49 protein-coding genes and 1 pseudogene (2 of these 50 cut by a window edge) are annotated in these 57,671 nt (G+C 49.9%); 31 read left to right on the forward strand and 19 right to left on the reverse strand.

Annotated features, from left to right (window positions below):
- From DES37_RS09025 to DES37_RS09080, 11 genes are all read left to right on the forward strand, one after another.
- Nucleotides 1–1,373, forward strand: partial view of an alpha-2-macroglobulin family protein gene (locus tag DES37_RS09025; RefSeq protein ID WP_110025596.1) — the end only. It extends 3,568 nt beyond the left edge of the window; the window shows 1,373 of its 4,941 coding nt (coding positions 3,569–4,941); its start codon lies off the left edge, out of view; its stop codon occupies nucleotides 1,371–1,373.
- A 3-nt stretch (nucleotides 1,374–1,376) separates the two neighbouring features.
- On the forward strand, nucleotides 1,377–3,713 hold the full coding sequence (pbpC, locus tag DES37_RS09030) for a peptidoglycan glycosyltransferase PbpC (RefSeq protein ID WP_110025597.1): 2,337 nt from the start codon (nucleotides 1,377–1,379) through the stop codon (nucleotides 3,711–3,713).
- Between the two features lie 161 nt (nucleotides 3,714–3,874).
- Nucleotides 3,875–4,306 carry a nucleoside-diphosphate kinase gene (gene ndk, locus DES37_RS09035; protein ID WP_036116345.1) on the forward strand — a complete coding sequence of 144 codons (432 nt, stop codon included), beginning with the start codon at nucleotides 3,875–3,877 and terminating at the stop codon, nucleotides 4,304–4,306.
- Between the two features lie 161 nt (nucleotides 4,307–4,467).
- Complete coding sequence (gene rlmN, locus DES37_RS09040) at nucleotides 4,468–5,640, forward strand: dual-specificity RNA methyltransferase RlmN (protein WP_036116343.1); 1,173 nt, start codon at nucleotides 4,468–4,470, stop codon at nucleotides 5,638–5,640.
- A gap of 404 nt (nucleotides 5,641–6,044) precedes the next feature.
- On the forward strand, nucleotides 6,045–7,055 hold the full coding sequence (gene rodZ, locus DES37_RS09050) for a cytoskeleton protein RodZ (protein ID WP_110025599.1): 1,011 nt from the start codon (nucleotides 6,045–6,047) through the stop codon (nucleotides 7,053–7,055).
- A gap of 22 nt (nucleotides 7,056–7,077) precedes the next feature.
- Entirely contained in the window at nucleotides 7,078–8,196 is a 1,119-nt protein-coding gene (gene ispG, locus DES37_RS09055; protein WP_036116336.1) for a flavodoxin-dependent (E)-4-hydroxy-3-methylbut-2-enyl-diphosphate synthase, read from the forward strand.
- Nucleotides 8,197–8,310: 114 nt separating this feature from the next.
- Nucleotides 8,311–9,594: a histidine--tRNA ligase gene (gene hisS, locus DES37_RS09060; protein ID WP_110025600.1), complete on the forward strand. Its 1,284-nt coding sequence runs from the start codon at nucleotides 8,311–8,313 to the stop codon at nucleotides 9,592–9,594.
- A gap of 24 nt (nucleotides 9,595–9,618) precedes the next feature.
- A complete protein-coding gene (locus DES37_RS09065; RefSeq protein ID WP_110025601.1) occupies nucleotides 9,619–10,242 on the forward strand; it encodes a YfgM family protein in 624 nt (207 codons plus the stop codon).
- Between the two features lie 10 nt (nucleotides 10,243–10,252).
- On the forward strand, nucleotides 10,253–11,434 hold the full coding sequence (gene bamB, locus DES37_RS09070) for an outer membrane protein assembly factor BamB (RefSeq protein WP_110025602.1): 1,182 nt from the start codon (nucleotides 10,253–10,255) through the stop codon (nucleotides 11,432–11,434).
- 124 nt (nucleotides 11,435–11,558) lie between these two features.
- Nucleotides 11,559–13,037: a ribosome biogenesis GTPase Der gene (der, locus tag DES37_RS09075; RefSeq protein WP_110025752.1), complete on the forward strand. Its 1,479-nt coding sequence runs from the start codon at nucleotides 11,559–11,561 to the stop codon at nucleotides 13,035–13,037.
- Between the two features lie 147 nt (nucleotides 13,038–13,184).
- The gene (locus tag DES37_RS09080) at nucleotides 13,185–13,406 is read left to right on the forward strand and encodes a zinc ribbon domain-containing protein (protein WP_110025753.1); all 222 of its coding nucleotides are present in this window, start codon (nucleotides 13,185–13,187) and stop codon (nucleotides 13,404–13,406) included.
- Here the strand turns inward: DES37_RS09080 and xseA are convergent.
- A complete protein-coding gene (gene xseA, locus DES37_RS09085) occupies nucleotides 13,403–14,788 on the reverse strand; it encodes an exodeoxyribonuclease VII large subunit (protein WP_110025603.1) in 1,386 nt (461 codons plus the stop codon). The genes DES37_RS09080 and xseA overlap by 4 nt on opposite strands.
- Before the next feature lie 169 nt (nucleotides 14,789–14,957).
- Between xseA and guaB the strand changes: the two genes are divergently transcribed.
- The 4 genes from guaB to DES37_RS09105 all read left to right on the forward strand — a co-directional run bounded on the left by guaB (nucleotide 14,958) and on the right by DES37_RS09105 (nucleotide 18,919).
- The gene (gene guaB / locus DES37_RS09090; protein ID WP_110025604.1) at nucleotides 14,958–16,424 is read left to right on the forward strand and encodes an IMP dehydrogenase; all 1,467 of its coding nucleotides are present in this window, start codon (nucleotides 14,958–14,960) and stop codon (nucleotides 16,422–16,424) included.
- A 61-nt stretch (nucleotides 16,425–16,485) separates the two neighbouring features.
- Nucleotides 16,486–18,063, forward strand: coding sequence for a glutamine-hydrolyzing GMP synthase (gene guaA / locus DES37_RS09095; RefSeq protein ID WP_110025605.1), 1,578 nt, complete (start codon nucleotides 16,486–16,488; stop codon nucleotides 18,061–18,063).
- A 259-nt stretch (nucleotides 18,064–18,322) separates the two neighbouring features.
- Nucleotides 18,323–18,556, forward strand: coding sequence for a type II toxin-antitoxin system Phd/YefM family antitoxin (locus DES37_RS09100; protein ID WP_110025606.1), 234 nt, complete (start codon nucleotides 18,323–18,325; stop codon nucleotides 18,554–18,556).
- 30 nt (nucleotides 18,557–18,586) lie between these two features.
- Entirely contained in the window at nucleotides 18,587–18,919 is a 333-nt protein-coding gene (locus DES37_RS09105) for a type II toxin-antitoxin system RelE/ParE family toxin (RefSeq protein ID WP_110025607.1), read from the forward strand.
- A gap of 666 nt (nucleotides 18,920–19,585) precedes the next feature.
- Here the strand turns inward: DES37_RS09105 and DES37_RS09115 are convergent.
- Complete coding sequence (locus DES37_RS09115) at nucleotides 19,586–20,275, reverse strand: hypothetical protein (protein WP_110025609.1); 690 nt, start codon at nucleotides 20,273–20,275, stop codon at nucleotides 19,586–19,588.
- 602 nt (nucleotides 20,276–20,877) lie between these two features.
- Here DES37_RS09115 and DES37_RS09120 point away from each other — a divergent pair.
- Nucleotides 20,878–22,110, forward strand: coding sequence for a DUF711 family protein (locus DES37_RS09120; protein ID WP_110025610.1), 1,233 nt, complete (start codon nucleotides 20,878–20,880; stop codon nucleotides 22,108–22,110).
- 398 nt (nucleotides 22,111–22,508) lie between these two features.
- On the opposite strand, the gene DES37_RS09130 is transcribed toward DES37_RS09120, so the two are convergent.
- Nucleotides 22,509–22,694, reverse strand: coding sequence for a YfgG family protein (locus DES37_RS09130; RefSeq protein ID WP_369792679.1), 186 nt, complete (start codon nucleotides 22,692–22,694; stop codon nucleotides 22,509–22,511).
- A 343-nt stretch (nucleotides 22,695–23,037) separates the two neighbouring features.
- Between DES37_RS09130 and DES37_RS09135 the strand changes: the two genes are divergently transcribed.
- Entirely contained in the window at nucleotides 23,038–25,290 is a 2,253-nt protein-coding gene (locus DES37_RS09135) for a sensor domain-containing phosphodiesterase (protein WP_110025611.1), read from the forward strand.
- A 74-nt stretch (nucleotides 25,291–25,364) separates the two neighbouring features.
- Here DES37_RS09135 and ppx read toward each other — a convergent pair whose 3' ends face one another.
- The 4 genes from ppx to purM all read right to left on the reverse strand — a co-directional run bounded on the left by ppx (nucleotide 25,365) and on the right by purM (nucleotide 30,897).
- Entirely contained in the window at nucleotides 25,365–26,909 is a 1,545-nt protein-coding gene (ppx, locus tag DES37_RS09140; protein WP_036116318.1) for an exopolyphosphatase, read from the reverse strand.
- A 3-nt stretch (nucleotides 26,910–26,912) separates the two neighbouring features.
- Complete coding sequence (gene ppk1 / locus DES37_RS09145; RefSeq protein WP_036116317.1) at nucleotides 26,913–28,973, reverse strand: polyphosphate kinase 1; 2,061 nt, start codon at nucleotides 28,971–28,973, stop codon at nucleotides 26,913–26,915.
- Between the two features lie 245 nt (nucleotides 28,974–29,218).
- A complete protein-coding gene (gene purN, locus DES37_RS09150; protein WP_110025612.1) occupies nucleotides 29,219–29,860 on the reverse strand; it encodes a phosphoribosylglycinamide formyltransferase in 642 nt (213 codons plus the stop codon).
- A complete protein-coding gene (purM, locus tag DES37_RS09155; RefSeq protein WP_110025754.1) occupies nucleotides 29,860–30,897 on the reverse strand; it encodes a phosphoribosylformylglycinamidine cyclo-ligase in 1,038 nt (345 codons plus the stop codon). Before purM ends, purN begins: the two co-directional genes overlap by 1 nt.
- 302 nt (nucleotides 30,898–31,199) lie before the next feature.
- Here purM and upp point away from each other — a divergent pair, with 302 nt between their 5' ends.
- The 3 genes from upp (at nucleotide 31,200) to DES37_RS09170 (ending at nucleotide 34,007) form a co-directional block, all read left to right on the forward strand.
- Nucleotides 31,200–31,826 (forward strand): uracil phosphoribosyltransferase, encoded by a 627-nt coding sequence (gene upp, locus DES37_RS09160; protein WP_036116314.1) that lies wholly within the window; start codon nucleotides 31,200–31,202, stop codon nucleotides 31,824–31,826.
- A gap of 87 nt (nucleotides 31,827–31,913) precedes the next feature.
- Entirely contained in the window at nucleotides 31,914–33,209 is a 1,296-nt protein-coding gene (gene uraA / locus DES37_RS09165) for a uracil permease (protein WP_036116313.1), read from the forward strand.
- A gap of 96 nt (nucleotides 33,210–33,305) precedes the next feature.
- Nucleotides 33,306–34,007 (forward strand): DnaA inactivator Hda, encoded by a 702-nt coding sequence (locus tag DES37_RS09170; RefSeq protein ID WP_072007010.1) that lies wholly within the window; start codon nucleotides 33,306–33,308, stop codon nucleotides 34,005–34,007.
- Nucleotides 34,008–34,176: 169 nt separating this feature from the next.
- Here the strand turns inward: DES37_RS09170 and arsC are convergent, their stop codons facing one another.
- Complete coding sequence (gene arsC, locus DES37_RS09175) at nucleotides 34,177–34,530, reverse strand: arsenate reductase (glutaredoxin) (protein ID WP_110025613.1); 354 nt, start codon at nucleotides 34,528–34,530, stop codon at nucleotides 34,177–34,179.
- A 9-nt stretch (nucleotides 34,531–34,539) separates the two neighbouring features.
- On the reverse strand, nucleotides 34,540–36,003 hold the full coding sequence (gene bepA / locus DES37_RS09180; RefSeq protein WP_110025614.1) for a beta-barrel assembly-enhancing protease: 1,464 nt from the start codon (nucleotides 36,001–36,003) through the stop codon (nucleotides 34,540–34,542).
- A 236-nt stretch (nucleotides 36,004–36,239) separates the two neighbouring features.
- Here bepA and DES37_RS09185 point away from each other — a divergent pair, with 236 nt between their 5' ends.
- Nucleotides 36,240–37,310, forward strand: a complete 1,071-nt coding sequence (locus DES37_RS09185; RefSeq protein WP_110025615.1) for an AI-2E family transporter — start codon at nucleotides 36,240–36,242, stop codon at nucleotides 37,308–37,310.
- Between the two features lie 111 nt (nucleotides 37,311–37,421).
- On the opposite strand, the gene bcp is transcribed toward DES37_RS09185, so the two are convergent.
- Together bcp and DES37_RS09195 are read right to left on the reverse strand one after the other, a co-directional pair.
- Nucleotides 37,422–37,892 carry a thioredoxin-dependent thiol peroxidase gene (bcp, locus tag DES37_RS09190; RefSeq protein WP_110025616.1) on the reverse strand — a complete coding sequence of 157 codons (471 nt, stop codon included), beginning with the start codon at nucleotides 37,890–37,892 and terminating at the stop codon, nucleotides 37,422–37,424.
- A gap of 15 nt (nucleotides 37,893–37,907) precedes the next feature.
- A complete protein-coding gene (locus tag DES37_RS09195; protein ID WP_036116300.1) occupies nucleotides 37,908–38,465 on the reverse strand; it encodes a glycine cleavage system transcriptional repressor in 558 nt (185 codons plus the stop codon).
- A gap of 145 nt (nucleotides 38,466–38,610) precedes the next feature.
- On the opposite strand from DES37_RS09195, the gene dapA reads away from it, so the two are divergent.
- The 6 genes and pseudogenes from dapA to DES37_RS09225 all read left to right on the forward strand — a co-directional run.
- A complete protein-coding gene (dapA, locus tag DES37_RS09200) occupies nucleotides 38,611–39,489 on the forward strand; it encodes a 4-hydroxy-tetrahydrodipicolinate synthase (RefSeq protein WP_110025617.1) in 879 nt (292 codons plus the stop codon).
- A 15-nt stretch (nucleotides 39,490–39,504) separates the two neighbouring features.
- On the forward strand, nucleotides 39,505–40,536 hold the full coding sequence (bamC, locus tag DES37_RS09205; RefSeq protein WP_110025618.1) for an outer membrane protein assembly factor BamC: 1,032 nt from the start codon (nucleotides 39,505–39,507) through the stop codon (nucleotides 40,534–40,536).
- 114 nt (nucleotides 40,537–40,650) lie between these two features.
- On the forward strand, nucleotides 40,651–41,364 hold the full coding sequence (gene purC / locus DES37_RS09210) for a phosphoribosylaminoimidazolesuccinocarboxamide synthase (RefSeq protein ID WP_036116295.1): 714 nt from the start codon (nucleotides 40,651–40,653) through the stop codon (nucleotides 41,362–41,364).
- A gap of 167 nt (nucleotides 41,365–41,531) precedes the next feature.
- Entirely contained in the window at nucleotides 41,532–42,404 is an 873-nt protein-coding gene (ypfJ, locus tag DES37_RS09215) for a KPN_02809 family neutral zinc metallopeptidase (RefSeq protein WP_036116293.1), read from the forward strand.
- A 6-nt stretch (nucleotides 42,405–42,410) separates the two neighbouring features.
- Entirely contained in the window at nucleotides 42,411–44,450 is a 2,040-nt protein-coding gene (locus DES37_RS09220) for a tRNA(Met) cytidine acetyltransferase TmcA (protein ID WP_342768393.1), read from the forward strand.
- 21 nt (nucleotides 44,451–44,471) lie between these two features.
- A pseudogene (locus DES37_RS09225) lies at nucleotides 44,472–44,711 on the forward strand (esterase); the annotation flags it as partial.
- Nucleotides 44,712–44,768: 57 nt separating this feature from the next.
- On the opposite strand, the gene DES37_RS09230 reads toward DES37_RS09225, so the two are convergent.
- The 4 genes from DES37_RS09230 to DES37_RS09250 all read right to left on the reverse strand — a co-directional run bounded on the left by DES37_RS09230 (nucleotide 44,769) and on the right by DES37_RS09250 (nucleotide 47,317).
- On the reverse strand, nucleotides 44,769–44,963 hold the full coding sequence (locus DES37_RS09230; protein ID WP_036116284.1) for a YpfN family protein: 195 nt from the start codon (nucleotides 44,961–44,963) through the stop codon (nucleotides 44,769–44,771).
- 29 nt (nucleotides 44,964–44,992) lie between these two features.
- Nucleotides 44,993–46,120 carry a succinyl-diaminopimelate desuccinylase gene (dapE, locus tag DES37_RS09235; RefSeq protein WP_036116280.1) on the reverse strand — a complete coding sequence of 376 codons (1,128 nt, stop codon included), beginning with the start codon at nucleotides 46,118–46,120 and terminating at the stop codon, nucleotides 44,993–44,995.
- 3 nt (nucleotides 46,121–46,123) lie between these two features.
- On the reverse strand, nucleotides 46,124–46,504 hold the full coding sequence (locus DES37_RS09240; protein WP_110025620.1) for an ArsC family reductase: 381 nt from the start codon (nucleotides 46,502–46,504) through the stop codon (nucleotides 46,124–46,126).
- A gap of 381 nt (nucleotides 46,505–46,885) precedes the next feature.
- A complete protein-coding gene (locus DES37_RS09250; protein WP_110025622.1) occupies nucleotides 46,886–47,317 on the reverse strand; it encodes a GNAT family N-acetyltransferase in 432 nt (143 codons plus the stop codon).
- A 204-nt stretch (nucleotides 47,318–47,521) separates the two neighbouring features.
- On the opposite strand from DES37_RS09250, the gene ypfM reads away from it, so the two are divergent.
- Nucleotides 47,522–47,581 (forward strand): protein YpfM, encoded by a 60-nt coding sequence (gene ypfM / locus DES37_RS09255; protein ID WP_110025756.1) that lies wholly within the window; start codon nucleotides 47,522–47,524, stop codon nucleotides 47,579–47,581.
- A gap of 131 nt (nucleotides 47,582–47,712) precedes the next feature.
- Here the strand turns inward: ypfM and acrD are convergent, their stop codons facing one another.
- The 3 genes from acrD to narQ all read right to left on the reverse strand — a co-directional run bounded on the left by acrD (nucleotide 47,713) and on the right by narQ (nucleotide 53,185).
- On the reverse strand, nucleotides 47,713–50,829 hold the full coding sequence (gene acrD, locus DES37_RS09260) for a multidrug efflux RND transporter permease AcrD (protein ID WP_110025623.1): 3,117 nt from the start codon (nucleotides 50,827–50,829) through the stop codon (nucleotides 47,713–47,715).
- A gap of 221 nt (nucleotides 50,830–51,050) precedes the next feature.
- Nucleotides 51,051–51,461, reverse strand: coding sequence for a response regulator (locus tag DES37_RS09265; RefSeq protein WP_110025624.1), 411 nt, complete (start codon nucleotides 51,459–51,461; stop codon nucleotides 51,051–51,053).
- Between the two features lie 17 nt (nucleotides 51,462–51,478).
- The gene (narQ, locus tag DES37_RS09270; RefSeq protein ID WP_110025625.1) at nucleotides 51,479–53,185 is read right to left on the reverse strand and encodes a nitrate/nitrite two-component system sensor histidine kinase NarQ; all 1,707 of its coding nucleotides are present in this window, start codon (nucleotides 53,183–53,185) and stop codon (nucleotides 51,479–51,481) included.
- Between the two features lie 397 nt (nucleotides 53,186–53,582).
- Here narQ and aegA point away from each other — a divergent pair, with 397 nt between their 5' ends.
- From aegA to DES37_RS09285, 3 genes are all read left to right on the forward strand, one after another.
- Complete coding sequence (aegA, locus tag DES37_RS09275; RefSeq protein ID WP_110025626.1) at nucleotides 53,583–55,553, forward strand: formate-dependent uric acid utilization protein AegA; 1,971 nt, start codon at nucleotides 53,583–53,585, stop codon at nucleotides 55,551–55,553.
- 83 nt (nucleotides 55,554–55,636) lie between these two features.
- The gene (gene nudK / locus DES37_RS09280) at nucleotides 55,637–56,212 is read left to right on the forward strand and encodes a GDP-mannose pyrophosphatase NudK (RefSeq protein WP_036116271.1); all 576 of its coding nucleotides are present in this window, start codon (nucleotides 55,637–55,639) and stop codon (nucleotides 56,210–56,212) included.
- 171 nt (nucleotides 56,213–56,383) lie between these two features.
- Complete coding sequence (locus tag DES37_RS09285) at nucleotides 56,384–57,397, forward strand: DUF1176 domain-containing protein (RefSeq protein WP_051691533.1); 1,014 nt, start codon at nucleotides 56,384–56,386, stop codon at nucleotides 57,395–57,397.
- 63 nt (nucleotides 57,398–57,460) lie between these two features.
- Here DES37_RS09285 and tal read toward each other — a convergent pair whose 3' ends face one another.
- Nucleotides 57,461–57,671 carry the 3' portion of a transaldolase gene (gene tal / locus DES37_RS09290; protein ID WP_036116460.1) on the reverse strand. 746 nt of this gene lie beyond the right edge of the window, so the window shows 211 of its 957 coding nt (coding positions 747–957); its start codon lies off the right edge, out of view; its stop codon occupies nucleotides 57,461–57,463.

Here is a 57,671-nt window from a genome sequence, read left to right on the forward strand (position 1 = left end):
GGTTGTTCCCGTCATTGTATACCAACCGGGCGCAGTTACAGGCTCTGGGAATCAAAACGTCAAGTGACGAAAAACGCCGGGAGGCAGTAGAAAGCGGTATTGCCCATTTGCTCGAAATGCAGCTGGAAAATGGCGGTTTTGGCCTGTGGAGCAAAGACAGTGCAGAGGAATACTGGCTTACTGCTTATGCTACTGATTTCCTGATTCGCGCCAGCGAGCAAGGTTACAGTGTGCCAGTTGCCGCTCTGGAGAAAGCCAATAACCGGTTGTTACGTTACCTGCAAGACCCGGGCATGATTAGTGTGCGCTACAGTGATAACCCGGCAGCCAGCCGTTTCGTGGTGCAAAGCTATGCGGCTCTGGTGTTGTCCCGCCAGCAAAAAGCGCCGTTGGGTGCTCTGCGGACTCTGTGGGATAAACATGCTGCAGCGCCATCCGGCTTGTCGCTGGTGCAGTTGGGCATTGCACTTAAACGCATGGGGGATACAGAGCGCGGCCAGCAGGCAGTGTTAAGCGGTATAGCAATGCCCCGTAAGACGCATGCCTGGTTAGGTGATTACGGCAGCCCGGTGCGCGACGAAGCCCTGGTATTAAGCCTGTTGGAAGAAAATAACCTGATGCAAAACCAGCAGCCGGCCTTGTTGGCGGCCCTTTCCCAGGCAGTATGGGGCGAGGCCTGGCTATCAACTCAGGAAAATAATGCGCTGTTCCTCGCGGCCCATAATACCGCACTGCAAGGGGCAGAATGGCAGGTACAAAACCAGAACGGCGAAACCCTGTCGGGCAAAACTGACCAGGTTTCGGTGCTGTCTGCCGCGCAGCAATCTGCTCTGAGTCTCACCAATACGGGAACGGGCCCCTTGTGGGTACGTTTGGATAGTACTGGCTACCCTGAACAGTCACCTGCACCTTACAGCAATGTGGTGCACATAGAGCGCCATTACCTGGATACTCAGGGCAACACACGCTCACTCAGTAACCTGCACAGTGGTGAATTGGTGTTGGTATGGCTCGATGTCTGGGCAGATAAACGTGTTCCTGACGCACTGGTGGTTGATTTACTCCCCGCCGGGCTGGAGCTGGAAAACCAGAACCTGGCAAGCAGTTCGGCCTCGCTCAGTGAGAATGGTTCAGAGGTGCAAAACCTGATTAACCAGATGCAACAGGAAGATATTCAGCATATTGAGTTCCGTGATGACCGCTTTGTTGCGGCAATGACACTTAATGAAGGGCAGCATTCAACACTGGTCTATCTCGCCCGTGCGGTGACGCCGGGGGGTTACCAGGTGCCCGTTCCTCAGGTTGAATCTATGTATGTGCCACAGTGGCGCAGTACAGGAAATGCGATGGGCTTGTTACATGTGGCGCCCTGATTAATGCAACCGGGGAAATATAAAATTTGCTGGAAATTGTGGGGCGGCTGCCTGGCCGCCTTTTTCTTGTTCATTGCTGGCTTGTTGCTTGCGGACAGGCTTTGTCCTTTGCCATTACATAATGTTCACCCTGCCCGTATTGTGGTGACAGAAGACGGTACACCACTGTGGCGCTTTGCAGATGAAAACGGCGTCTGGCGTTATCCGGTGGAGCCCGATGAAGTTTCCCCGCGTTATCTGGAAGCGTTAATCAATTATGAAGACCGCTGGTTCTGGCATCATCCGGGAGTGAACCCGCTCAGCCTGGTTCGCGCAGCCTGGCAGTGGGTTCGCAATGGTGAAGTGGTGTCGGGGGGAAGCACGCTGACCATGCAGGTGGCTCGCCTGATTGACCCACAACCCCGTACAATCACAGGTAAGTTGATTCAAACTGCCCGGGCGCTGCAACTGGAATGGCACCTTTCCAAACAGCAGATTCTGACGCTTTACCTTAACCGGGCACCTTTTGGCGGCACGCTGGAAGGGGTGGGCGCAGCCAGTTGGGCGTACCTTGGTAAATCGCCTGCACACCTGACAGATGCGGAAGCCGCACTACTGGCTGTATTGCCACAGGCTCCCAGCCGGTTACGCCCGGACCGTTGGTCAGAAAGGGCACAAAAAGCACGCGATAAAGTGCTGGCCCGGATGCAGGAAGAGCATATCTGGTCTGCCCGGCGGGTGCGTGAAGCCATGCAGGAACCTGTATGGCTTGCTCCCCGGCAAAGCCCGCAACTGGCACCGTTACTGGCACGTTACCTGCTGACTCAGGATAATCACCAGCGGATTGTCACCACGATTGATGCCACCCTGCAGAGCCAACTGGAAACCCTGGCACTTAACTGGAAACACCGCCTGCCACCGAAAACATCGCTGGCGATACTGGTAGTTGACCACCAGACCATGAAGGTGCGTGGCTGGGTGGGGTCGGTCGATTTAAACGATGACAGCCGGTTTGGCCATGTTGATATGGTTCGGGCTGTCAGATCTCCAGGTTCATTACTGAAACCTTTTCTGTATGGCCTGGCGCTGGATGAAGGGTTAATACACCCCGGTTCATTACTTCAGGATGTACCCCGGCGCTTTGGGGATTATCGCCCTGGGAATTTTGACAGCGACTTTAATGGGCCAGTAAGCATGAGTGAAGCACTTGTGCGCTCGCTTAACTTGCCCGCGGTACAGGTTCTGGATGCGCTGGGGCCGAAAAATTTCGCCGGTCATTTGCGTAATATAGGGTTAAACCTGCGCCTGCCTGCTGCGGCGGAACCTAATTTGTCATTAATTTTGGGCGGGGCAGGAACCCGGCTGGATGAACTGGTCTCTGCTTACAGTGCGTTTGCCCGAGAAGGGAAGGTTGCCAGGTTACGCCTGCAACCACAACAACCATTGGTTGAACGGCGGTTACTGTCACCCGGTTCAGCCTGGATAATTCGCCGTGTTCTGGGTGGTGAGGAACAACCATTGCCGGATGGCGCACTCCCTGCCGTTGCGCCTTTTGCCTGGAAAACGGGTACCAGTTATGGCTACCGTGATGCCTGGGCAATTGGTGTTTCACCCCGTTACCTGATTGGCGTCTGGACCGGGAGGCCAGATGCGACACCGGTTGCCGGGCAGTATGGTTTTGCCAGTGCAGTACCGGTGATGAACCAGGTTAACACGCTGCTCAGGGCAAACACCGGCCTGGCACAAAACCGTGAGCCAGCAGACCCAAGACCTGGCAGTGTGACATCCGGTACGATTTGTTGGCCTGGTGGCCAGAGCCTGCCTGAAGGCGACAGTAATTGCCGTCGGCGGGTATTTACCTGGTTACTGAATGACAGCCAGCCGCCAACATTACTGGCTCCTGGGCAGGAAGGCCCTTTCGGTATAGTGCAGCGCCTTTGGCTGAACTCAAAAGGGTTGCGTGTTGGTGCTGATTGCAAAGATGCACACCCGGCAACATTACTGTTGTGGCCCTTGCCACTGGAGCCCTGGCTACCTGCGAAGGAGCGGCGTGACACGCGGTTACCTGCTGTATCCACCCAGTGCCCGCCTATGGTGCAGGCAAACCTTAGCCCACTGTTATTGCTCGGTGTGCGTGATGGCGCTATGGTGAAACCACCTGCCGGGCAGGCGGTACTGAATATGCCACTCTCCACGCAGGGTGGTGGGCATGACCAGTGGTGGTTTTTGAATGGCGATGCCCTGCCACAACAGGGTAATCATGTGACGTTGTCCTTGACGCATTCAGGGGAATACCAGGTGCTGGTAATGGATGACAGCGGGCAAATTGCTGCAGCGCACTTTACTTTGCTGCCCAAATAACTCGCGAAGTCATCACTTTGTATGGGTTTGTTGCTAAAACGCAGCTTATTTTAAAAAAATGTTACCTTTATCCATAGGCAAGGCGGTAACAGGTCATTATAATCTGCGCCACTTTGTTGCCGGGTTCCCCTGGCATTTTTAGAGAGCAAACAGAGGTAATCATGGCAATTGAACGTACTTTTTCTATCATCAAACCAAACGCTGTTGCAAAGAATGTAATTGGCAGTATTTTTGCGCGTTTTGAAACCGCAGGGCTGAAAATTGTTGCCACTAAAATGGTGCACCTGACTCAAGAGCAGGCGCGTGGTTTCTATGCTGAGCATGATGGTAAGCCGTTCTTTGATGGCCTGGTTGAGTTCATGACTTCTGGCCCTATCGTTGTTTCTGCACTGGAAGGTGAAGACGCAGTACGCCGTCATCGTGAAATCCTGGGTGCCACTAACCCGGCGAACGCACTGGCAGGTACACTGCGTGCTGATTACGCAGACAGCCTGACTGAAAACGGTACCCACGGTTCAGATTCTGTTGAGTCTGCGGCCCGTGAAATCGCATTTTTCTTTGCTGAAGGCGAAGTGTGCCCGCGCACCCGCTAATTGCTGCCTTTATTTGTGCTGTGATGCGTTAAGGCGTAGCATCACTGGCAGAGAATTTGTACAATGCTGCGCCCCGGATGAGCGAGCCTGCTCACCCGGGGCGTATCTATTTACTCATTTACCTGGGGCCATAACGTGTAACAACGAGGCCGGAAAACTTTATGTCACAACAGATTACCGCACCTGAGTCCGTCACCGTTTCTGACTCGTCAAATTCAAATACCGGCAAAATCAACCTGCTGGATCTTAACCGCCAACAAATGCGCGCCTTTTTCACTGACATGGGTGAAAAACCGTTTCGCGCAGATCAAGTCATGAAGTGGATCTATCACTATTGCTGTGATGATTTTGACGAAATGACTGACATCAACAAAGTGTTACGTGGCCGTCTGAAAGCTGTCGCCGAAATTCGCGCACCAGAAGTGGCTGAAGAACAACGCTCTTCTGATGGCACAATCAAATGGGCGATTCAGGTTGGCAGCCAGCGTGTTGAGACCGTGTATATCCCTGAAGATGACCGGGCTACACTGTGTGTTTCATCACAGGTTGGGTGCGCACTGGAATGTAAATTCTGTTCTACCGCTCAGCAAGGCTTTAACCGTAATTTACGGGTGTCTGAAATTATCGGGCAGGTGTGGCGTGCCGCTAAAATTATTGGTGCAGCGAAAGTCACCGGCCAGCGCCCAATTACCAACGTGGTAATGATGGGAATGGGGGAGCCATTGCTCAACCTGACCAACGTGGTTCCGGCCATGGAAATCATGCTGGATGACTTTGGCTTTGGCTTATCCAAGCGCCGGGTAACATTATCCACATCAGGCGTAGTACCTGCTCTGGATAAACTGGGCGACATGATTGATGTGGCTCTGGCGATATCTCTGCATGCGCCAACAGATGAAATCCGTGATGAAATTGTCCCGATTAATAAAAAATACAATATTGAGACATTTCTGGCAGGTGTGCGCCGTTACCTGGAAAAATCAAATGCCAACCAGGGGCGTGTCACGGTTGAGTATGTCATGCTCGATCATGTGAATGACGGCACTGAACATGCACATCAACTGGCGGAGTGTTTGAAAGACACGCCATGTAAAATTAACCTTATTCCCTGGAACCCGTTCCCGGGGGCACCTTATGACCGTAGCTCCAACAGCCGAATTGACCGTTTTTCCAAGGTGTTAATGGAGTATGGTTTTACCACCATCGTGCGTAAAACACGTGGTGATGATATTGACGCCGCCTGTGGTCAGTTAGCCGGTGATGTTATTGACCGGACCAAGCGTACAATGCGTAAACGTATGCAGGGTGAACCGATTGCAGTGAAAAGTGTCTGACAGGCAGACCTGTGGGCGAAGGCCTGAATATTCAGGTTTTCGTCCACCGCTTGTGATGTGTCATCAATTGTGACAACGAAAGTCTCTGTTGGCGCAATAATTACGGTGCGTTTTTTTGCACTTTGAGGCAGTATGTAGCGGCACAACAACAGTTTAGCCGCGTAGCTCACCAGACAGGCGTTATTTGGTGAGAAAGTATCCAGGTGAGGGTGTGGGCATATGCCCAGGGCCGTTGCAATTTGCCAGAAAGTTTTCTGGTGCTGGGTATGCTGGGTGTTTCGGGCGAGCGGGGTGCCATACTTCGCAACAGGTTATTTCGCGGCGCGGGTCAGTGAGGTCGCTATTGGTGACAGTGCTGGCCGGAGCCAATTTTTTCATTCAAACAGTACCAGCAGTTGTAGCTAATGAATACTGAAGCCACTCACGAACAAAATATCGCACAAACCACGGGCGAACGCCTCCGGGCCGCACGTGAGCAACTTGGACTCAGCCAGCAGATTGTGGCTGAACGCCTGTGTTTGAAAGTCTCCACAGTTCGGGATATCGAAGACGATAAAGCGCCTTCGGATCTGGCTGCGACCTTTCTCCGTGGCTATATCCGCTCCTATGCTCGCCTCGTCCATGTTCCCGAAGAAGAACTTTTGCCTGCGCTGGCAAAACAAGCTCCTGTCAGAACCGCTAAAGTTCAGCCAATGAAAGGTTATGCCATTGGGAAGAGCCGCAAAAAGCGCGACGGCTGGCTGATGGGCTTTACCTGGCTGGTATTACTGGTTGTTATTGGTCTGACTGGTGCCTGGTGGTGGCAAAACCATAAAGCGCAACAGGCAGAAATTAATTCAATGGCAGATCAGTCCGCCACACCTGCTGATAATGGGCAGTTTGTGCCTTTGCATAATACCGGTAGCGATGACAACTCCGCTGCTGTGCAGGATAACCCGGCCCCTTCTGATAGCAGTGCCACAGATTCTGCACAGGCGAATACGCCAGCTCCAACGGCAGATAACAGCGCAGCACCGGCAGATAATTCGGCTGCAGTGGTTTCTCCGGGTCAGGCGAACACCGATTCCTTAACTAATACTGCACCTGCCGCAACGACTCAGGACTCTGGGGCATTACCAGCAGAACAGGCAACCACAGCCCCAGCAGCCAGTGGTGATTTGGTCATGAATTTCTCTGCTGACTGCTGGCTGGAAGTGTCCGATTCTACGGGCAAAAAATTGTTCAGCGGCCTGCAACACAAAGACAGTACCTTAAACCTGTCAGGCCAGGCGCCATATAAACTGAAAATTGGCGCACCCCGTGCAGTCACTATTCAGTTCCAGGGTAAACCCGTTGATATGAGCCGCTATGCCCGGTCTAACCAGGTTGCCCGCCTGACGCTAAATGCAGAGCCTTCTGCTACTCAGGTGCAGTAACGACGCGTTTTCGGAGATTTTTATGCATAACGAAGCGCCCATTCAACGCCGTAAATCTAAACGGATTTACGTAGGGAATGTGCCAGTCGGCGATGGTGCGCCCATCGCCGTTCAGTCCATGACAAATACCCGCACCACAGATGTTGACGCCACAGTGCAGCAAATTAAGGCCCTGGAGCGTGTTGGTGCGGATATCGTCCGTGTATCTGTTCCCACCATGGATGCCGCAGAAGCCTTCCGGCTTATCAAGCAACAGGTTGCCGTTCCTCTGGTTGCCGATATTCATTTCGATTACCGCATAGCGCTGAAAGTTGCCGAATATGGTGTGGATTGTCTGCGCATTAACCCCGGTAATATCGGCAATGAAGAGCGTATTCGCCAGGTGGTGGATTGCGCGAAAGATAAAAACATTCCGATTCGTATTGGGGTGAATGCCGGATCCCTTGAAAAGGATCTACAGGAAAAATACGGTGAGCCAACTCCGCAGGCGTTGCTTGAATCCGCCATGCGCCATGTTGATTATCTGGACAGGCTCAATTTTGATCAGTTCAAAGTCAGTGTGAAAGCCTCTGATGTTTTTCTGGCTGTAGAAGCTTACCGCTTGCTGGCAAAGGCCATTGATCAACCTCTGCACCTTGGGATAACCGAAGCAGGTGGTGCGAGAAGTGGTGCGGTTAAGTCGGCTATTGGGCTCGGGTTACTGCTTTCTGAAGGGATTGGCGATACGTTGCGTGTTTCGCTGGCAGCGGATCCTGTCGAAGAGATCAAAGTTGGCTTCGATATACTGAAATCCCTGCGCATTCGCTCGCGTGGGATCAACTTCATTGCCTGCCCAACCTGCTCACGCCAGGAGTTTGATGTTATCGGCACAGTGAATGCGCTGGAACAACGCCTGGAAGATATCATCACACCGATGGATGTTTCTATTATTGGTTGTGTGGTGAACGGGCCAGGCGAAGCGCTGGCTTCAACGATGGGTGTTGCAGGTGGTAGCCGCAAAAGTGGCTTCTACGAAGATGGCGTCCGTAAAGACCGCCTGGATAACGACAATATGATAGACCAGCTCGAAGCGAAAATTCGCGCCAGAGCATCGGTTCTGGACGAAAGCCGTCGTATTGACGTGCAGCAAGTTGAGAAATAACAAAACATGGGAAGCCTGATGCTTCCCGTGTATGATTGAACCCACAAAGCAGCCTGGCAACATATAACCGGGTTGATTCGGGTTCATTTTTTTGTATTCAGGAACAGAGATAACGTGGCAAAGAATATTCAAGCCATTCGCGGCATGAACGATTATCTGCCTGGCGAAACGGCCATCTGGCAGCGTATTGAACGCACATTAAAGCAGGTGCTCGGCAGCTACGGTTATAGTGAAATCCGTTTGCCGATTGTAGAGCAGACACCGCTATTCAAACGCGCGATTGGTGAAGTGACCGACGTGGTTGAAAAAGAGATGTATACCTTCGAGGACCGCAATGGCGACAGCCTGACACTGCGTCCGGAAGGCACGGCGGGCTGTGTGCGTGCCGGTATCGAGCATGGTCTGCTGTACAATCAGGAACAGCGCTTGTGGTACATCGGGCCGATGTTCCGCCATGAGCGTCCGCAAAAAGGGCGTTATCGCCAGTTTCATCAGTTAGGTGCTGAGGTGTTTGGTCTTCAGGGGCCGGATATTGACGCTGAGCTGATTATGCTGACGGCGCGCTGGTGGCGTGCACTGGGTATCGACCAACATGTCAGCCTTGAGCTGAACTCCATTGGTTCGCTGGAAGCCCGGGCAAATTACCGTGATGCGCTGATTGCTTACCTGGAACAGTATAAAGATAAGCTGGATGAAGACTGCAAGCGCCGCATGTATACCAACCCGTTGCGCGTTCTTGATTCCAAAAACCCGGAAGTTCAGGCGCTGTTGAATGATGCGCCTGCACTGGGCGACTATCTGGATGAAGAATCTCGTGAGCATTTCGCCGGTTTGTGCGCGTTCCTTGACGACGCCGGTATCAGCTACACCGTCAATCAGCGCCTGGTGCGCGGCCTTGATTACTACAACCGCACTGTCTTTGAATGGGTAACCAATAGTCTTGGTGCTCAGGGGACCGTCTGTGCTGGTGGGCGTTACGATGGCCTGGTTGAACAACTCGGTGGGCGTGCGACGCCAGCTGTTGGTTTTGCCATGGGGCTGGAACGTCTTGTTTTGCTGGTTCAGGCAGTTAACCCGGAATTTACTGCAGATTCTGTTGTCGATATTTACCTGGTGGCATCTGGCAACGGTACCCAGTCTCCTGCAATGCAACTGGCGGAGCAGGTACGTGACAGCTTGCCTGGCTGTAAACTGATGACGAACTATGGTGGCGGGAACTTCAAAAAGCAGTTTGCCCGGGCAGATAAATGGGGCGCACGTGTTGCGCTGGTGCTGGGTGAAAATGAAGTCGCAAACCAGCAAGTCGTGGTGAAAGATTTGCGTTCAGGCGAGCAGGAAACCGTTTCTCAACGTGACGTAGCTGGCCATTTGAAAACGCTGCTGGGCGAATCCCGGTAACTTATCGTTAAGGAGAAGGATTGCGTGGAGATTTACGACAACGAGAACGAACAAGTTGAAGCAGTCAAACGCTTCTTCATCGAGAACGGCAAAGCGCTGGCTGTCGGCGTCGTGTTAGGTATTGGTGCACTGGTAGGCTGGCGTTACTGGGCAAGCCACCAGGTGGACTCATCTCGCGAGTCATCTATGGTGTATCAGAACACGGTTCAGGCATTGAAAGCGGATAAACCAGGCAGCCTTGCTGCCGCGGAAAAATTTGTCGCTGATAATAAAGGTACTTATGGTGCTCTGGCATCACTTGATGTAGCAGAACAACTCGTCAACAAAAAGGATTTTGCCAATGCTGCCGCGCAACTGAAGGCTGGCCTGGCTGATACCTCTGATGAAAACCTTAAGGCACTGATTGGCTTGCGTCTGGCGCGTATCCAGGTGGAGTTAAAACAGGCTGATGATGCACTGGCAACGCTTGGCAGCATTAAAGGTGATGGCTGGAGTGCCATGGTTGCTGACATCAAAGGCGATGCGCTGTTAAGTAAAGGCGATACCAAATCTGCCCGCGAAGCGTGGAGCAAAGGTGTGGGCATTGCCGATGCCTCGCCAGCACTGCGTAATATGATGCAAATGAAAATGAATAATTTGTCCAGCTGAGAGGGCACCAATGCAATTGCGTAAATTAGTTTTGCCAGGGCTGCTGTCTGTTACTTTGCTTAGTGGGTGCTCACTGTTTAGCGGCGAAGAAGACGTAGTAAAAATGTCTCCACTGCCCACCGTTGAAAACCAGTTCACGCCATCTACTGCGTGGGATGTTTCAGTGGGAAGCGGTATTGGCAAGTATTATTCGAATCTCCACCCGACAGCAGATGCCGGTGTGGTTTATGCCGCAGACCGTCATGGTCGTGTAAAAGCGCTCAGTGAATCTGATGGCAAAGAAGTCTGGTCGGTTGATTTGTCAGAAAAAACCGGCTTTTTCTCCAGCAACCTGCCAGCCTTGCTTTCTGGTGGCCTGACTGTTGCTGGTGGCCACGTTTATGTGGGAAGTGAGAAAGCCAAAGTTTATGCGCTGAATACTTCCGATGGCAGCGTTGCCTGGCAGACGACTGTGGCTGGTGAAGCTTTATCCCGCCCGGTTGTAAGTGACGGTGTGGTACTGGTTCATACTGGTAACGGTCAGTTGCAGGCACTGGATGAAAACACGGGTGCCATCAAATGGACAGTGAACCTGGATATGCCGTCACTGACACTGCGTGGCGAGTCTGCACCTGCTACAGCTTACGGTGCTGCGATTGTTGGTGGCGATAATGGCCGTGTGACTGCGGTATTATTGCAACCCGGTCAGATGATTTGGCAACAACGTATCTCCCAGTCGACCGGTCCGACTGAGATCGATCGCCTGAGCGATGTTGATACCACACCAGTTATTGTCAACGGGGTTGTCTATGCGCTGGCATATAACGGTAACCTGACAGCACTTGACCTGCGTTCAGGCCAGATAATCTGGAAACGCGACCTGGGTTCAGTGAATGACATGGTAGTTGATGCTGGTCGTATCTACATGGTTGACCAGAATGACCGTGTACTGGCGTTGAGTACTGACGGTGGTGTTACTCAGTGGACCCAGAGTGATTTACTGCACCGCCTGTTGACTGCGCCAGTGCTGTATAATGGTTACCTGGTTGTTGGCGATAGCGAAGGGTATATGCACTGGATAGACCCAGACAACGGTCACTTCGTTGCACAACAGAAAGTGGACAGCTCAGGCTTCCTGACCAACCCGATTGTCGCGGATGGTAAATTGCTGATTCAGGCTAAAGATGGCACGTTATATGCCATAACCCGCTAAACTATCCGGGTGTGATATCAGCTAAACGGCTCCTGATTTCGCCAGGGGCCGTTTCCTGTTTATAGTCAGGCGCACTTTTTTGGTGGTGCCTGGCTGGTTTTTTTTAAGTTATGAGGCTTTGAAAATGATACCTGTGGTCGCGCTGGTCGGGCGCCCGAATGTGGGTAAATCCACATTATTTAACCGTTTAACGCGCACCCGCGATGCACTGGTGGCGGATTTCCCTGGATTAACCCGGGACCGTAAATATGGTCGCGCTGAAATTGAAGGCCGCGAGTACATTGTGATTGATACTGGCGGCATCGACGGCACTGAAGACGGCGTAGAAACGCTGATGGCAGAACAATCACTTCAGGCAATTGAAGAAGCGGATGTTGTGTTATTCATGGTAGATGCTCGCGCGGGATTGATGCCTGCCGATAAAGCTATCGCCAAACACCTGCGTAGTCGTGAAAAGCCTACCTTTGTTGTCGCAAACAAAACTGACGGTATTGATCCGGACCATGCTGTTACGGATTTCTATGCTTTGGGCATGGGGGAAATTGTCCCTATTGCTGCAGCCCATGGCCGTGGTGTTACCAGCCTGCTCGAACAGGTTCTCCTGCCCTGGATGGAAGATATCAGCCCATCTGAGCCTGTTGATGAAGATGCGGAGTATTGGGCTGCTCTGGCGGCAAAAGAAGCCGGTGAACCGGAAGAAGAGCCAGAGGATGATTTTGACCCGCAGTCTTTACCTATCAAACTGGCAATTGTGGGCCGCCCTAACGTGGGTAAGTCAACACTGACTAACCGTATTCTCGGTGAAGACCGGGTTGTGGTTTACGACATGCCAGGCACCACGCGTGACAGTATTTATATCCCGATGCAACGTGACGAGCGTGAATACGTGTTGATAGATACCGCGGGTGTGCGTAAACGCGGCAAAATCACCGACACCGTTGAGAAATTCTCAGTTATTAAAACCCTGCAGGCGATTGAAGACGCGAACGTAGTGCTGCTGGTTATTGATGCCCGCGAAGGGATTTCAGACCAGGATCTTTCCCTGCTGGGCTTTATCCTCAATAGTGGGCGCTCACTGGTAATTGTCGTGAACAAGTGGGATGGCCTGAGCCAGGAAGTGCGTGAGCAGGTAAAAGAAACTCTGGATTACCGCCTGGGCTTTATTGACTTCGCCCGGGTTCACTTTATTTCCGCTCTGCATGGCAGTGGTGTGGGTAACTTGTTTGAATCAGTACGCGAAGCCTATGACAGCGCCACAAAACGTGTGAGCACTGCCATGCTGACCCGTATTATGACGATGGCAGTAGACGATCATCAGCCACCTCTGGTGCGTGGTCGCCGTGTGAAACTGAAATATGCCCACGCAGGTGGTTACAACCCGCCTATCGTGGTAATTCACGGCAACCAGGTGAAAGACCTGCCGGATTCCTACAAACGCTACCTGATGAACTACTTCCGCAAGTCGCTGGAAGTAATGGGCACGCCGATTCGTATTCAGTTTAAAGAAGGCGAGAACCCGTATGCGAATAAGCGCAATACGCTGACCCCAACGCAGATGCGTAAGCGTAAGCGCCTGATTAAGCATATTAAGAAAAGTAAATAAGCGGCCGAATATCGTTTATTGAACCAGAAAATACAGCGCCCGCGGGTGCTGTATTTTTTTAAGCTTTTGCAGCGCAAAATGTTACTGAACAGGCAGGCTGTGGCGCGTAAACTATCACCAGAAATACAGAATAATCAGGGAGTAAAAATGGAATACCGTTGCCCCGAATGCCAGGGTGAATGCACTCAACAGGGTGAACACTGGGTGTGTGAGAAATGCCATAAAACTATGGTGTTACAGCCTCTGTGCCCTGAGTGCCATAAACCGCTGGAAGTACTAAAAGCCTGCGGCGCAGTAGATTATTTCTGCCAGAACGGCCATGGGCTGATTTCCAAAAAGCGCGTGGAGTGGCAACCTGTAGCCGGTTAATCCTGAGATGTTTTACGTACCCGCTGTCGGCCTTTTTTGACCGGGGAAATCGCAGTAACCTGGCTTTGTACCACGCCATCTTTGAGCCGGGTAGTTAAGGTTTCACCTGCCTGAATTTGGGTAACCGCTTTAACCACTTCACCTTTTCCGGTGACTGTTACGCTGTAGCCGCGGGCAAGCGTTGCTAACGGGCTGACAGCCTCCAGGTGGGTCACCGCCAGACCAAACCGCTCACGGGTTTGCCCTAACTGGCTGCGGATTGCCTGGGTCATACGGAAGCTTGCTTGCTGCAGTGTAGCGCTGGCGCGCTGGATGCGCATGCCGGGGTGTTGCTGCTGTAAGCGCTGGTTAAGGCGCTGTTGTTGCAACTGACCGCGTTTCAGGCGAGTTTCCAGCGCAGAAGACAGGCGCTGGCGCAGAGCCAGCAGCCGTGTTTGCTGGCGAGCCAGGCGCAACTGTGGGTGCTGTTGCTCCAGGCGGTGGCGCAACTGGCTGAAACGCTGCTGGCGCTGGGCAATATAGTAATCCATTGCCATTTCCAGCCGTTGTTGCTGGCTGGTGAGCTGGCGCACCAGTTCTTGTTGGTTACGGCTGACAACTTCGGCGGCAGCAGAAGGGGTAGGGGCGCGTAAATCGGCGACGAAGTCAGCAATAGTGACGTCAGTTTCATGGCCGACGGCACTAACGACCGGGATGCTGCTTGCCACAATAGCCCGCGCTACCGCTTCTTCGTTAAAACACCACAAATCTTCCAGTGAACCACCGCCACGGCCAACAATCAGAACATCACATTCGGCCCGTTTATTGGCCAGTGCTATCATCCGCACTATTTGCCCGGTTGCATCTGCCCCCTGAACGGCTGTGGGGTAAATGACTACCGGTAATGCCGGATCCCGCCGTTTTAAAATGTGCAGAATATCCTGCAATGCCGCCCCGGTTGCAGAGGTGACAATGCCAACACAAGTTGCCGGTGCAGGAAGCGGTTTTTTGAGTGCCGGGTCAAAAAGGCCTTCATCGGCCAGGCGTTGTTTAAGCTGAGCAAATTTTTGCTGCAGCAAACCTTCACCGGCAGGCTGCATGCTTTCTGCAATAAGTTGGTAGTCTCCACGCGGTTCATAGAGCGTGACACTGGCTCGCACTAATACTTGTTGCCCGTGTTGTGGGCGGAAAGTGACACGACGGTTGCTGTTGCGAAACATAGCGCAACGCACCTGAGCATTGTCATCTTTGAGAGTGAAGTACCAGTGCCCGGAAGAGGGCTGCGAAAGGTTGGATATTTCACCACTGACCCAAATTTGCCCAAGGTCTTGCTCCAGCAACGTACGCACTGCCTGATTCAGCCGGCTAACAGAAAAAATTGATGGAGAATTAAACTGTGACATGTGACCTGGATCAAATTCTAAATCAGCAAGTTAATCAGTCGATAGTAACCCGCCTGTCAGTGAAGGCAAGACTTTTTAGTAAAAAAATGTAGCCGCCACCCTTTATGCTCTGTATAATGCCGCGGCAATATTTTATCTGTTCTCATTCATCCCAGGTTGAGATATTGCCATGCTACGTATCGCTAAAGAAGCACTGACGTTTGACGACGTTCTCCTCGTTCCCGCTCATTCTACTGTTCTGCCGAATACTGCAGATCTCAGTACTCAATTGACGAAAACCATTCGCCTGAACATTCCTATGCTGTCTGCTGCCATGGACACCGTGACAGAAGCACGCCTTGCTATTGCACTGGCTCAGGAAGGCGGGATTGGCTTTATCCACAAGAACATGTCCATTGAACGCCAGGCAGAAGAAGTTCGCCGGGTGAAAAAACACGAAAGCGGCATTGTTACTGACCCACAAACCGTTTTGCCAACCACCACCCTGCGTGAAGTAAAAGAACTGACCGAACGCAATGGTTTCGCTGGCTACCCGGTGGTGGCTGCCGACAATGAACTGGTTGGGATCATCACTGGTCGTGACGTTCGCTTTGTGACTGACCTGAACCAGGCTGTCAGCGTTTATATGACGCCGAAAGATCGCCTGGTTACGGTTCGTGAAGGCGAATCCCGTGACGTAGTGTTGTCTAAAATGCATGAAAAACGTGTTGAGAAAGCGCTGGTTGTGGACGAAAGCTTCCATCTGCGCGGCATGATCACCGTTAAAGACTTCCAGAAAGCAGAGCGTAAACCGAACGCCTGTAAAGACGAACATGGCCGTCTGCGTGTGGGTGCTGCAGTAGGTGCTGGTGCCGGCAACGAAGAGCGTGTGGATGCCCTGGTTGCTGCTGGTGTTGATATCCTGCTGATTGACTCCTCTCATGGCCATTCTGAAGGTGTATTGCAGCGTATTCGTGAAACTCGCGCTAAATACCCTAACCTGCAAATCATTGGTGGTAACGTGGCAACAGCTGCGGGTGCCCGTGCACTGGCCGATGCCGGTTGCAGCGCAGTGAAAGTAGGGATTGGCCCGGGCTCCATCTGTACTACCCGTATCGTAACAGGTGTGGGTGTACCGCAAATTACCGCTGTTTCCGACGCAGTAGAAGCGCTGGAAGGTACCGGTATTCCGGTTATCGCTGATGGCGGTATTCGCTTCTCTGGTGACATCGCGAAAGCGCTGGCTGCGGGTGCAAGTGCTGTAATGGTTGGTTCCATGCTGGCAGGTACTGAAGAATCCCCAGGTGAAATTGAACTCTATCAGGGCCGTTCTTTTAAATCCTACCGTGGTATGGGTTCTCTGGGCGCTATGTCCAAAGGCTCTTCAGACCGCTATTTCCAAAGCGACAACGCAGCAGACAAACTGGTACCTGAAGGGATTGAAGGCCGCGTTGCCTATAAAGGCCGCCTGAAAGAAATCGTTCATCAGCAAATGGGCGGCCTGCGTTCCTGTATGGGCCTGACCGGCTGTGGTACTATTGATGAATTACGCACTAAAGCGGAATTTGTACGTATCAGCGGTGCCGGGATTCAGGAAAGTCACGTTCACGATGTGACCATTACCAAAGAGTCTCCGAACTACCGTCTGGGCTCATGATTATTCACGCCCGGCAGTCGTGCCGGGCGATTCTTTATTCTCTGCCTCGGAATTAGCGTCAATGACGGAAAATATCCATAACCATCGCATCCTCATTCTTGATTTCGGTTCTCAGTACACTCAGCTGGTTGCGCGCCGCGTGCGTGAGCTGGGCGTTTACTGTGAACTGTGGGCCTGGGATGTAACAGAAGAACAAATCCGTGCCTTTAATCCGAACGGGATAATCCTGTCTGGCGGCCCGGAGAGCACCACAGAAGAAAACAGCCCTCGTGCGCCGGAATATGTCTTCACTGCAGGCGTACCGGTACTGGGCGTGTGCTACGGCATGCAAACCATGGCAATGCAGTTAGGTGGCCATGTTGAAGGTTCTAATCAGCGTGAGTTTGGTTATGCTCAGGTTGAAGTGATGACGGATTCTGCCCTGATTCACGGCATCGAAGACAGCCTGAGCGGCGAAAATCGCCCGTTGCTGGATGTCTGGATGAGCCATGGCGATAAAGTCACTGCAATCCCGTCTGACTTTGTGACTGTCGCCAGCACAGAGACTTGTCCGTTCGCCATTATGGCTAACGAAGAAAAGCGTTTTTATGGCGTGCAGTTCCACCCGGAAGTAACGCACACTCGCCAGGGGCAGCGTATTCTGGAACGTTTCATTCGCGATATCTGCAAATGTGAAGCGTTGTGGACGCCTGCGCGAATTATTGATGACGCGGTATCCCGCATTCGCGAGCAGGTAGGTTCTGATAAAGTAATCCTTGGCCTGTCTGGTGGGGTGGATTCATCTGTAACGGCAATGCTGCTGCACCGCGCTATTGGTGAGAACCTGACTTGCGTGTTTGTAGATAACGGTCTGCTGCGCCTTAACGAAGCCGACCAGGTGATGGAAATGTTCGGCGACCGTTTTGGTCTCAACATTGTTCATGTGAATGCAGAAGAGCGCTTCCTGACTGCTCTGGCTGGTATTGATGACCCGGAAGCCAAACGTAAAACCATTGGCCGTGTGTTCGTTGAAGTTTTTGATGAAGAAGCACTGCGCCTGGAAGACGTGAAATGGCTGGCTCAGGGCACTATCTACCCTGATGTTATCGAGTCTGCTGCTTCTGCTACCGGTAAAGCCCATGTGATTAAATCACACCACAATGTGGGCGGCTTACCGAAAGAGATGAAAATGGGCCTGGTTGAACCGCTCAAAGAACTCTTTAAAGATGAAGTCCGCAAAATTGGCCTGGAGCTTGGCCTGCCATACGATATGCTCTACCGTCACCCGTTCCCGGGGCCGGGCCTTGGTGTTCGCGTACTGGGCGAAGTGAAGAAAGAATACTGTGATCTGCTGCGTAGTGCTGATGCCATTTTTATTGAAGAACTGCGTAAAGCCGATCTCTACGATAAAGTGAGCCAGGCGTTCACTGTATTCCTGCCGGTACGTTCTGTTGGCGTGATGGGCGATGGCCGTAAGTACGACTGGGTGGTTTCCCTGCGCGCTGTCGAAACTATCGACTTCATGACAGCTCACTGGGCTCACCTGCCGTATGACTTCCTTGGCCGCGTTTCCAACCGGATCATTAACGAAGTGAACGGTATTTCCCGTGTGGTTTATGATATTTCCGGTAAACCGCCAGCTACGATTGAGTGGGAATAAGCCAATAACCCTTCCTAAGTATTCATGAATAGATAAAACTGCAATCAACCCTCTGTTTTACAGGGGGTTTTTATTTATGTGCACCTGTGGATACATTCCACTTTCAGTGAGTGGAAGAAATCAGCTTCCGGCAGGAACAAATTGAACTCTGTACTTAATCTGGGCCTATTTCTCAGAAGAGCAGGGGGGCATGAGATCTTGTTGGTGGTCTAAATATAGTCTATATTAAAACCGAGACATGACCATTAGGCGGACCAACATGAAAGTAGAGACAATCAGCTACGTTAAAAAGAACGCAGCAACGCTTGATCTGTCAGAACCCATCCTGGTCACACAAAATGGTGTGCCTGCTTACGTTATAGAGTCTTATGACCAGCAGCAGGAACGGGAGAACGCCATTGCTTTGCTGAAGCTGCTTACCCTGTCAGAGAAAGATAAAGCGGAAGGGCGCGTGTTCTCGAAAGACGAGTTGCTGGATGGAATTACGGATTAAACGCAGCGCGCTCAACGTTAAAGGATTTTCATGGAACAGCAGGTGACTTTTGAGTACACGCTGACGGTAAAGCACTGCATCGACACAATAGCCAGTTTCCTGAAGCGCGTTGATGTTGAGCCGCGTCCGGTTATCGCAGATATTCTCACACAGTTTGAGAGTACCGTAGGCCAGTTCCCCCTGGGCTGCCAGATTTGCCCCGAATTGCTGAAAATTGGCTGCGCCAAATACCGGGAGTTTAACCACGCTGAAGGCTACCGGGTTTTGTATTCCGTAGACGGAACGTTAGTGACCGCGCATGCGATCCTGGCACATCGGCAGGACGTCCAGCAATTGTTGTTTAAGCGTCTGATCATGGCCTGATAGCCCTGGATGTGTGTTGTACGGCAATAATTCGAGTCTAAAGAGCGTGTTTGTAAATCATCATAACAATATGATTAATATCACAAATTTCATCATCTTGACGGTATTTATTACAGTGTCATCTGGAAGTGGTTGTCATAAAACTCTGTGATAACAAGATGTTGGATGGTTTCTAAACCATTGAGTGGGGCTCCTTTAAGAAAGGTCTGGCATTAACAGTCACTAAATAATACTTAAGTCCACGTAATTGCGGACTTTTTTTATTTTTGGATTAGTCATTTTTGGCAATATCTGGCAACACCAGGCATGGTTTGACCATGGTATGTAGTACTAGTCTTTCGGATCAAGCTGCCAGTCATGCTTAGGGTCTGGTATAAATGTGGTTCCACTTCCATCATAGTTCGTCCCCCACCATGTAATAAATAGCCATCCGCCATGTACTTTGGCTCTCCAGGAGTCTCTGGGGCCCCCTTCATTGTCAATACGTTCCCACTTTAATACTCCGGTACTTTTAGGTTTAGATAACAATCCCATAAATCCTTCCTCCTTCACCATGGTGCTTAATGTTAAGCTCAATTGTGCCCCATGGAAGATACCTCAGCCTATAAATTAAAACTGCAATAGACGAATGTACATGCGTCTATTCAAATGAATGGTTACACGCAATTATGATCTCCATAATTGTCGATATTGAATATTAAGATTTGTACCACCGGAACCTGAACTATCATCTACATACAGGTCCCATTTGTTAGGCTCTTCAATATTTGTTACTCCAAACCCACCAACATACAAAAAATCAGCATTCCGGTTTTTAAAAACGTCTCTGCCTATAATATATTCATAGTCGTGAAGATATTCGTAGAGTTTTATTAAGTGAGCAGGGGAAATTCCATCGTTGTTACCGCACACCATGAGCTCCAGTTCCTCGGGGGTATCTATTTCAAACTGTTTGCTGTCCAGTTTATCTGATTTGATTAAGTATGTTGATACATCAACTGTAGCGAGCCAACACTCTTTAGGAAAATCATCTTTAACACTGAATGGAGAAAGAGAGAACTTGATTCCCAGTACGTCAATTAATTGATATTTCACCCATTGGTGATATCTGGAGAATTTAATATTTCTGCTTTCTTCAAGGAATTTTTTAAGCCAGTGTTTTTCACCTACAAAAACGAACTTCTTATCCTGCTCTAATTGTTCCAGCTCTGCAATTCTCTTTTCTATATCTGCCGAACTAAAAACACTGAGCGCAGTGCCAGTAAATGATATTGTTCTTTGTGAATTAAATATTTCCTCATAATGTTCTGGTTCTATGAAATCTCGATTTCTTTTATCATCTATAGTTAAAATCATCTATGTTTCCTGTATGTATAACAGTGTCTTCTCAGTAGGCGTATTTTTATGGAACTCTCATAACATACTGACGCTGGGAACGTAATACACAGCTATCACCGGCTTATTCGATTGAGAATCGAAAAAATTACAGAGCATGTCTGTATAACCACAAATTCACAATCACTGTCATAATCTATTATTAACGTATGTGGGTCAAGGACTGACAAGACAAAGAAGCCTGGATACCAGGTGTTGGATGAATTTGGGGCAGAAGCAAGCTGGTTTTTTAGCAACAAAAACCAGTACATTGTTGATGAACTGTATAAGTGTGGTGACCGGGGCTGATTGCTTACCATTTACAACATTGACCTGCAGTAATCATGAGATCAGCAGTGGGGTAATCCAGTAAGCCGCAACTGCAACGCCCAACCAGCATGCTACATATTACCAGTATGCTAAAAGCCACTGTATTTGTATGAATCTACTGGCCAGGAGAATGCAAAACCTATTGTTATCAGTATAATTTAGCTCTGATTGCCTCAGGTTTGATATGGTTTTGTGTGTCAGTCATTGTTTCGTTAGCCCTTTCAGTTATGGTGAAAATATATAGGGAGTGTCGGGTGGATTATAAAGATAAAGCACTGTGTAAAATACGGACGGTAACGGCATTTTTATCTTTAAATAGAGATAAAGAAAGTTGGAAAGGTGAAGTTAACCGGGCTTCAAAATTTTTATCAGAGTTAACTGCTGAGTTTAAAAAACATCACTATACGGTACAGTCTGTTCGGGTGGTGACCAATCCATTTGGGGAGTATCTCAATTTAAGCAGTTTAGAGAGCGCCCGGGCTGATTTACGTTACATTAGTGATTTACTCGCTGAACATAGCCAGTCAGGAGTAAGGGTCAGGTTTGCTGTTGGCGAAGCAAAAACCGCAAGAGAAATTGAGTTGCTTCCTGAACTCATTAGTGAGTTTGGGGATTTATGCAATGCATGTGTGAATGTTCCCCTGGATGAGTTTGGTGTTCTCGATAATGAACTCATAAACAACGCTGCTATATGCGTGAAAAAAATCAGTGCGATAACGCCCCGTGGGGAAGGTAATTTTAATTTCACCGTTAACTTCAACTGTAAACCGCTCATTCCATATTTCCCGGCCGGGTACCATCAGAGAGAATTAGGGGATTGTTTTGTCATTGGCCTGGAAACCCCCGATTTGCTGGTCAGCACACTGAAAGCTTTTAATGCCGAAACAAAAGTTACCAGCCATAATGAACGGTTCAGCAGTTATTATAAAATACTGCATACAGCTCTTCAGTATCATATCTCTGCTATTCAACAGATTATGGCTGATGCAGAAATGGAATTCCCTTTCAAATTTTCCGGTTTTGATAGCTCAGCCGCACCATCAAAAAACTGTGCCAGTATGGCCGAAGTCTATGAACAAATGGGCGTGGAATACTTTGGCGCAGCAGGCACTGTCGAAGTATCTGCTTTATTGACGAAGGTATTCAAATCAGTCAAAGAAACCGAGTTAGTGGGTTTTTCAGGGTTAATGCTTGCGTTAACTGAAGATAAAGGATTAGCGGATGGCTCTGTAAAAGCAAACTTTGATATTCGTGCCTTACTGACATACAGCGCTGTTTGTGGCATCGGCCTGGATACCGTACCTGTACCTGGTGATGTCTCTGTTGAAAAACTGGCTGCTTTAATGAGAGATACCGGGACGATGGCTTTTCGTTTAAATAAGCCACTTACTGTGCGTGTATTTCCGGTTCCTGGATTGCAGGCTGGTGATATTACGCAGTTTGAAAGTGATGACTTGTGTAATTGTGCAGTGCTCGCTGTTCCATAATGTTATTCAAGAAATATCAATGGCGGTAATTAATACCGCTATTGATACTGGTATTTAATACAGATCTGTTTAAAAGTAGTGGCCTGAAAAGTAGCAATTATTTTTTTGCGTAAATTCACCAGCTAATGGTCTGAGGGAATGACAGTAAAACAGCCGCTCTTAACCACAGGCAACCTGTGCTTTGTGTGTTTGCACTCGAGCCCGACGGCTATTCCAGCATCTTCATTACCGGGCATGGGTTGTTAATAGGGCGCAAGCAAGCCGCCAGAGCGTGTGTCTGGATTGTGGCCTTCACTTTACTGGCTGAGCCTTACAGCACAGATGCAGAGGGTTCTGTCTGCCAGCCAGTACCAGCAAACGGGGCTGTTTACCCGGCAAAATTTTTAAATCATTGCGTGCTACTGTTGTGATTGTTGCTGAGAGGTGGCATCGATACTCAGGCTGGATTGCTGAGACTGGATTTTGTTCTGGTGGTGATACCATGCGCCAATGGCGGAATAAACAAAACGACCAAAGAAGAATAAAAAGCTGATTAACAACACTGTTCGTGCTATTCGGCTGTTAAATCGGTGTCGTCTGCGCATAGTGGTGGCGTTTGTCACGAAATGGAACCTGTAGTAAACCCAAATGGGCGATACGCTTATTTAGGCACAGCTCTGTTATAAGGTCAATTCTTAATCACTAAAAAGGCATGCCTGCACTCGATATGTGGTGTGCTGTTCAGATAATTCAAAAGGGAAATATCTGTATTTTCGCTAAAACCGTGCATTCAGCGCCAGCGCTGGTTAACAATTCAGCGTGGATTGATCTGCGTCAAATTAAAAGGGTGGGAGGGCACTAAAATTGCACGCCATTTCAGTCAGGCTCCTGGCGCAACGAAGGGAGCATTCACCGCCACAGATTTTTGGGCGAGGTTAAGCGGGCAATATGAAGAGCTGGTATCAACGTAATAAAAATCAGTGGTGGGCATTACCGGGTTTGCTGCCATTGTTTTTATTGCCACTCGCAGCATGGTGCAACACTTTTACCGTTCTTGATGACGGGCGTACTGTGCTCTATTACCTGCCTCATGCATTGTTCATGGCGCTCATGCTGATTTTCGACTGGGCGGCGTTGCCGGGTATCGCGCTGGCTATCTTTGTGCGTTACTTCCCCGGTTATGGTCTTAGCTATACCCTGAATGCCATCTTGCTGATGGTGGGGCCTCTGGCGCTGTGCTGGTTTGGTTACCGGGTGTTTGTCTGGCGGCGCTACCGGGTCATCTTTGGCTCACTGAGCCTCACTTTCTCGCGTTGCATGTGGCTGGTGTTAATTTATTCCTCTATCTTTCTTGTCTGGTATCAGTTGGCTGTTTTCCTTGGTTTTCTTGATGGTTATTACAGCCTTAACGGTGCTGAACCACTGAATATTCGCACGTTGATTAATTTCCAGTCATTAATGGTTGGCACAATCTCCGGAATGCCCTTGTGCTATTTCATTATCCGCGCCATTCGCAACCCGTCTTTTTGCCGTATTTTTTGGTTGCGGCTAAAAAAACAGTTTCACCCGCATGTACATCTGCCTGAAATACTGACCTGGTTTTTTCTCACCGGGGTGCTGGTGGCTTTGATGGTCTCCAAACCGGGGCCTTCCAGTACGATTTTTAATACCAGCTATACCTTTACGTTGCTATTACCGCTGATGCTGTGGGCGGCTATGCGTTTTGGTTATTTGTTTATCACTACGGTGTGGGGAATTTCCCTTATTGTCCTGTGCCGCTACTTTGGTAACTATGTACCTGATGGCGAAGATTTTGCTCTGCAACTGGCAATAACATCTTCTTGCTGGATGGTTTTTTCTTTCACTATTGCGCTAATGGCGGCGATGACCACTCGCCAGCGTGCAGTATTTTTTCATGTGCGCCAGTTGGCATTAATTGACCCCGTTTTCCAACTCCATAATTTACGGGCTCTGACACGCGATACCAGTAAATATGCCAGCTCACTGCTATGTTTTATCCGCATACCGGAACTGGAAATTCTGGGCCGCAACTATGGTCTGTTGTTTCGCATTCACTATAAACAACATTTGGGCATGTATTTGCGCCAAAGCCTGAGGGAAAACGAAAATCTGTATAACCTCTCCGGGCATGACCTGGTATTGCGTTTGAATAACAGCGACGATGATGAGCAGCGCCTTAATCATTTGAGTGAGGCAATTCAACAGTTTCGCTTCTTATGGGATGGCATGGTTTTTCAACCGCAAACCGGTATTAGTTACTGTGTTGCTTTGCCGCCAGTAAATCACCTGCCTTTGTTGCTGGGTGAGTTAAGCACTATGGCCGAATTTTCGCTGACCACTCGCCGCGTGGAAGGCTTACTGGACAGCCAGCTTCACCCGTTGCAGGAAGATATGCGAAAAAAAGTAGCAATGATGAATATGCTACAGGAGGCGCTGGAACATGACCATTTCCGTTTGCTGGCGCAGCCCATTCAGGGTGTTCGTGGGGATACCTGGTATGAAGTGCTACTGCGTATGTCCGGGCCTGGTGGCAAAGTGATATCTCCGGAAGTATTTTTTCCGGTAGCCTGCGAATTCGGCTTGTCTTCTCGCCTGGACTTTTGGGTACTGGAACATAGCCTGGCATTTATACAGCGCCATAAAGAGCGCCAGCGTGGCATCAGGTTATCTGTCAATTTATCTCCCGCCTCTGTTTGCCATAATGGGCTGGTGCGTGAGGTTTCCCATCAACTGGCGCGTTTCGAAGTGGAACCCTGGCAACTGGTGCTTGAAGTGACGGAGACAGATGAATTAACCAATGTAGAACAGGCAAGGCATAATCTTGCCGGGTTGCAGGCACTGGGGTGCAGTATCGCGATTGATGATTTCGGTTCTGGGTATGCAAGTTATGCGCGCCTGAAAAAAATGGACGCCGATATTCTTAAAATTGACGGCAGCTTTGTGCGCAACATACTGACCAGTAGCCTGGACTACCAAATCGTTGAGTCCATTTGCCAGTTAGCTCGGGTGAAGAGGATGAAAGTTGTCGTGGAATATATTGAAAACGAAGCTATTTGCGAAGCGGTTAAACAGATGGGGGTTGATTACCTGCAAGGGTATTATATTGGCCACCCGGAGCCTATCGAAAAATTATTTGACCATGGTAACCCGGCTCACTGCCGTGTAGTGGAGCCTGCTTAATCCCCTGGGGCAAAATAATGGCGGGCAAATAGCATGTTTGCCCGCCACCAGGTAAGAACTGTAACCAGAGGGAATCAGGCCGCAGATGCCTCTTCCGGCTGAGCCTCTTCTATAGTCAGTTTCCAGCCAGTCACGGCTTCCCAATATTGCTGTTCTTTTTCTAAATCCAGTAATACCAGCGCATTCTGGCTGAACCAGTCATGGGGGAAGCACAGTGTCCAGTGGTTCTCGTCTGTTGTCAGCACCAGCGATGGCGGCGTGGTAGTCGCCTGGCGTTGGTTATTCAGTAACACGCCAAGGCGTAGTAGCTGAATCAATGGCAGGTACTGTTTCTTTTTAAACAGTGTAAACCGCGGTAGCTCATCCAGTTTGATGGCCTTACGATGAAAACGTACCAACAGCGCCATCAGCGTTTGTTGTTCCTGGTTAAAACCAGGCAGGTTGCTGTTTTGCAGAATATAAGCAGAATGGCGGTGCATACCACTATGGTTAATATTAAGCCCTATCTCATGTAGCATGGAGGCCCATTTCAGGAGTGCGGCCAGTTGTGGGTTAGATAGTTTTGGGTTAGCAGCCTGCCATTGATCAAACAAATATGTGGTTGTTTCCAGTACACGACGCGCCTGATCATCATCAATATTGTATTGGTTCGCCAGACTCTGTGCAGTGCGGATACGAATATCCTGGTGGCGGAAACGGCCTTCCATTTCATACAGCACACCTTCGCGCAGTGCCCCGTCAGATAAACGTAGTTCTTTGATCTTCAGTGCATCAAACACCCCGCACAGAATGGCGAGGCCTGGCAGGAAGACTTCCCGGCGCTCATCAGAAAGACCTGGTAATGAAAGGTTGAGCACATGGTTATATTTCAGCACTTCAGTGGTCAGTTTATCCAGGCGTTCCGGGGTGATCATGCCGTCTTTCTCCCCCATGGCAAGCAAGACTTCACAGGCAGCTTTAATTGTGCCCGATGCCCCCATTGCCACATCCCAACCTTTCAGGCGGTACTGCCACGCCAGTGTTTCCAGTTTCTGTACTGCGGCGAGCCTTGCCCGGTTAAATGCTACCGGGCTGATAACCCCGTTGGGAAAGAAGGTTTGACCAAAGCTCACACACCCCATCCGGCGGCTTTCCACCAGAACAGGATCGAAGTTTTCACCAATAACCAGTTCAGTTGACCCACCACCGATATCCACAACCAGCTTGCGGCCTTTTTCCGGCTGAGTATGCTCCACACCCATAAATATCAGGCGGGCTTCTTCATTACCCGGGATAATTTCAATCGGGAAGGGGATAACTTTTTCCGCTCGTTTGAGAAATTCCGTGGCATTACGTGCCTGACGTAAGGTATGCGTGCCGACGATACAAACATTGTCCGGGCTGAACCCCTGCAGGCGCTCGGCGAACAGCGCCAGGCAGGATAACCCGCGCTCCATCGCTTCTTCGTTCAGCATGCTGTTATCATCCAGCCCATCGGCCAGATGCACACGTTGTTTTAAGCGACCGATAATTTGCATCGCACCATCGACCACACGCGCTATGACCATATGGAAGCTGTTGGAGCCGAGGTCGACCGCCGCAAATTCTTCAGGGCGGGGAGTATGTTTGGTTATTGGCATAGATTAATCAGGTTGTTCCAGGGATTTGAGATAATCGTAAATCGCCAGTTGCGCCTGTACCTTGCGGCGGTTACCGCGGGGCACATAACGATTGCTCAGTTCTTTATCAATAAAACGCGCCTTCACTGTATCACTAAATAGTATCTCAATAATATCCAGAACGCGCTGTTTCAACACCGGGTCCAACAACGCGACAGCCACTTCGATACGGTAGTCGATATTGCGCGTCATCCAGTCGGCAGAAGACAAATAGACTTTTTTGTCACCGCCATTCTCAAAAATATAGACCCTGTCGTGCTCAAGGTAGCGGTCAATAATACTGATAACCCGAATATTTTCACTAATCCCTTCTAAATCAGGTATTAATGAACACATGCCGCGAATGAGCAGGTTGACTTTAACACCAGCAGAAGAAGCAGCATACAACCGGTCTACCAGGCCTTTATCAACCAGGTTGTTGATTTTCAGTGTAATAGCCGCAGGGATACCTTGCTGAGCATTCGCAATTTCCTGGTCAACCAGTTTGTAAAGCATGTTCCTGGAGTTTTGCGGTGACACAATCAGGTGGTCGAAATTCACCGGGCGATAGGGGTTTTCAATAAAATTAAACACGCGCCGTACTTCATTGGTTATCCGCTGATCGGCGGTGAGTAACGCATAATCGGTATACAACCGGGCGGTTTTTTCGTTGAAGTTACCTGTACCAATATGGGCATAGCGCACCACTTCATCACCTTCACGGCGAGAAATCAGGAACAGCTTGGAGTGAATTTTTAACCCGGGCGCCGAGAAAATAACATGAACGCCGGCTTCAGTAAGCCGTTTTGCCCAGTGAATATTGGCGGCTTCGTCAAAACGCGCCTGCAATTCCACGACCACTGTGACTTTTTTGCCGTTATGCGCCGCGTGAATCATTGAGTCAATCAGGCGCGAATCTTTGGCAACCCGGTAAATGTTTATCTTGATAGCCAGTACATTCGGGTCAAACGATGCCTGGCGGAACAGTTCAAGCACATGCTCAAAGGTGTGGTAAGGGTAGTAAAGCAGTACGTCCCGTTCACGAATGGCATCAAAGCCGTTACGGAATTTATCGAACCACAAATGGCGCAGGCGCGGCAGGGGTTTATTGAGCAGGTTGGGTTTGCCAATATTCGGGAAGCCGATAAAGTCTTTAAAGTTGTGGTAGCGCCCACCAGGAATAATGGAGTCGTAGCGTGAGATAGAGAGTTTTTCGCGCAACAATTCCACCATTTCTGCCGGCATATCGCGCTGGTAAACAAAACGCACCGGCTCTGCGGTTAAGCGTTGTTTCAGGCTGGAGGACATCAGTTCCAGCAGGCTGGATTCCATTTCTGTGACCAGGTCATATTCTGCGTCACGGGTCATCTTCATGGAGTAGGCATTCAGTTCGTCATAATCAAAAAAGCCTTTAAAAATATCATCCAGACAATAACGAAGAATGTTATCCAGTAAGATCATTGGCTTGCGCCGACGAGGTGTTTCTGGTGGCAGGTTAACGAAGCGGGGCGCTTTATCGGATGGTATCTCCAGCAGCGCATAGTTCACCACATCGCCATTGATTATTTCGACTGCCAGGTAGGTGAAATCATCTTTAAGAAATTGCACCAGGTCGGTTTCGCGGGTGATAAGAATAGGCGCGATATAGGGGCGCAAATGTTGCCTGAAGTATTCTCTTAACCAGACTTGCTGGTTATCTGACAACTGGCGCTCGTTAATGAGAAATATTTGGTTGCGCGCCAGCTCCAGCAGAAGCTCATTGTACAGCCCATCAAACTCCTGATCGGTTTTTAATACCTTGGACTGAATCTTGCCCATCAGGTGGCGATAGTGAGCATTACTGCCTTGCTCTTCACTGATAAGAATGCGCCGTTTTAACTCCGCGAAACGTACTTTGTAAAATTCGTCGAGGTTGTTGGAGTAGATGCCCAGAAAGCGCATACGCTCAATGAGTGGGTTGTTTTTGTCTGCGGCTTCCTGGAGTACGCGTTCATTGAAAGCCAGCCAGCTCAGTTCTTTATCAATATATAACTTATCCAGACCCATGAATCCTTCAACTCCGGTAAATAAAACAGAGGACACGCCTGACCATCCTGCAATAACTATTATGGCGAGCTTTGTCCGGGAATGTCCAATAATGTCATAACAGTATGACAAGAAAGCGAGCGACTTGATTGACTAATAAAAGCGCAAAAACAACTAACAGAGTGGGTGAAGGTAAGCAGAGAAAAAGTAACTGACGGGCTTTTGTAAATTAAGCAGAGGGCGAAAGCTGCACCTCTGCCAGGTAATTATTCGTCACCTGCATAGCCTTGAGCAGGCAGGCGCTGGCCATCGAGCCAGGCATGGTTACTGTGCATCACCAGGCGTTCTGAAAGAAACCAGTTAATGACCAGTGGGTAAATAGCATGTTCCTGAACCTGAACCCGCGCGGCAATAATCTCTTCATCATCGCCATCGAAAACCGGAACTTTCGCCTGCAAAATAACCGGGCCACCATCAAGCTGCTCGGTGACAAAATGCACGGAAGTTCCGTGCTCTTTATCACCATTCTCCAGTACCTGGCGGTGAGTGTGCAGCCCCGGGTACTTAGGTAGTAATGACGGATGGATGTTGACCATTTTGCCCAGATAGTGGCTTACAAAGGCCGGGCTCAAAATACGCATGTACCCGGCCAGCACAACGACATCAGGCTGGTAAGCATCAATTTGCGCCATCAAAGCGTTATCAAAAGCTTCCCGGCTTTCAAACGATTTTGGGTCGAGAGAAAAAGCCGGAATGCCCGCTTCACTGGCACGGGTTAGCCCGTACGCACTGGTTTTATTACTGAAAACAGCAGAAAGGGTGCCGTTGATTTTGTTCTGGTTACAGGCATCAATAATGGCCTGCAGGTTACTGCCATTACCGGAAATCAGCACCACAATCTTTTTCATTACGCAATGACCACACGCTGTTCATCACTGGATGCTTTAATTGCACCAAGCTCCCAGGCGTTTTCACCAAGGTTGCGCAGCAGTTCCAGAGATTTTGCGGCATCTGAGGCAGCAACGGCAATCACCATTCCCACACCACAGTTAAAGGTGCGGTACATTTCATGGCGGCTGACATTACCAGCCTGTTGCAACCAACTGAACACAGCAGGCCACTGCCAGGAGGCTTCATTGATAACCGCCTGAGTGTTGTCGGGCAGTACGCGTGGGATATTTTCCCAGAACCCGCCACCCGTTAAGTGGGCAATGGCATGCACGTCAACTTTGCTGATTAATTCCAGTACTTGTTTAACGTAGATGCGTGTTGGTTCCAGTAAATGGTCGGCCAGAGGTTTGCCTTCCAGTTGAGTGGTTAACGGGTCGCAACCACTGACTTCAACAATTTTACGTACCAGTGAGTAGCCATTGGAGTGCGGGCCGCTGGAACCCAGCGCTATCAGCACATCGCCGTCAGCCACTTTACTGCCATCAATGATTTCTGATTTTTCTACCACACCAACACAGAAACCAGCGACATCGTAATCTTCACCGTGGTACATACCCGGCATTTCTGCCGTTTCGCCACCAACCAGTGAACAGCCAGATTGCAGACAACCTTCAGCGATACCTGTGATAACGGAAGAAGCTGTATCTACATCCAGCTTACCTGTAGCGTAGTAATCAAGGAAGAACAGGGGTTCTGCACCTTGTACTACCAGGTCATTCACACACATAGCAACCAAATCGATACCAATGGCATCGTGGCGTTTAAGATCCATCGCCAGACGCAGTTTGGTGCCAACACCATCAGTCCCGGAAACCAGTACAGGCTCACGATATTTCTGTGGCAAAGCGCACAGTGCGCCGAATCCGCCCAAACCCCCCATAACTTCAGGACGGCGGGTTTTTTTTACGACACCTTTGATTCGGTCGACCAGAGCGTTACCTGCGTCAATATCAACACCGGCATCTTTATAGCTGAGAGAGGTTTTGTCGGTCACTGCTAAGTCCCCACGCGGTTGCGGTTGGTGCGCTACCCAGGCCAGCATTCAGGCAAGCTTGCGCGTACAAATGTGGCGTGTTCCGGGTAGTGCGCTAAAAATCGCGGCAATTCTAACAGTGCAGGCAAACGTTTGCGAGCCTATTCTGAAACCTGAATGCAGAAATCTTTGCTGCCGGGCAATTCCACCGCAGTTGATCCCGATCAAGCCTTAACGGGGAGTGAAAGGTGGAACCGTTCAGAAAAAGCGGTATAATCCGGCGATTTTTTTTGTGGCTGCTACCTGTCTGGGGGAGAAAGAGTATGAAGATTGTGGAAGTGAAACACCCACTCGTCAAACATAAGCTGGGTCTGATGCGTGAGCATGATATTAGCACCAAGCGCTTTCGGGAGTTGGCCTCTGAGGTGGGTAGTTTGCTGACTTACGAAGCAACAGCCGATTTAGAGACAGAGAAAGTTACCATTGAAGGCTGGAATGGCCCGGTGGCTGTTGAGCAAATCAAAGGTAAGAAAATCACCGTTGTACCTATTTTGCGTGCAGGCCTTGGCATGATGGAAGGCGTGCTTGAGCATGTGCCCAGTGCCCGAATCAGTGTTGTCGGTATCTACCGTAATGAAGAAACACTGGAGCCGGTTCCTTATTTCCAGAAGCTGGTGTCTAACATTGACGAACGTATGGCGCTGGTGGTTGACCCGATGCTGGCAACGGGTGGTTCGATGATTGCCACAATTGACCTGTTGAAGAAAGCAGGTTGCCACAGTATTAAAGTGCTGGTGCTGGTGGCTGCGCCAGAAGGCCTTGCGGCGCTGGAGAAAGCGCATCCGGATGTTGAGCTTTACACCGCATCCATTGACAAGGGGCTCAACGAGCACGGTTATATTATTCCCGGTCTTGGTGACGCGGGCGATAAGATTTTTGGAACGAAATAATTATTCAATAAGCCGACTAATGAGTCGGCTTTTTTTTGGTGAAATCACCACGCTATTACACAACATAACATCACTGAGGAACACACTATGACGCGCCGCGCTATCGGGGTGAGCGAAAGACCACCGTTGTTGCAGACCATCCCCCTTAGTTTACAGCACTTGTTCGCCATGTTCGGCGCAACCGTGCTGGTGCCTATTCTGTTTCATATTAATCCGGCAACCGTTTTGCTGTTCAATGGCGTGGGGACACTGCTCTATATATTTATCTGTAAAGGAAAAATCCCGGCATATCTGGGTTCTAGCTTTGCATTTATTTCCCCCGTCCTGCTGTTGTTACCTTTAGGCTATGAAGTGGCTCTGGGTGGCTTCATTATGTGCGGCGTGTTGTTTTGTATTGTCGCGCTGATTGTGAAACAAGCCGGGACAGGGTGGCTGGATGTGATGTTCCCACCCGCTGCAATGGGGGCAATTGTTGCCGTTATCGGGCTGGAGCTTGCTGGTGTGGCAGCCAACATGGCCGGGTTATTACCTGCGGATGGTAAACCCGCAGACAGCACCACTGTGATTATTTCTGTCACAACTCTGGCGGTAACTATCCTTGGGTCAGTGCTGTTTCGCGGTTTTCTCGCCATTATCCCAATTTTGATTGGTGTGCTTGCGGGTTACGCACTTTCATTTGCTATGGGGGTTGTGGATACCACTGCAATTCGTGAAGCCCACTGGTTTGCCTTACCAACTTTTTATACTCCCAAGTTTGAGTGGTTTGCGATTTTCACCATTTTACCTGCTGCGCTGGTAGTTATTGCTGAGCATGTCGGGCACCTGGTTGTGACTGCGAATATCGTCAAAAAAGATTTGATTCGTGACCCGGGTCTGCACCGTTCAATGCTGGCAAATGGGTTATCCACCATCCTTTCCGGGTTCTTTGGCTCCACACCTAACACCACTTATGGTGAAAACATTGGTGTGATGGCTATCACCCGTGTTTACAGCACCTGGGTTATTGGCGGTGCTGCGGTGTTCGCGATTCTGCTGTCCTGCGTGGGTAAACTGGCGGCAGCGATTCAAATCATACCTGTTCCCGTAATGGGGGGTGTTTCACTGCTGTTGTACGGCGTAATCGGCGCATCCGGTATCCGTGTGCTGATTGAATCTAAAGTGGATTACAGTAAAGCGCAAAACCTTATTCTGACTGCGGTGATTTTGATTATCGGGGTGAGTGGCGCGAAAGTGCACATTGGTGCGGCTGAACTAAAAGGGATGGCGCTGGCAACGATTGTTGGTGTCTGCCTGAGCCTGATTTTTAAAGTAATCTCTGTGTTACGCCCGGAAGAAGTTATTGAAGACGAAAGTGGCGATGATAACGCCCCGGCGAAGTCCTGATATGATAACGGGCAGCCCTGTGCTGCCCGGTTCATTCACCATGTGTTTCTGTGTTACACTGCATCTGTTTTTTGGTAAGCCCAAACTGAGGTCCTTCTGAACACGCCGGCACAGCTCTCTTTGCCTCTCTATCTTCCTGACGATGAAACTTTCGCGAGTTTCTGGCCGGGTGATAATCCTTCTTTGTTAGCAGCAGTACAAAATGTGCTGCGGCAGGAACATAGCGGGTATATCTATTTTTGGTCACGAGAAGGTGGCGGGCGCAGCCATTTGCTGCACGCTGCATGTGCTGAGCTTTCTCAGCGTGGTGAAGCGGTTGGGTATGTCCCGCTGGATAAACGCACCTGGTTTGTGCCGGAAGTACTGGACGGCATGGAGCAACTTTCACTGGTCTGCATAGATAATATTGAGTGTATAGCCGGTGATGCATTGTGGGAAATGGCGATTTTCAACCTGTATAACCGAATTCTGGAATCTGGCAAAACGCGTTTATTTATTACGGGTGACCGCCCTCCACGCCAACTTAACCTGCAACTTGCCGACCTTGCCTCACGCCTGGACTGGGGGCAAATCTACAAGCTTCAACCACTTTCTGATGAAGATAAACTGCAGGCTTTGCAATTGCGGGCGCGGTTGCGTGGTTTTGAATTACCCGAAGACGTAGGCCGTTTTCTGCTTAAACGCCTTGACCGGGAAATGCGAACGCTGTTCCAGACACTGGATCATCTGGATAAAGCCTCTATTACTGCACAGAGAAAGCTGACAATTCCTTTCGTTAAAGAAATTCTCAATCTGTAGTATTACTAACCGCAGTATTTCAAACCATAGTACTTCAAACCGTAGTACTTCAAGCCGTAGTATTGCGAGCTGTCGCGTTTTGAACGGTTGTACTTCGAACAGGAACCCCAGCACTGCGCACAGCTGCACCAGTGTGAAAACGCAGCGCCAGGCACTGCGTTACTCTCTGTTAAATAATATCCAGCACTTGTTCAGGCGGCCTGCCCAGCCGGGCTTTCCCGTTGCTAATCACAATAGGGCGCTCAATTAACTTCGGGTGCCTGGTCATGGCGTCAATCAACGCATCTTCACTGGTTTCATCAGCAAGATTAAGTTCTTTATACAGTGCTTCTTTCGTGCGCATTAACTGGCGGGCACTGTCCATACCTAACTGACTTAGCAGCGTTTTTATTGTGCTGGCAGAAGGTGGTGTATCCAGATAAAGCACCACTTCTGGTTCAATCTGTTTTTCTTTCAGCAATGCCAGAGTTTCACGGCTTTTGGAGCAACGCGGGTTGTGATAAATAGTGACTGCCGGTTTCATTGTGCTGTGTTACCTCTTTTCATATGTCCGAAAACGTTGCTGCAACTGGCGCAACTGGTCAATACGCGCGTCGTAGCGTTGTTGTTGCAGGCTACCCAGTTTTACTTGTGAACTCGCTGAGCTGAGAGTTGTGATGGCCTGGTCTATTTTGCCGGTGAGAGCCAGGTTCTCTGCCCGTGCCGCCAGTTCCTGGTCACGGTGACCAAGCGCCGCCTCTGCCTGAGCCAGCAAATCCCAGCCATTGGTGTCGTCGGGGTTGCTGAAGGTATAGCGGTTCAACATTTGCGCGGCCTGCTCATTCTGCCCGGCCTGAATAAGCGCGTTTGCCAGGTTGAGCTGGAGCACAGGGTTGTTACGTAAATCGGGTGCTTTTTGTAACCTGGCTATGGCTTCGGTATTTTTTTTCAGGCCAAGGTCTATATCGGTCGCGAGATCAAGATACCAGGGGTCGTTTGGTTGAGCAGACAATAGCGGCTGCAAAAGTTTATTGGCATCAGCATATTTACTGGCTTCCAGTGCCAAAATTGCACGCCCATACTGCGCCGCATGTTGCTGGCGAATATTCCCTTTTGACCAGGTATCCAGCAGGTCACTGGTTAGCTGATTTTGCCCGGAATTATACATGCCTAATACACGTGCTTTCGCCATGTAGAAATCTTCTGATGAGTGCACTACGACATGAGGCATTTGGTTAGCACGGTTACGCGCATCGGCCAGGCGGCTTTCGGGTAATGGGTGAGTCAGTAAAATTTCAGGCGGGCGTGATGCATAACGCGACTGGTCGAGCAATTTTTCCATAAAAGCAGGCATTGCCTGTGGGTCGAAACCTGCGCGTTGCAGCACCTGAATACCAATACGGTCAGCTTCCTGTTCATTTTGTTGTGTGAAGCTGATAATGCCCTGCTGAGCGCCAGCCAGGGTACCGGTTAGTGCTGCCATACCTGCCTGAGGGTTCGCCATTGCCAGCAGAATAGAGCCCAATGCTCCCACCCAGGTGAGAGGAGCATTGCGTTTCTGGTCTTCCATGGCACGCGCCAGGTGGCGTTGTGTGACGTGGGAAATTTCATGCGCCATGACAGAGGCTAACTGGCTTTCGTTATCTGAAAAACGGAATAAGGCAGAATGCAGAACAACGTTGCCGCCGAAAAATGCGAAGGCGTTGAGTTCATCGCTGTTAATTAAGTAGAAGTGGAATGGCGTTCTTACTGAGTTTGCATGTGAAACCAGACGCATCCCCAGCTTGTTAATGTACTGGCTTAATAGCGGATCGTTGATAAGCGGTGCACTGCCTCGCAACTGGCGGACATAGTAATCCCCCATCTCCATTTCCTGGCCGATTGATAATGTGCTGCCCGCTGAGGTGCCCATATCTGGCAAATCATCGGTACCACTGGCAAATGCCGGAGCAACCTGCCCGGCAAGCGTGCTGAGCATCAGCGATGCAACCAATGATTTTTTTAACACACTGAACATAACTCTCTTCCTGTTGTTATGGTGTAATCAGGTCTTCTGCTTTACCTGTGCCACCTTACAGATGGCGCCTGCAGTATCGCACAGTCATCCACGGTAACAAGAGCAATTACATAACACTACTGTATCGATATATAAAGAATATCGCGCCGCGCAAAGAAACAAAAAACGAAGTCTTTTTTGTGACATTTAGATACAATTCGCCAGATGCTTTGCTAATGAGGACAGGGAAGAAAACTATGCTCGAAATGTTAATGCAGTGGTATCGGCGCCGGTTCAGTGACCCGGAAGCGATTGCATTGCTGGTAATTCTGGTTTTCGGTTTTGGGATCTTATTCTTTTTTCATAGTTTGCTGGCACCTCTACTGGTTGCCATTGTGCTCGCCTATTTATTGGAGTGGCCCACAACACGCCTTGAACGCATGGGGTGTTCACGCCGTTTGGCTACCTCTGTGGTGCTGATTCTCTTTGCCGGGATTTTGCTGCTGATGGTCTTTTTTGTTGGGCCGGTGGCATGGCAGCAAGGTATAAACCTGATCCGCGACATGCCAGGCATGTTCAATAAGTTGTCGGACTACGCGGCGACATTGCCCAAGCGTTATCCGGCGTTAATGGATGCCGGTATTATTGATGCGATGGCGGAAAACTTGCGAGCCAGGATGATTACGGTGGGCGATTCTGTCGTGAAATTTTCGCTGGCTTCATTAGTGGGGTTACTCACATTATCCATTTATCTGGTACTGGTGCCGTTAATGGTTTTTTTCCTGTTGAAAGATAAAGACCAGATGATTAACGCGGTACGCCGGGTTCTGCCAAAAAACCGTGGGCTGGCAGGCCAGGTATGGATAGAAATGAACCAGCAAATCACCAATTACATTCGCGGTAAAGTGGTGGAAATGGTGATTGTCGGGGTGGTGTCTTATATTTGCTTCCTGTTATTTGGGCTGAATTATTCGCTGCTCCTCGCTGTGTTGGTTGGGGTATCTGTGCTGATCCCTTATATCGGCGCGTTTGTTGTTACTGTGCCAGTGGTTGGGGTGGCGATGTTCCAGTTTGGCCTGGGCACAGAGTTCTGGAGTTGTTTCGTTGCTTACCTGATTATTCAGGCACTCGATGGTAATTTACTGGTGCCGGTATTATTTTCAGAAGCGGTGAACTTACATCCACTGGTTATTATTCTTTCGGTGGTTATTTTTGGTGGGTTGTGGGGCTTCTGGGGCGTATTTTTCGCCATTCCGCTGGCAACGTTAATTAAAGCGGTTGTCCATGCGTGGCCGGAAAGTGTCAGCCGTGAGGACAGGTTGTCCTGAAACAGCAACGGGTGAGCAGGGCTCGCATAACTGCACGTTCGCGTAACTATGATAAAAGCCGGCATACCGCCGGCTTTATATTATTCAGAGCCAGAAGGCAGGAATCAGCTATCAGCTGTTGGCTTTCAACCAGCCCAGCACGATGTCGTGGTGATTACTGGTTTTAAAATCATCAAATACATGCTCAATAACACCGTCGGCATTAACCAGGAAACTGGTGCGATGTATGCCGTCATAGGTTTTCCCCATGAAACTCTTTTCTCCCCAGATCCCAAATTGCTCACAAACCTGGTGGTCTTCATCAGAGAGCAGCGTAAAGTTCAGAAGTTCTTTCTCTGCGAAGCGTGAAAGCTTCTCTGGTTTATCTGTACTGATGCCCAAAATTTCAACATTGAATTGTTTTAATTCATCCATGTTATCGCGCAGGCCACAGGCCTGAACGGTGCATCCTGGTGTCATAGCTTTGGGGTAGAAGTAGACCAGAACACGCTGTCCCTGGAAGTCGGTCAAATTTACTTGTTCGCCATCCTGATCAGGCAAACTAAATTTCGGTGCGGTATCACCGGCTTTCAGTGGGTTCATTACGACTCTCCGTCTTTATTCATCTTGCTGTTGGTAATTCACCACGTTAATAGTGCCTTGTGCATCGAGTTCTGTACACAGGTCTTTGAATGCCTGCTCGATTTCTGATGCATTTTGCGACGCCGGACTGTGCGCCGTAATTTGAATATATAACTGTGGCGGCAAATTATCCTGTGCAGGTTGGGTGCGGGAGACCAGTTCAGCAATATTCATGTGCCATTCATCAAATAAAGCGGTGAAGCGCTCAATAATATGCGGTGAGTCTTCTACTTCCACCTGAACCCACACGGTTGATGGCATCGCTTCGCGGTCGTGAGCGACCGTTCGCTTCATCACAATCAGTAAATCCAGCTCGGCCCCTTTCAACGGCAGGGTTGACTCAATGAGCGTAATGGCGTTCCAGGAGCCAGAAAGCAGCATGATAAAAGTGAACTCTTCGCCCAGCATTGCCAGCCGGCTGTCTTCAATATTACAGCCGCAACTGCTGACATGGCGGGTGATTGTGTTCACGATCCCTGGGCGATCCGTACCCAATGCTGTGATGACCAGATAATGTTGTGATGAAGGCGTCAAACGGAATCTTCCTGCGAAACGATGGAGTTACATTAGGAAAGCACAAAAAAAACCTGTGTACAACCGCGCATAAGCCTTTGTGCGCTTGCTTTTCTGACATTACAAAACGTACCATTGACGCACTTGTTTGCGGAGAGGATGGGCAATGTTCACGGGAAGTCTTGTTGCGCTTATTACACCGATGGATGCTAAAGGTAATGTCTGTCGGTCAAGCCTGAAAAAACTGGTTGATTATCATGTCGATAACGGAACGTCGGCGATTGTTTCAGTAGGGACGACTGGCGAATCAGCCACACTGAGTCATGATGAGCATGGTGATGTCGTCATGTTGACACTGGAACTGGCTGATGGCCGTATACCGGTTATTGCAGGTACAGGTGCCAATGCCACTTCTGAAGCCATCTCTTTAACGCAACGCTTTAACGATTCTGGCGTTGTTGGCTGCCTGACAGTCACGCCTTATTACAACCGTCCTACTCAGGAAGGTATGTACCAGCATTTTAAAGCTATCGCTGAAAATACGAGTTTGCCGCAAATTCTGTATAATGTGCCGTCCCGTACCGGGAGCGACATGTTGCCAGAGACGGTAGCGCGTTTGTCTAAAATAAAAAATATCATCGGGATTAAAGAAGCAACCGGGAACTTAAGTCGCGTTAACCAGATCAAAGACCTGGTTCAGGATGATTTCATCCTGTTAAGTGGTGATGACGCCAGCGCACTGGATTTTATGCAACTTGGTGGTGATGGTGTGATTTCCGTAACAGCTAACGTTGCGGCGCGCGAGATGGCGGATGTTTGCCGTCTGGCTGCCGAAGGTCATTTTGCGCAGGCGCGCGAAATCAATAAACGTTTAATGCCGTTGCACCATAAATTATTTGTAGAACCCAATCCAATCCCGGTGAAATGGGCCTGTAAGGAGTTGGGGCTTGTAGCAACCGACACGATGCGTTTGCCAATGACACCACTGACAGATGCCAGTGTCCCGGTCATTACCAACGCACTCAAACATGCCGGTTTGCTGTAACGTTAGGGAGATTTGATGGCTTATTCAGTACAGAAATCGCAGGTCGCCAAAGTTGTCAGCCTTTCGCTGGTTATGCTGTTGGCAGCCTGTAGTTCCGATTCCCGTTATAAACGCCAGGTAAATGGCAATGAGGCTTACCTCTCCGCCACACCACTTGCTGAATTGCACGCGCCATCGGGCATGATTTTGCCGATTGAAAGCGGTGATTACACCATTCCGCCTGGTGGTGGCAAAGGGGCCGTAGGCCTGGCTCTGGATATTCGCCCACCAGCACAGCCACTGGCGCTGGTGAATGGTGCGCGTACTCAGTTTACGGGTGATACAGCCACATTATTAGTGGAACGTGGTAGCGATAACGCACTGTGGGCGCAGGTAGTCAGCGCGGTTCTGGCTCATAATTACCCGGTTATGAAGCGTGATGATGCGAGCAAGACCCTGACTACTGACTGGGTTCAGTGGAATCGTGCCGATGAAGACGAACAATATCGTGGTCGCTATCAAATCAGCGTGAAACCACAAGGTTACCAACAGGCTGTTGTTGTCCGCCTGCTTAACCTTGAGCAAAATGAAAAGCCAGTTGCAGATGCCGCATCTATGCAGCGTTACAGCACTGAAATGCTGAATAATATCGCTGAGGGTGTTGATAAATCTCAGAATGCGCAATTGAATGCCAACAACCATGGGATTCGGGAAATCGATGTCCAGAGCGGCGCCGATGATACCGGGTTACCGATGCTGGTGGTACGTGCGCCATTCAACATGGTCTGGGATAAACTGCCCGCCGCACTGGAAAAAATAGGGATGAAAGTAACAGACAGAACGCGTTCCCAGGGGAACCTGTCTGTGACGTATAAACCTGTTTCTGACAGCGCATGGCGTGAACTGGGTGCACGGGATCCAAACTTGCCTTCCGGGGATTACAAACTCCAGGTGGGTGATTTAGATAACCGCAGCAGCCTGCAGTTTACTGACCCGAAAGGGCACATACTTACGCAGTCGCAAAACGATGCGTTGGTGGCGGTTTTCCAGGCCGCATTTAATAAGTAATTCACAGGGCCGGTTTATCCGGCCCTTTGTATCTTGATTTCGCGTTAAGAGTCTGGCTACCTGGCTCAACATCATCAGGCCACTCAGTGGTCGTTAAACCTGGAGTAATTAAAGATGCAAAAGCAAGCTGAGTTGTATCGTGGCAAAGCGAAGACCGTATACAGCACCGAGAATCCGGATCTGTTGGTACTCGAGTTCCGCAATGATACGTCAGCAGGGGATGGCGCGCGTATTGAACAGTTCGATCGTAAAGGTATGGTGAATAACAAATTCAACCATTTCATTATGACCAAACTGGCAGAAGCGGGCATTCCAACCCAGATGGAAGCGCTGTTGTCCGACACTGAGTGTTTGGTGAAAAAACTGGATATGGTTCCTGTTGAATGTGTTGTGCGTAACCGTGCCGCTGGCTCTCTGGTAAAACGCCTTGGTATTGAAGAGGGCATTGAACTGAATCCACCGCTGTTCGACATGTTTCTTAAGAATGACGCCATGCATGACCCGATGGTGAACGAATCTTATTGCGAAACATTTGGTTGGGTGAGCAAAGAACATCTGGCTCAGATGAAAGCGTTGACTTACAAAGCCAACGACGTCCTGAAAAAGCTGTTTGATGACGCCGGGCTGATTCTGGTCGATTTCAAACTGGAGTTCGGTTTGTTCAAAGGCCAGGTTGTACTGGGTGATGAGTTTTCACCAGATGGTAGCCGTCTGTGGGACAAAAATACTCTGGACAAAATGGATAAAGACCGTTTCCGCCAAAGCCTGGGTGGTTTGATTGAAGCGTATGAAGAAGTCGCACACCGTCTGGGTGTTAATTTAGACTAACCACGCAATCGTTTCCGTTGCAGGCTGGTACACCGTTTTGTGCTGGCCTGCTTTGCCTGACGCGCTCTTCCCTCCGTTCATTTCCTTTTCCTGGTCTATTTTCAGTGGTAATCACCGGCCAAATAATCCAGGATCTTGTTATCTCATACGCACCAAAAGGGGATGTTATGCGTTGGCAAGGGCGTCGCGAGAGCGATAACGTAGAAGACAGGCGTAATCAACAACGCAGTTCTGCGTATCAGCGCAGGGGCATGCGTTTGCCCCGGGGGAAAAGCGGCCTGGTTATTTTGGTACTGGTCGGTGTGGCAGGGTATTACGGTGTCGATCTTACTGCATTGATAACCGGTGAACCGGTGTATCAACCGGCTCAACAGCAAACAACACGCCCCAGTGCCAAACAGGATGAAGCCGCAAAATTTACTTCGGTTATTCTGGCTACCACAGAAGATACATGGCAAGGCCTGTTCAAACAAATGGGTAAAAACTGGCAACCGCCGCGCCTGGTGATGTACCGGGGGGCCACACACACTGGTTGTGGGACCGGGCAGTCAGTTATGGGGCCGTTTTACTGCCCGGCAGATACCACTGTTTATATCGATCTCTCGTTTTATGACGATATGAAACATAAACTGGGTGCCGGAGGGGATTTTGCTCAGGGGTATGTTATTGCTCATGAAGTAGGCCACCATGTGCAGAAACTGCTGGGTGTGGAAGCTAAAGTGCGCCAGTTGCAGCAGCACGCCACAAAAGTTGAGGCAAACCGCCTGTCGGTGAAAATGGAGTTGCAGGCAGACTGCTTTGCAGGCGTTTGGGGCCATGCGATGCAAAAAGAAGGTGTTCTGGAAGCCGGAGACCTCCAGGAAGCGCTGAACGCAGCCGAAGCTATTGGTGATGATCGCCTGCAGCAGCAAAGCCAGGGGCGAGTAATTCCTGACAGCTTCACTCATGGTACTTCTGAGCAGCGTTATACCTGGTTTAACCGCGGTTTTAAAAGTGGTGACCCCGCGACATGTAATACATTCGGCAACACCCGGATATAATCGCTCGTGGCACATCTTTTTCCCACAGATAACTGGCTGGCTTTGACGCAACATATGGCGCGTGCTGGCCAGCGCCGTTTACTGTTGCTGGCAGGAGATAATTCCTGGAGTGAAAGCCAGGCAGCTCACCTGCAACATTGCCTGCCGGGCGACTGGCTATGGGTGAGCGATAAAGCTAATCAGGCGCAGGCCTGTCCCCCCCGTAATGCCCGGGCGTTATTAGGGCGGGAATTTCATCATGCGGTCTTTGACGCCCGTTTGGGTTTCGATGCCGAAGCCTTCGCCATTCTTGCCGGTACCTTGCGTGCAGGCAGCTGGCTGGTCATGCTGACCCCACCTTTTGCTGATTGGCCAAACCGGCCTGACTGTGACAGCCAACGCTGGAACGACCAACAGCAGCCCACCGCTTCGCCACAGTTTGTTGCCCGTTTTCTTGCTGTGCTGCAAAGCCAGTCGGCGGAGATGCTGGTGTGGCATCAGGGGCAGGCTCCTGTGTTCCCGGCGCAGTACCCGTTGGCCTGCTGGCACCCTGTACAGGGTGAGCCTCTGCAAACGCAGGCAGCGATTCGTGATGAATTGCTGGCGATGGCATCAGGTATCGCTGTTGTGACTGCCGGGCGGGGGCGGGGAAAATCGGCACTTGCCGGTATGCTGATTCGTGCCTGGCAGGGCACGGTGTTAGTCACTGCCCCGGCACGAGTGGCAACGGATGTTATGGCTGAGCACGCTCATAAACCACTGGCGTTTATTGCCCCGGATGGCTTACTGGAGCAAATGCACTCTGGTAAAACTCCGCATGCTGACTGGCTGGTGGTGGATGAAGCCGCAGCCATTCCCTTGCCTCAACTGGCCGCCATGATTGAGGGTTTTTCACGGGTATTACTAATCAGTACGGTTCAGGGGTACGAAGGAACCGGGCAGGGCTTTATCCTCAAACTCTGTAGCCAGTTGCCGGCATCTCGCCGCTATGTGCTGAACACGCCGGTACGCTGGGCTCCTGATTGCCCCCTGGAGCTGTTTGTCTCCAGCCTGTTGTTGTTTGATGAATCGGGCACAGGTACAACGCCAGTTTCTGGCGAGATGCTTCCTGCGCCAGTTTTTGGCACTGTTTTACCCAGCGAGCTGACAGATGTATACCGGTTATTGTCCAGTGCGCATTACCGCACTTCCCCCCTCGATTTACGCCGGTTACTGGACGCGCCGGGCCAGCATGTGGTTGCCGCAAAAATTGGTGGTAAACCGATTGCAGCAGCCTGGCTGGTTACAGAAGGGGGGTTAACTCAAAAACTAAGTGAAGCGGTATGGGCCGGATTCCGCCGCCCACGCGGGAACCTGGTCGCGCAGTCTCTGGCGGCACATGGTGGCTCTCCCCGGGCTGCAATGTTAACGGGCTGGCGGGTATCTCGTATTGCTGTTTATCCCGGTGCTCAGCGTAAAGGTGTAGGGCAGGCATTGATTGCTGAAGTAAAACGCCAGGCACCTGCCGGTTGTGATTACCTGTCTGTCAGCTTTGGGTATACCCAGGCGTTGTGGCGCTTTTGGGAACGTTGTGGTTTCCGGCTGGTGCGGATGGGAACCAGTCTTGAAGCCAGTAGTGGGTGTTATACGGCAATGGCGCTTTTGCCGCTCACGCAGGAAGGAGAAGCACTGGCCGCAAATGAAGCCCGGCACTTGTCGCGCAATTTATCCTGTTTGCAGCCCTGGCTGCCATTTCCGCTACCTGGTGAGCCGGATACCGGTCGCAACCTGTTACCTGGTGACTGGCGCGAGCTTGCTGGCTTTGCCTGGGGATACCGGCCGTTAATGTCCTGCCTTGTGAGCCTGGTGCGGGTGCTTGCTATCTGCCCGTTAGAATTGCCCGCTTTGCGAGGTGAGTTGCAGTCGCGCCAGCCAGCCGCTGTGCTGTGCGGTAACCTGGGGTTGGCCGGGCGCAAAGCTTTGCTGTCCCGTCAGCGGCTGGAGGCCGGGCAAATACTCGTCTGGCATGACGAAAACCAGGCCCACACTCTGAAAGCCTGGCTGGCGCAATTGCAATTTTTCGACTAAGTCCTTCAAGAGTGAGCCACGGTTATTCATGGGGAATATGATGATGTGGTTGAAGTCCGTACCGCACAGCAAGGCTATGTCGCATTGCTGCATGCTGGTGGCGATGTGACGTTGGATATTGTTGATGACCTTGGGCACGCTATTGATGAACGCAGTATGAAGTTCGCGCTGGATCATTTGCGTTATACCATCCCACGCCGCTACTTTGACGATGCGTTAAGCGTTTCGCCCGGTAAAAGTGATGTTATTGGGTTGCGTTGACACAAAATTGTTGCCTGCAAAAAACATCAGCCCCTGCCGGAACAGGGGCTGATAACGTTATTTGCTTTTTTTACCCGGCCAGTTATCGTCATCGTCCCACTTGTCATTGCAATCACGATGTGGTGGCAAATCAGGCTTATTGGCGAGGAATTTTTTGTGATCAACACGCATCAAATCTTTGATAACGTTGATGAACACTCCAAGTAAAAATACCAGTACCAGTATCCACCAGTATTTTGATAACCATTCCATTGCTTGTTCCTCTTTCAGTGCTGGCGCGGTCAGGCAACCAGGTGTTCCATAATGCGTTGATACATGCGGGCAAGAAGCTGCAGGTCTGAAGCTTTTACACATTCATTAATTTTATGAATGGTCGCGTTGACCGGCCCCAGTTCAACAACCTGGGCACCCATACGTGCAATAAAACGCCCGTCAGATGTACCGCCATTGGTCAGCAACTGCGGTTTAATTTCATTATAGTGTTCAACGGCATTAACTACTGCATCCACCAGTTTACCGCGTGAGGTAAGGAAAGGTTGCCCGGACAGCCACCAATCCGTGGTGTAACGCAACTGGTGTTTATCCAGCAGTGCTGTTACTTGTTGCCTGATGTCTTCATCTGTCAGTTCAGTGCTGAAACGGAAGTTGAACTGCACGAACAAATCGCCCGGAATAACGTTGTTACTGCCTGTACCAGCCTGAATATTGGCAATCTGCATACTGGTGGGCGGGAAAAACGCATTACCTTCATCCCAGCGAATGTTCACCAGCTCATTGAGCATGGGCGCAGCTCGGTGTACCGGGTTGTCCGCAAGATGCGGATAGGCAACATGGCCCTGAACGCCATGGATTGTCAGGTTACAGGTCAGGGAACCACGGCGGCCATTTTTAACGACGTCACCAACCACTTCGCTACTTGAGGGTTCACCGACCAGGCAGTAATCCAGGCGCTCATTACGCGCCATTAGTGCCTCAACAACTTTCACTGTGCCATTTGTGGCACTGGCTTCTTCATCAGATGTAATCATAAATGCCAGGCGGCCTTTATGATTGGGGTGCTGGGCGACAAAACGTTCAGCCGCAACAACCATTGCCGCCAGTGAGCCTTTCATATCTGCCGCACCGCGGCCAAACAACATGCCATCACGAATGGTTGGTTCGAACGGTGGGTTAATCCAGCGGTCATAATCGCCTGCCGGCACTACATCGGTGTGCCCTGCAAAAGCCAGCGTTTCACCTTCGCCACGCCAGGCCCAAAAATTCTCGGTATCGCCAAAATTCATTGGCTCAACTGTAAAACCAATTGCCCGCAACCTTTCTGTCAGTAGCGCCTGGCAACCGGCATCATCCGGGCTCAGGGAAGGGCGACGAATAAGTTGCTGAGTCAGTTCAATAACCGGGCAGGACATACACTACACCTCACTCACAAACTGCTGATATTTTTCTTCACTAAAGCCCAGCAGCATAGGCTTACCGGGGGCGCAGAGCAATGGGCGTTTAATGATGGCAGGCATTTCTTTCATCAATTGTTTCGCAGTTTCCGCAGATGTAATTGACGCCCGGTGCGCTTCATCCAGTTTACGCCAGGTTGTGCCCCGGGTATTCAGCAGCGCTTCCCACCCCAGTTCTGCTATGAAGCTATCCAGCAGCGTGTCGTCCAGACCATCTGCACGGTAATCATGAAACTGATAAGCGACCTGATGTGTGTCCAGCCAGCGGCGTGCTTTTTTAATCGTGTCGCAATTTTTAATGCCGTAAAGTATTAATGCTGTCGTGTTTGCCGGGGTTACCATGAATCTGTATCACCTGTTATATTTGATGTTTCTGCTTTGTTTTATCCCGCAGGTAAAAACCTAACCGCTGATAATGCCGTACACACCGCGGCAGATCCATAGCTTAACGACAAGTTGGTTAAATAACCGCCATTGTGTTCGCCGCCACAGCAGGGTATTCGCAGCGCCAGTTTCCTGTGAAAGCAACCTGTTAGCCATCACCATGAGCAGCAGGCTTACCTTGTGCCAGTGCAAACCAATAACCACTTTTTATATATTGTTATTATGTGCTTTCCCATGTTATTGGCTGATAATGGCAATGATGAATTATGCGGAAATACTTTCTGTTGTCATTACCATCAAAATAATTAACCATGTTATTCAAATAGCATGACAAACTATTTACCGAATATAACCATTCTTCCGTAGACTGAATAAATTTTCACTCTTATCGCATACCATTCCAGTTAACAATACGCAAAAGCCGTGCTTTTCATAAAAAGGAATTTTATCCGGCACCGCATAAATGAAAGTTTTGCCGTAGGGAGACAAGGTTTCTTTAATCGTCAGCATCAATTGCTTCCCTAATCCGGTACCCTGAAAACCTGGGGAAACAACGACATCAGCTAAATAACTCGCCCAGGTTAAGTCACTGATTGCACGGGCGGTCGCGACCAGTTTATCTGCTTCAAAACCAAACCAGGTAAAGGTGCTGTGCATAAATGCCTGCTGTACCTCTGAAGGGTTACGTTTATTTAACCCTCCCGATTCAATAAGGTCTGCCACTTCTTGCCAATTAATTTTGGCATCATTTTTATCAGTCAAAATAATCATATCTGGATCACCTTTTTTTTCATTTCATACCGCAATTATTGCGGTGCGTCACATAAAGTTTTTCATCAGAAGCCGATATTATTAGCAAGACGCAAAGGTAATCACCGGCGAACAGAGAAAAATCTTATCACAGCAATTGGATAAATTTTCTTCACATCATTGTTAATTTTTTGTATTATTAAGTCAATTATAAGAGAGGTTGTTATGATTGAACGTGAACTGGGGAACTGGAAAGATTTTATCGCAGGCATGTTGCGTAAATAATCTTTCTGTTTTTAAAGAAGAAGCAGTGTGGTGATCGTCCATCGCTGCTATAGCGAACAAACGATCAAATGAAAAAGGCGACTTGAATGTCGCCTTTTTGTTGCTCTGTTTTTTACTTCAATGGTTATCTGTCAGTCTTCATAAGGTGGCGGCAGTGGGAAGCGGCGCCGGATAAGCGTAAAGAACAGCGGAACAAAGAACACAGCCAGAATGGTGGCTGAAATCATCCCGCCCATCACCCCGGTGCCAACAGCGTGCTGGCTGGCAGAACCGGCGCCAGAACTGATTGCCATTGGTAATACCCCAAATACAAAGGCCAGTGAGGTCATCAAAATAGGGCGCAGGCGCTGGCGGCAGGCTTCCAGAGTAGCGTCCAGCAATGTTGCTCCGTTGGCGTTGCGCTCATTGGCAAATTCCACAATAAGGATGGCGTTCTTCGCGGATATCCCTATGACAGTCAACAGCCCAACCTGGAAGTAAACATCGTTCTCCAGCCCTCGCAACCAGGTGGCAACCAGTGCGCCAATCACGCCCAGCGGAACCACCAGCATGACAGAGAATGGCACCGACCAGCTTTCGTAAAGTGCTGCCAGGCACAGGAAGATAACCAGTAAAGATAAGCCATACAGTGCCGGTGCCTGGGCACCAGACAGGCGTTCCTGGTACGACAAGGCTGTCCATTCGAAACCAAAATTACCCGGAAGTTTTCTCACCAGGTCTTCCATAATATTCATGGCCGTCCCGTTACTGACCCCCGGTGCTGCTTCACCGAGGATCTCCACTGCGGAATAACCGTTATAGCGTTCAAGCCTTGGTGAGCCGGTTTCCCAGCGGGAAGAGGCAAAAGCGGAAAATGGCACCATACCGCCGCTACTGTTGCGGACATACCACTGGTTAATGTCATCAGGTAGCATGCGATATTGGGCTTCGGCCTGCACGTAAACTTTTTTCACGCGCCCGCGATCCATAAAGTCATTCACATAGCTGGAACCCCAGGCAGTTTGCAAAATACTGTTGATGTCATCGACAGAAACGCCCAGAGCCTGAGCCTTACGCTGGTCAATATCAATGCGCAGTTGCGGGCTGTCATCAAGCCCGTTGTGGCGCACTCGCACCAGGTCCGGGTTATTGGCGGCCATGGCAAGAAGTTGGTCTCTGGCCTGCATCAGTGCATCGTGGCCGGTGCCTGCATGGTCTTGAAGCTCCATATCGAACCCGGCGGCGCTGCCCAGCCCACTGATTGGGGCAGGGTTATTCACAAAAATACGCGCTTCACGAATATGGGACAGCGCTTTTGTCGCACGCTGAATAATGGCAGAGGCGGTATCCGCTTTGGATTCCCGCTCATCCCAGTCTTTCAGGCGAATAAACAAACGCGCGACGTTTTGCCCATTCCCCCCCGGGCCAGCACCAACTGTGGCGAAAACAGAGGTTACGTTCTTTTTCTCTTCATGCAGGAAATAGTGCTCTATTTTCTCAACCACTTTCAGAGTCTGGTTCTGCGTGGAACCACTGGGGAGCTGTACTGAAGCCAGGAACATCCCCCGGTCTTCAGTGGGTAAAAACGAAGTGGGTAACCGTAAAAACAGGACAGCCATTGCGCCAATCAGCAGCACATAAAGCAGCATCCAGCGCAGGCTGTGTTGCAGAATGCTGCCAACAGCGCGCTCATAGCGTAAGGTATTTTTGGTAAACGCCCGGTTGAACCAGCCAAAGAAACCTTTCTGCCCGTGGGAATGCCCTTGAGAAAGCGGTTTAAGCAGCGTTGCACACAATGCCGGAGTGAGAATCATCGCAACCAGTACTGACAACACCATGGCCGTAACGATAGTAATGGAAAACTGCCGGTAAATTGCGCCAGTAGTACCACCAAAAAACGCCATGGGAATAAACACTGCGCTAAGCACCATGGTTATCCCAACCAGCGCACTTTGGATTTGCTTCATCGATTTTCGGGTGGCGGCTCTGGGAGACAGCCCTTCCTCCGCCATAATACGCTCGACGTTTTCCACCACGACAATGGCATCATCAACCAATAACCCAATTGCCAGCACCATCGCAAACATCGTGAGTGTGTTGATGCTGTATCCAAAGGTATACAACACAGCAAAGGTACCTAACAAGACAACAGGAACCGCGATGGTGGGGATTAACGTTGCCCTGAAGTTTTGCAAGAACAGGTACATGACCAAAAACACCAGGAAAACTGCTTCTACCAGCGTTTTCACAACATCGGTAATGGATGCCTTAACGAATGATGACGTTTCGTAAGCGACACGGTATTCAAGACCGTGGGGGAAATAAGGAGCCAGCTCATCAAGTTTAGCCAGCACCCGTTTCGCGGTTTCCATTTCATTGGCACCGGATGCCAGTTTGATTCCCAGGCCAGATGCAGCCTGGCCATTATAACGGCTCAGGTAGTTATAACTTTCAGCCCCCAGTTCAACATTGGCGACATCACCGAGCGTTACCATTGAACCATCCTGGTTAACTTTCAGTGTGATTGCTTTGAACTGTTCCGGGGTTTGTAACAACGATTGCGCATTAATCGTAGCGTTCAGCGCCTGCGTGTCGAGGGAAGGTAACCCTCCTAATTGCCCGACTGCAATCTGGCTGTTCTGGGAAGTGATTGCACTGACCACATCAGCGGTAGTGAGCTGGTAACTGTTGAGTTTTACCGGGTTGAGCCAGATGCGCATGGAGTATTGGGAACCATAAGCATCGATATCACCCACGCCATCAATACGGCTTATCGGGTCCTGAATATTACTGGCGACGTAGTCGGCAATATCCTGCTTACCCATACTGCCATCTGTGGAAACAAACGCGATGGTCAGAATATTGGTATCACCGGTTTTACGTACTGTTACCCCCTGGTTCTGGACTGCCTGGGGCAATTTACGCATCGCAGTTTGCAACTGGTTCTGGACTTGTTGCACGGCTTCATCTGGATCGGTTCCGGCCTGAAAACTGAGTGTAATAATCGCCTGACCAGAACTGGTACTTTGCGAAGACATATACATCAGGTTATCGATACCCGTTAAGTTCTGCTCAATAATCTGCGTGACGGTGTTTTCCATGGTTTTAGCAGAAGCACCGGGGTAATTCGCAGTAATACGAACATTGGGTGGAGCCAGATCGGGGTATTGTTCAACGGGAAGAGAAATGATTGCCATCAGGCCTGTAAGGCACAACAGAATGGCGATAACCCAGGCAAAAATTGGGCGATTAATAAAAAAGTTCGCCATGTTGGCGGAATCCTCAAAGAAGGCAATTCATTATTATCAGTTACCCACCATGTTAACTTCGCACATGCGCCACAACATGGAGAAAACAGGAAATGAGTGTATGTATTTTTTTTAGAAATAGGGTTTCATTTTTACAATTGTTTGCCGAAAGGCATTAAATATCATATCTGCAAAAAAGCAAAAAGTGATAAAAGTGCGATTTTTCACAAAGTGACAAATTCTTATTTTTTCTGGCGTTGGCGTCTCTCACGTCCTCTTGTGGCACCAACTTTAATTGCTGTAAGTAACAATTCCGGGTCGTTATCTTTTACCAGGTAATCATCGGCGCCTGCAGCCAGGGCTGCCTGCATATCTTCCGGTGCATCTGAGATAGTAAGAATCAATACATGGGCAATGGTTTGTTGAGCGCGTAAAATACGTAAAGCTTCCAGCCCGCTCATACCACTCATATTTAAATCAAGAATGACTAAATCCGGCATCAGCGCAGCAACCTGGTCCAGTGTCTGTTGCCCGTTTTCTGCTTCGCCAATGATAACCAGATCATCTTCCAGCTCGATAAGCTGGCGAACCCCTTTACGAATTAATGGGTGATCATCAACAACTAAAATACGGCATGGATCAGTGTGTGGCATAACTCCCCCTGTGATAATCACGATGCTGCTGCACCGCTTGCGCTGCCGGTATCAGTTGAAAAACTCAGGCTTACCAGCGTCCCACCTGTTACCGGGCATGAGATAGCCAGTTTCCCGCCCAGGCGTTGTGCCCGCTCATGCATAATATTTAAGCCATAATGCCCGGCGGGTTCATCAAGGCTTTGGATCCCGCGGCCATTATCACGAACATAAACAGCATGCCCGCCATCGGGAGATGAGATACAACTTACCGAGATTTCACTGGCATTCGCGTGTTTGATGGCATTGAGTACCGCTTCCCGTACCAGTTGCAGTAAATGGACTTGTTGCTGAGCATCCAGGGCCTGTGTAGGCATTCGGCAGTCAAGGTGGATTTGTGCCGGGGTTTGCGCACGTAAAGGCTCAATCATTTCCTGCAGGGCTGCAGACAAATCGGCTTGTTGCAGTGTCAGGCGGAATGTTGACAGCAGTTCACGTAATTGCCGGTAGGCATCATTCAGCGCTTTAGAAAAATCCTCAATGATTTGCCGCGCCATCGGGTTTTCCTGAGGAATACTCCGGTTAAGCAGAGCCATCTGAATACGTAAGTAAGAAAGCACCTGAGCCAGGGAGTCATGCAATTCACGGGCAATAGTGGCCCGTTCTTCCATCAACAAAAGTTGCTGATAGTGTTTTTTTGCCTGGTTGAAAAACAACCCACGGCCTAACATATTAGAGACACTTTGCATCATCTGTGCAGGTGGCGTATTGGGTTCTGCCTGCCAGCGTAACTGGCCAAATACTGTATCCTGCATAGTGACCGGAATGGTCTGCCAGTTTCCGTCTGGTACCTCGCTACCTTCACGGATAGACCAGTTTTCCCCTACCAACATTTCAATACACTCAACATGTTCATGCTGGCGGATTATCTGCAATATGTGGCGAAAACTCAGCGGGTCCATCGAACTGGTGTTCATTGCCTGAGAGCAGTTATACAACACTTCCAGCATGCGGTTGGCTTGCTGTAAATCTTGTGTTTTCTCTGAGACTTTTTCTTCCAGCGAGCGGTAAAACTTGTGCAGTTCATTCGTCATCGCAGTAAAGCTGCGCGACAGCATACCCAGTTCATTTGGTAAGTCTGTATGCAGTGGTGGAATGTGGAACACGCCTTCCTGAATTTTTTTACTGGCAACAACCAGAGATTCCAGCGGAGACACCACATGCAGGCGAATGCGTTCCAGCGTAAAAAAGATAACCAGTAAAATGGTCATAAAACCGAGTGCGGCGAATACCGCCACCAGCATCACTTTCTTTTCCGCATACTGCTGGAGCGCAAAAACGAATTCGTTGATGTTACCAACATAGTTGGCAATATTTTGCTGGTACCAGGTTTGGTTTCCTGCCTGCAGTTGTTGCTGCATTTCACCCCATGCAGCATGGATTTGAGCATACCGTTCGCGCACATTGGCGGGAACATACCAACGGTTCAGCGCGTGAAAAACAGGGGAGTTAAGAGAAGCGGTATATTTCTTTTGGTGCTCAGGCAACATCGCCGGGTTGGCCTGGAGATCATAGCCCATTCGGTAACTTTGCATGCGTAGTGAACCGGCAATATTCACGGCTTGTGCATCACTCAGGCTGCTGGAAAGCGTTACCAGCGCCAGACCAGTGGACAGCAGCGAAACCAGAACAATATACAGGAATGCACGGGCAAGGGTTGAAGATACTGATTGCTTAACGATCACATGCCGTCCTTTTAACAAACGTATCAATAAAACGTTACCAGAAAGTAATTATGTCGGAAGAATTGCCACTTTTGCAGAATCTTTTTTGATATTGCTGCGTAACGGGGTACAGAGCCACCCTCAGAAAAGTCCATATTAAATAAAACTATGTTTTATAAAAAACGACAATTATTTGATCCAACACAGTATAACTGCATTTTCCAGATAAACCTGGGCAACTGAACATTGCCTTACCACAAACAGGTCGGGTAATTAAATGAGTTTATACCCTTATTGCTTTTCGTGAAGGGTATCGTGACCTGCAAGGGGAAGGTGGCAGTCTGGTCTGCTGGTAGTTCTTCTGCTGAAGTGCGGGCGCTTATAAAAACTGTACCTATTGATAATGGCCAGAATAATGATGAATCGTTTTGTGATTGCCAACACCCAGGACTGCCTGGGGTGCCATGCCTGTGAAGTTGCCTGCGTGATGTCCCATAATAATGAACACCATGTTGTCGCGCCGGAACAGTTTTTGCCGCGAATTCATGTGATTGCGCAAGGTGAGCAGCGCAGTGCGGTAACCTGCCGCCATTGTGAAGATGCCCCTTGCCTGCAAAGCTGCCCAAACGATGCGATTTATCGTGAATCTGGCACTATCCAGTTGCGCAACCAGAGATGTATTGGTTGCAAATCTTGTGTTGTCGCCTGCCCGTTCGGGGCGATGGACATTGTGGTTGATGCACCGGCAGCAGCTGGCCGGGGGATTGCCCAGAAATGTGACTTATGTGCAGAGCGAGAATCCGGCCCGGCCTGTGTAGAAAATTGCCCAAGCGGGGCATTAAAGCTAATTACCCCACAAACGCTGACATCTCTTGCCAAACAACGCCGCCAGCAAGCTGCCGGGCGTGAAGCGGGGGGCGGTGTTCCGATTAAAGTGGGGGTGAATACCAAAGTGCAGCAAATGCGCACTACCGCCCATCGTGAAGAGGCTGTCAAACTTGATGCTGAGCGGCGTAAACGCTGCTTTGATGAAATTTACCTGACTTATGACCGCGACCAGGCCAGCAATGCGGCTCGTCGTTGCCTGACTTGTGGCGAACACAGCATCTGTGAATGGTCCTGCCCGTTACATAACCATATTCCACAGTGGATAGAGTTGGTCAAAGAAGGCAGGGTGATGGAAGCCGTTGAACTCTCACACCAGACCAATAGCCTGCCTGAAATTACCGGGCGTGTTTGCCCGCAAGACCGCCTGTGCGAAAGCCAGTGCACATTGCGTGACAAATCCGGAGCCGTCACCATTGGTAACATCGAGCGTTATATTACCGACCAGGCCTTCTCCGCTGGATGGAAACCGCAGTTGGGTAATATTTCACCAGCCAATAAATCTGTCGCTGTGATTGGTGCCGGCCCGGCAGGGCTTGCCTGCGCGGATGTCCTGACTCGTAATGGTGTCTCGGTAACTGTGTTTGATCGCCACCCTGAAATTGGCGGGTTGCTCACGTTTGGTATTCCGGCGTTTAAACTGGAGAAAGGCCTCTTACAACGCCGCCGGGAAATCTTCACTGAAATGGGTGTTACATTCCATCTGAATTGCGAAGTGGGCGCAGACATTCCGTTACAACAAATCCTCGAAGAGTACGACGCGGTGTTTGTTGGTGTGGGAACCTACCGTTCAATGAAAGCTGGCCTGGAAAATGAAGACGCACCAGGCGTCCATGATGCACTGCCGTACTTAATTGCCAACACGCGTAATGTTATGGGCCTGCCCGAATCACCCAATGAACCTTATGCGAACCTGGCCGGGAAAGATGTGGTAGTACTGGGTGGTGGGGATACCGCAATGGACTGTGTGCGTACTGCCCTGAGGCAGAATGCCGCCAATGTCACCTGTGCTTACCGGCGCGATGAAGCCAATATGCCTGGTTCGAAAAAAGAAGTAAAAAATGCCCGGGAAGAAGGGGCTGCATTTGAGTTTAACGTCCAGCCGCTGGAAATTGTGCTCAATGAACAGGGTAGTGTTGCAGGAATTCGTATGCAGCGCACCCGTATGGGTGAACCTGACAGCGCTGGCCGCCGGCGCCCTGTTCCCATTGAAGGCAGTGAGTTCGTGTTACCGGCTGACGCAGTGTTAATGGCATTTGGTTTCCATCCACACAATTTACCCTGGCTGGAAGAGCAAGGCGTTTCTCTGGATAACCGTGGGCGTATTCTGGCACATGTCACCAGCACTTATCGTTACCAGACCAGCCACCCGAAAATCTTTGCTGGTGGTGATGCAGTCCGTGGGGCCGACCTGGTCGTCACCGCCATGGCTGAAGGCCGGCATGCGGCTCAGGGGATTATGAATTACCTCAGTATTGTGCCTCAGCAGGCCTGGCTGCAATAGCGTTTTTACGGTAATAAAACGGCAACGACAAATTGCCTCTGGCGGCGTAGTATGGTGACTCATGTCTGTTTTCAGGAGCCGCTATGCCGCCAAAAATTACTATCATCAAAGACAAAGTCCTCTCTGATAATTACTTTATTCTGCGCAACATCACCTACGAACTGACCCGTAATAATGGCGAAGTTATTCGCCAAAAGCGCGAGGTTTACGACCGGGGAAACGGCGCAACAATCTTGCTGTATAACCGCGACCAGCGCAGTGTGGTGTTGACCCGTCAGTTTCGTGTGGCAACCTGGGTGAATGGTAACGAGGATGGGCGGCTGATTGAAGCCTGTGCCGGGTTACTGGACAACGATGCACCTGAAGCCTGCGCCCGTAAAGAAGCCATGGAAGAAACGGGTTACCAGGTGGGTGAGGTCGAAAAAGTCTTTGAACTGTATATGTCTCCTGGCGGGGTAACAGAAGTTGTTTATTTCTTTATTGCACCTTATAGCGCGCAATTGAAGAAAAGTGCCGGGGGGGGCGTTGATGATGAAGCCATTGATGTCATTGAAATGGCTTTTGATGATGCAATGGAAAAAGTGCGTAGCGGCGAAATTTGCGATGGCAAGACAGTGATTTTACTGCAACATCTTAAGCTAAGTGGCTGTATGGATTAACGGCCACATTCATTTTGAGATTCGTTTTTTTTCAATCCGACAAATCTTATTGAGCCAGCCCGCAAGGGGAACGAAGATACGGCGACGTTATTTTGCTCATTCTGGTTTACAGGATTGTCTGTGCGCTTATCATCCGGTCGTCTCTTTTTTCTGGGTATTTTATTATCCGGCATGTTGCCGGGGCTGGCTTTGGCTGGCCCCGCGCAGCAGCAATTTGCTGACTGGCTGGTCACCTGTAATAACCAAAATTTTTGCCAGGCCCGTAATGTCAGCCACCATCACGGGCTGATAATGGCGCTGTCGCGCAGTGCCGGTGCCAAAGACGATATGTCTTTACGTATTGAACTGGGCTCACTTTATGCGCCGCCAACCAAGCTCCCGGCGATTAATGGCCGCCTGTTATGGCGTGGGAAACCATTACAACTGGATAAAAAATCCTGGCAAATTACACCTCATCGGGTAAAAACCACCAACCCGGGTGTGATAACGGACTTGTTACGCAACCTGGTGGCAGACACGGATAATTCCCCCATAACGCTTGTGCATGCGCAGGGTTCGGTTTCCCTTGATGGCCTGAAAAGTGCTCTGGAATTTATCGATACCGTGCAACAACGCCTGGGTAACCAAAGCGCCTGGATTGATCCTGGTGGCTTACCGCCAGAGAAAACACCACCAGCTCCTGGTTTAGTGGCCATTAATAAACCTGAACTTCCCGTAACGCCACTTAGCGCAACTGAGCTCAACGATCTACTCGATTATGGATCATGGCGCATGGCAAACAGCCGTTGTTCAATGGATCCTTCGCAACGTGAAGTTCGTGTCGCTCCGCTGTCCGGTAATAAAGCCATTCTGATGGTGAGTTGTGAGTCCGGTGCCTATAACGTGGTTGATCTGGTGTGGGTTCTGAACCGTGAAAAACCTTTTCATGCCCGGCGTATTCACCTGCGCCTGCCTTTTAACTGGGAAGATCACGACAGGGATGTGGAACTGATGAACACCCGTTTTGATGACCATGACCAGGAGTTTGTTACTCTGAATAAAGGGCGTGGGTTTGCTGATTGCGGAGTGACGACCCGCTGGCGCTATACTGACGATCAGTTCAGCCTGGTGCGCCTGGCTTCACAGCCCGTGTGTGACGGGCAGGAAACCGCAGATGCCTGGCCAACGCTGTGGGTGGCCAACTAAAACCTGTACTGGTAAGGTAGCTGAGGCCGAATATCATCACGGCCCCGCCACCTGGTGAGCCTGCTACTGCTGGTTTTTGGCTGCCAGTAGATCTTCCAGTTTGCGCTGGTCAGCGGCGAATAATCGTATTCCCTCGGCCAGTTTATCTGTCGCCATTTCATCCAGGTTTTGATCCCAACGGAATGCCGCTTCACTTAACGGTTGTGGTGTTGAGAACGTTTCAGAAGACGGGATCAATTTACGGATAACCGGTTCATCACTATTCTGCAGTTCT

Source organism: Mangrovibacter plantisponsor (genome assembly GCF_003182475.1).
Taxonomy (GTDB): domain Bacteria; phylum Pseudomonadota; class Gammaproteobacteria; order Enterobacterales; family Enterobacteriaceae; genus Mangrovibacter; species Mangrovibacter plantisponsor.

Bases quoted from the DNA above. Each gene is read 5' to 3' on its own strand.
- DES37_RS09115 (WP_110025609.1), bottom strand. From the start codon at position 20,275: ATGATTTTAACTATAGATGATAAAAGAAATCGAGATTTCATAGAACCA.
- ndk (WP_036116345.1), top strand. From the start codon at position 3,875: ATGGCAATTGAACGTACTTTTTCTATCATCAAACCAAACGCTGTTGCA.
- DES37_RS09265 (WP_110025624.1), bottom strand. From the start codon at position 51,461: ATGCCACACACTGATCCATGCCGTATTTTAGTTGTTGATGATCACCCA.
- bcp (WP_110025616.1), bottom strand. From the start codon at position 37,892: ATGAACCCACTGAAAGCCGGTGATACCGCACCGAAATTTAGTTTGCCT.
- ppk1 (WP_036116317.1), bottom strand. From the start codon at position 28,973: ATGGGTCTGGATAAGTTATATATTGATAAAGAACTGAGCTGGCTGGCT.
- guaB (WP_110025604.1), top strand. From the start codon at position 14,958: ATGCTACGTATCGCTAAAGAAGCACTGACGTTTGACGACGTTCTCCTC.
- ppx (WP_036116318.1), bottom strand. From the start codon at position 26,909: ATGCCAATAACCAAACATACTCCCCGCCCTGAAGAATTTGCGGCGGTC.
- ypfJ (WP_036116293.1), top strand. From the start codon at position 41,532: ATGCGTTGGCAAGGGCGTCGCGAGAGCGATAACGTAGAAGACAGGCGT.
- bamC (WP_110025618.1), top strand. From the start codon at position 39,505: ATGGCTTATTCAGTACAGAAATCGCAGGTCGCCAAAGTTGTCAGCCTT.
- DES37_RS09240 (WP_110025620.1), bottom strand. From the start codon at position 46,504: ATGGTAACCCCGGCAAACACGACAGCATTAATACTTTACGGCATTAAA.
- der (WP_110025752.1), top strand. From the start codon at position 11,559: ATGATACCTGTGGTCGCGCTGGTCGGGCGCCCGAATGTGGGTAAATCC.
- DES37_RS09105 (WP_110025607.1), top strand. From the start codon at position 18,587: ATGGAACAGCAGGTGACTTTTGAGTACACGCTGACGGTAAAGCACTGC.
- bepA (WP_110025614.1), bottom strand. From the start codon at position 36,003: ATGTTCAGTGTGTTAAAAAAATCATTGGTTGCATCGCTGATGCTCAGC.
- dapA (WP_110025617.1), top strand. From the start codon at position 38,611: ATGTTCACGGGAAGTCTTGTTGCGCTTATTACACCGATGGATGCTAAA.
- rodZ (WP_110025599.1), top strand. From the start codon at position 6,045: ATGAATACTGAAGCCACTCACGAACAAAATATCGCACAAACCACGGGC.
- aegA (WP_110025626.1), top strand. From the start codon at position 53,583: ATGAATCGTTTTGTGATTGCCAACACCCAGGACTGCCTGGGGTGCCAT.
- arsC (WP_110025613.1), bottom strand. From the start codon at position 34,530: ATGAAACCGGCAGTCACTATTTATCACAACCCGCGTTGCTCCAAAAGC.
- upp (WP_036116314.1), top strand. From the start codon at position 31,200: ATGAAGATTGTGGAAGTGAAACACCCACTCGTCAAACATAAGCTGGGT.
- DES37_RS09285 (WP_051691533.1), top strand. From the start codon at position 56,384: ATGTTGCCGGGGCTGGCTTTGGCTGGCCCCGCGCAGCAGCAATTTGCT.
- DES37_RS09130 (WP_369792679.1), bottom strand. From the start codon at position 22,694: ATGCGCAGACGACACCGATTTAACAGCCGAATAGCACGAACAGTGTTG.
- pbpC (WP_110025597.1), top strand. From the start codon at position 1,377: ATGCAACCGGGGAAATATAAAATTTGCTGGAAATTGTGGGGCGGCTGC.
- uraA (WP_036116313.1), top strand. From the start codon at position 31,914: ATGACGCGCCGCGCTATCGGGGTGAGCGAAAGACCACCGTTGTTGCAG.
- DES37_RS09135 (WP_110025611.1), top strand. From the start codon at position 23,038: ATGAAGAGCTGGTATCAACGTAATAAAAATCAGTGGTGGGCATTACCG.
- DES37_RS09230 (WP_036116284.1), bottom strand. From the start codon at position 44,963: ATGGAATGGTTATCAAAATACTGGTGGATACTGGTACTGGTATTTTTA.
- DES37_RS09080 (WP_110025753.1), top strand. From the start codon at position 13,185: ATGGAATACCGTTGCCCCGAATGCCAGGGTGAATGCACTCAACAGGGT.
- bamB (WP_110025602.1), top strand. From the start codon at position 10,253: ATGCAATTGCGTAAATTAGTTTTGCCAGGGCTGCTGTCTGTTACTTTG.
- purC (WP_036116295.1), top strand. From the start codon at position 40,651: ATGCAAAAGCAAGCTGAGTTGTATCGTGGCAAAGCGAAGACCGTATAC.
- acrD (WP_110025623.1), bottom strand. From the start codon at position 50,829: ATGGCGAACTTTTTTATTAATCGCCCAATTTTTGCCTGGGTTATCGCC.
- nudK (WP_036116271.1), top strand. From the start codon at position 55,637: ATGCCGCCAAAAATTACTATCATCAAAGACAAAGTCCTCTCTGATAAT.
- DES37_RS09250 (WP_110025622.1), bottom strand. From the start codon at position 47,317: ATGATTATTTTGACTGATAAAAATGATGCCAAAATTAATTGGCAAGAA.
- guaA (WP_110025605.1), top strand. From the start codon at position 16,486: ATGACGGAAAATATCCATAACCATCGCATCCTCATTCTTGATTTCGGT.
- ispG (WP_036116336.1), top strand. From the start codon at position 7,078: ATGCATAACGAAGCGCCCATTCAACGCCGTAAATCTAAACGGATTTAC.
- rlmN (WP_036116343.1), top strand. From the start codon at position 4,468: ATGTCACAACAGATTACCGCACCTGAGTCCGTCACCGTTTCTGACTCG.
- xseA (WP_110025603.1), bottom strand. From the start codon at position 14,788: ATGTCACAGTTTAATTCTCCATCAATTTTTTCTGTTAGCCGGCTGAAT.
- dapE (WP_036116280.1), bottom strand. From the start codon at position 46,120: ATGTCCTGCCCGGTTATTGAACTGACTCAGCAACTTATTCGTCGCCCT.
- DES37_RS09185 (WP_110025615.1), top strand. From the start codon at position 36,240: ATGCTCGAAATGTTAATGCAGTGGTATCGGCGCCGGTTCAGTGACCCG.
- purN (WP_110025612.1), bottom strand. From the start codon at position 29,860: ATGAAAAAGATTGTGGTGCTGATTTCCGGTAATGGCAGTAACCTGCAG.
- DES37_RS09100 (WP_110025606.1), top strand. From the start codon at position 18,323: ATGAAAGTAGAGACAATCAGCTACGTTAAAAAGAACGCAGCAACGCTT.